46 protein-coding genes, 2 tRNA genes, 1 other RNA gene and 1 pseudogene (1 of these 50 running past the window's edge) are annotated in these 57,671 nt (G+C 69.6%); 15 read left to right on the plus strand and 35 right to left on the minus strand.

From position 1 onward, the window contains the following. Positions 1-135 (plus strand): annotated as a pseudogene (locus AC3A3J_RS02115) (ISL3 family transposase); the annotation flags it as partial. A 148-nt stretch (positions 136-283) separates the two neighbouring features. On the opposite strand, the gene AC3A3J_RS02120 reads toward AC3A3J_RS02115, so the two are convergent. Next, entirely contained in the window at positions 284-3,628 is a 3,345-nt protein-coding gene (locus AC3A3J_RS02120; protein WP_487670708.1) for a type ISP restriction/modification enzyme, read from the minus strand. A gap of 118 nt (positions 3,629-3,746) precedes the next feature. Here AC3A3J_RS02120 and AC3A3J_RS02125 point away from each other — a divergent pair, with 118 nt between their 5' ends. Beyond that, the gene (locus AC3A3J_RS02125) at positions 3,747-3,980 is read left to right on the plus strand and encodes a hypothetical protein (protein ID WP_487670709.1); all 234 of its coding nucleotides are present in this window, start codon (positions 3,747-3,749) and stop codon (positions 3,978-3,980) included. A 20-nt stretch (positions 3,981-4,000) separates the two neighbouring features. Then, positions 4,001-6,466, plus strand: a complete 2,466-nt coding sequence (locus AC3A3J_RS02130; protein ID WP_487670761.1) for an AAA family ATPase — start codon at positions 4,001-4,003, stop codon at positions 6,464-6,466. 41 nt (positions 6,467-6,507) lie between these two features. Here the strand turns inward: AC3A3J_RS02130 and AC3A3J_RS02135 are convergent, their stop codons facing one another. From AC3A3J_RS02135 to AC3A3J_RS02145, 3 genes are all read right to left on the minus strand, one after another. Next, entirely contained in the window at positions 6,508-6,699 is a 192-nt protein-coding gene (locus tag AC3A3J_RS02135) for a DUF4244 domain-containing protein (RefSeq protein WP_487670710.1), read from the minus strand. Positions 6,700-6,821: 122 nt separating this feature from the next. Beyond that, entirely contained in the window at positions 6,822-7,652 is an 831-nt protein-coding gene (locus tag AC3A3J_RS02140; RefSeq protein ID WP_487670711.1) for a type II secretion system F family protein, read from the minus strand. 71 nt (positions 7,653-7,723) lie between these two features. Further along, complete coding sequence (locus tag AC3A3J_RS02145) at positions 7,724-8,734, minus strand: TadA family conjugal transfer-associated ATPase (RefSeq protein ID WP_487670712.1); 1,011 nt, start codon at positions 8,732-8,734, stop codon at positions 7,724-7,726. Positions 8,735-9,123: 389 nt separating this feature from the next. Between AC3A3J_RS02145 and acs the strand changes: the two genes are divergently transcribed. Next, complete coding sequence (gene acs, locus AC3A3J_RS02150) at positions 9,124-11,091, plus strand: acetate--CoA ligase (protein ID WP_487670713.1); 1,968 nt, start codon at positions 9,124-9,126, stop codon at positions 11,089-11,091. Positions 11,092-11,153: 62 nt separating this feature from the next. On the opposite strand, the gene AC3A3J_RS02155 is transcribed toward acs, so the two are convergent. Both AC3A3J_RS02155 and sp36 read right to left on the minus strand, forming a co-directional pair. Then, on the minus strand, positions 11,154-11,612 hold the full coding sequence (locus AC3A3J_RS02155; RefSeq protein WP_487670714.1) for a RidA family protein: 459 nt from the start codon (positions 11,610-11,612) through the stop codon (positions 11,154-11,156). Then, on the minus strand, positions 11,609-11,833 hold the full coding sequence (gene sp36 / locus AC3A3J_RS02160) for a Sp36 family protein (protein WP_487670715.1): 225 nt from the start codon (positions 11,831-11,833) through the stop codon (positions 11,609-11,611). The genes AC3A3J_RS02155 and sp36 overlap by 4 nt, the downstream gene beginning before the upstream one ends. An 87-nt stretch (positions 11,834-11,920) precedes the next feature. On the opposite strand from sp36, the gene AC3A3J_RS02165 reads away from it, so the two are divergent. The 4 genes from AC3A3J_RS02165 (at position 11,921) to AC3A3J_RS02180 (ending at position 16,426) form a co-directional block, all read left to right on the plus strand. Then, positions 11,921-14,455 (plus strand): transglycosylase domain-containing protein, encoded by a 2,535-nt coding sequence (locus tag AC3A3J_RS02165; protein ID WP_487670716.1) that lies wholly within the window; start codon positions 11,921-11,923, stop codon positions 14,453-14,455. Next, a complete protein-coding gene (locus tag AC3A3J_RS02170; RefSeq protein WP_487670717.1) occupies positions 14,446-15,387 on the plus strand; it encodes a metallophosphoesterase in 942 nt (313 codons plus the stop codon). Before AC3A3J_RS02165 ends, AC3A3J_RS02170 begins: the two co-directional genes overlap by 10 nt. Positions 15,388-15,439: 52 nt before the next feature. After that, a tRNA-Pro gene (locus tag AC3A3J_RS02175) sits at positions 15,440-15,516 on the plus strand. Positions 15,517-15,670: 154 nt separating this feature from the next. Further along, positions 15,671-16,426 carry an HAD family hydrolase gene (locus tag AC3A3J_RS02180; RefSeq protein WP_487670718.1) on the plus strand — a complete coding sequence of 252 codons (756 nt, stop codon included), beginning with the start codon at positions 15,671-15,673 and terminating at the stop codon, positions 16,424-16,426. Between the two features lie 42 nt (positions 16,427-16,468). Here the strand turns inward: AC3A3J_RS02180 and AC3A3J_RS02185 are convergent, their stop codons facing one another. From AC3A3J_RS02185 to ffs, 16 genes are all read right to left on the minus strand, one after another. Further along, the gene (locus AC3A3J_RS02185; protein ID WP_487670719.1) at positions 16,469-17,728 is read right to left on the minus strand and encodes an alpha-hydroxy acid oxidase; all 1,260 of its coding nucleotides are present in this window, start codon (positions 17,726-17,728) and stop codon (positions 16,469-16,471) included. Further along, positions 17,721-18,491 (minus strand): FadR/GntR family transcriptional regulator, encoded by a 771-nt coding sequence (locus AC3A3J_RS02190; protein WP_487670720.1) that lies wholly within the window; start codon positions 18,489-18,491, stop codon positions 17,721-17,723. Before AC3A3J_RS02190 ends, AC3A3J_RS02185 begins: the two co-directional genes overlap by 8 nt. 169 nt (positions 18,492-18,660) lie before the next feature. After that, entirely contained in the window at positions 18,661-19,287 is a 627-nt protein-coding gene (locus tag AC3A3J_RS02195; RefSeq protein ID WP_487670721.1) for a thymidine kinase, read from the minus strand. 6 nt (positions 19,288-19,293) lie between these two features. Beyond that, the gene (locus tag AC3A3J_RS02200) at positions 19,294-20,763 is read right to left on the minus strand and encodes a malate:quinone oxidoreductase (RefSeq protein WP_487670722.1); all 1,470 of its coding nucleotides are present in this window, start codon (positions 20,761-20,763) and stop codon (positions 19,294-19,296) included. Positions 20,764-20,845: 82 nt separating this feature from the next. Continuing rightward, the gene (locus AC3A3J_RS02205) at positions 20,846-21,916 is read right to left on the minus strand and encodes an aspartate-semialdehyde dehydrogenase (protein ID WP_487670723.1); all 1,071 of its coding nucleotides are present in this window, start codon (positions 21,914-21,916) and stop codon (positions 20,846-20,848) included. A gap of 140 nt (positions 21,917-22,056) precedes the next feature. Beyond that, positions 22,057-23,337 carry an aspartate kinase gene (locus AC3A3J_RS02210; protein WP_487670724.1) on the minus strand — a complete coding sequence of 427 codons (1,281 nt, stop codon included), beginning with the start codon at positions 23,335-23,337 and terminating at the stop codon, positions 22,057-22,059. 90 nt (positions 23,338-23,427) lie between these two features. Continuing rightward, on the minus strand, positions 23,428-24,348 hold the full coding sequence (locus AC3A3J_RS02215; protein ID WP_487670725.1) for a DMT family transporter: 921 nt from the start codon (positions 24,346-24,348) through the stop codon (positions 23,428-23,430). Positions 24,349-24,367: 19 nt separating this feature from the next. After that, positions 24,368-24,961 carry a recombination mediator RecR gene (gene recR, locus AC3A3J_RS02220; protein ID WP_487670726.1) on the minus strand — a complete coding sequence of 198 codons (594 nt, stop codon included), beginning with the start codon at positions 24,959-24,961 and terminating at the stop codon, positions 24,368-24,370. Then, positions 24,961-27,540 carry a DNA polymerase III subunit gamma and tau gene (locus AC3A3J_RS02225; RefSeq protein WP_487670727.1) on the minus strand — a complete coding sequence of 860 codons (2,580 nt, stop codon included), beginning with the start codon at positions 27,538-27,540 and terminating at the stop codon, positions 24,961-24,963. Before AC3A3J_RS02225 ends, recR begins: the two co-directional genes overlap by 1 nt. A gap of 67 nt (positions 27,541-27,607) precedes the next feature. Then, a complete protein-coding gene (locus AC3A3J_RS02230) occupies positions 27,608-30,160 on the minus strand; it encodes a glycoside hydrolase family 65 protein (protein WP_487670728.1) in 2,553 nt (850 codons plus the stop codon). Next, positions 30,157-30,915, minus strand: coding sequence for a beta-phosphoglucomutase family hydrolase (locus AC3A3J_RS02235; protein ID WP_487670729.1), 759 nt, complete (start codon positions 30,913-30,915; stop codon positions 30,157-30,159). The genes AC3A3J_RS02230 and AC3A3J_RS02235 overlap by 4 nt, the downstream gene beginning before the upstream one ends. Before the next feature lie 140 nt (positions 30,916-31,055). Then, complete coding sequence (locus AC3A3J_RS02240; protein WP_487670730.1) at positions 31,056-32,276, minus strand: acetate/propionate family kinase; 1,221 nt, start codon at positions 32,274-32,276, stop codon at positions 31,056-31,058. Then, complete coding sequence (pta, locus tag AC3A3J_RS02245) at positions 32,273-34,390, minus strand: phosphate acetyltransferase (RefSeq protein WP_487670731.1); 2,118 nt, start codon at positions 34,388-34,390, stop codon at positions 32,273-32,275. The genes AC3A3J_RS02240 and pta overlap by 4 nt, the downstream gene beginning before the upstream one ends. Positions 34,391-34,452: 62 nt before the next feature. Beyond that, entirely contained in the window at positions 34,453-35,025 is a 573-nt protein-coding gene (locus AC3A3J_RS02250; RefSeq protein ID WP_487670732.1) for a hypothetical protein, read from the minus strand. A 158-nt stretch (positions 35,026-35,183) separates the two neighbouring features. Beyond that, complete coding sequence (locus AC3A3J_RS02255; RefSeq protein WP_487670733.1) at positions 35,184-35,780, minus strand: rhomboid family intramembrane serine protease; 597 nt, start codon at positions 35,778-35,780, stop codon at positions 35,184-35,186. A 41-nt stretch (positions 35,781-35,821) separates the two neighbouring features. Continuing rightward, positions 35,822-35,918: signal recognition particle sRNA small type (gene ffs / locus AC3A3J_RS02260), an RNA gene on the minus strand. Between the two features lie 158 nt (positions 35,919-36,076). On the opposite strand from ffs, the gene AC3A3J_RS02265 reads away from it, so the two are divergent. The 3 genes from AC3A3J_RS02265 to AC3A3J_RS02275 are packed head-to-tail and all read left to right on the plus strand — an operon-like array spanning position 36,077 to position 40,515. Then, the gene (locus AC3A3J_RS02265) at positions 36,077-37,054 is read left to right on the plus strand and encodes an AAA family ATPase (protein WP_487670734.1); all 978 of its coding nucleotides are present in this window, start codon (positions 36,077-36,079) and stop codon (positions 37,052-37,054) included. A 13-nt stretch (positions 37,055-37,067) separates the two neighbouring features. Further along, entirely contained in the window at positions 37,068-38,258 is a 1,191-nt protein-coding gene (locus AC3A3J_RS02270) for a DUF58 domain-containing protein (protein WP_487670735.1), read from the plus strand. Then, positions 38,245-40,515, plus strand: a complete 2,271-nt coding sequence (locus AC3A3J_RS02275) for a transglutaminase TgpA family protein (RefSeq protein WP_487670736.1) — start codon at positions 38,245-38,247, stop codon at positions 40,513-40,515. The genes AC3A3J_RS02270 and AC3A3J_RS02275 overlap by 14 nt, the downstream gene beginning before the upstream one ends. 10 nt (positions 40,516-40,525) lie before the next feature. Here the strand turns inward: AC3A3J_RS02275 and trhO are convergent, their stop codons facing one another. Continuing rightward, positions 40,526-41,416, minus strand: a complete 891-nt coding sequence (gene trhO, locus AC3A3J_RS02280; RefSeq protein ID WP_487670737.1) for an oxygen-dependent tRNA uridine(34) hydroxylase TrhO — start codon at positions 41,414-41,416, stop codon at positions 40,526-40,528. A 65-nt stretch (positions 41,417-41,481) separates the two neighbouring features. On the opposite strand from trhO, the gene AC3A3J_RS02285 reads away from it, so the two are divergent. Then, positions 41,482-41,569, plus strand: a tRNA-Ser gene (locus AC3A3J_RS02285). A 50-nt stretch (positions 41,570-41,619) separates the two neighbouring features. On the opposite strand, the gene AC3A3J_RS02290 is transcribed toward AC3A3J_RS02285, so the two are convergent. The 8 genes from AC3A3J_RS02290 to AC3A3J_RS02325 all read right to left on the minus strand — a co-directional run bounded on the left by AC3A3J_RS02290 (position 41,620) and on the right by AC3A3J_RS02325 (position 50,957). Continuing rightward, positions 41,620-42,222: an N-acetyltransferase family protein gene (locus AC3A3J_RS02290; protein ID WP_487670738.1), complete on the minus strand. Its 603-nt coding sequence runs from the start codon at positions 42,220-42,222 to the stop codon at positions 41,620-41,622. Positions 42,223-42,231: 9 nt separating this feature from the next. After that, the gene (locus AC3A3J_RS02295) at positions 42,232-42,879 is read right to left on the minus strand and encodes a phosphatase PAP2 family protein (RefSeq protein WP_487670739.1); all 648 of its coding nucleotides are present in this window, start codon (positions 42,877-42,879) and stop codon (positions 42,232-42,234) included. Positions 42,880-42,949: 70 nt separating this feature from the next. Then, on the minus strand, positions 42,950-44,335 hold the full coding sequence (locus tag AC3A3J_RS02300) for a multidrug effflux MFS transporter (protein WP_487670740.1): 1,386 nt from the start codon (positions 44,333-44,335) through the stop codon (positions 42,950-42,952). A 158-nt stretch (positions 44,336-44,493) separates the two neighbouring features. Continuing rightward, positions 44,494-45,648, minus strand: coding sequence for a cystathionine gamma-synthase (locus tag AC3A3J_RS02305; RefSeq protein WP_487670741.1), 1,155 nt, complete (start codon positions 45,646-45,648; stop codon positions 44,494-44,496). Positions 45,649-45,743: 95 nt separating this feature from the next. Then, entirely contained in the window at positions 45,744-47,120 is a 1,377-nt protein-coding gene (locus AC3A3J_RS02310; RefSeq protein ID WP_487670742.1) for a cystathionine beta-synthase, read from the minus strand. Between the two features lie 87 nt (positions 47,121-47,207). Then, on the minus strand, positions 47,208-48,176 hold the full coding sequence (locus AC3A3J_RS02315) for a carbohydrate ABC transporter permease (RefSeq protein ID WP_487670743.1): 969 nt from the start codon (positions 48,174-48,176) through the stop codon (positions 47,208-47,210). Continuing rightward, on the minus strand, positions 48,176-49,516 hold the full coding sequence (locus AC3A3J_RS02320; RefSeq protein ID WP_487670744.1) for a carbohydrate ABC transporter permease: 1,341 nt from the start codon (positions 49,514-49,516) through the stop codon (positions 48,176-48,178). Before AC3A3J_RS02320 ends, AC3A3J_RS02315 begins: the two co-directional genes overlap by 1 nt. 109 nt (positions 49,517-49,625) lie before the next feature. After that, positions 49,626-50,957, minus strand: coding sequence for an ABC transporter substrate-binding protein (locus tag AC3A3J_RS02325; protein WP_487670745.1), 1,332 nt, complete (start codon positions 50,955-50,957; stop codon positions 49,626-49,628). Positions 50,958-51,239: 282 nt separating this feature from the next. On the opposite strand from AC3A3J_RS02325, the gene AC3A3J_RS02330 reads away from it, so the two are divergent. Beyond that, positions 51,240-52,244: a LacI family DNA-binding transcriptional regulator gene (locus AC3A3J_RS02330; protein WP_487670746.1), complete on the plus strand. Its 1,005-nt coding sequence runs from the start codon at positions 51,240-51,242 to the stop codon at positions 52,242-52,244. Between the two features lie 144 nt (positions 52,245-52,388). Here AC3A3J_RS02330 and rplL read toward each other — a convergent pair whose 3' ends face one another. The 3 genes from rplL to AC3A3J_RS02345 form a co-directional block, all read right to left on the minus strand. After that, positions 52,389-52,772, minus strand: coding sequence for a 50S ribosomal protein L7/L12 (rplL, locus tag AC3A3J_RS02335; protein WP_314651426.1), 384 nt, complete (start codon positions 52,770-52,772; stop codon positions 52,389-52,391). 48 nt (positions 52,773-52,820) lie between these two features. Next, a complete protein-coding gene (gene rplJ, locus AC3A3J_RS02340; RefSeq protein WP_487670747.1) occupies positions 52,821-53,309 on the minus strand; it encodes a 50S ribosomal protein L10 in 489 nt (162 codons plus the stop codon). Positions 53,310-53,557: 248 nt separating this feature from the next. Continuing rightward, a complete protein-coding gene (locus tag AC3A3J_RS02345) occupies positions 53,558-55,348 on the minus strand; it encodes a glycoside hydrolase family 15 protein (protein WP_487670748.1) in 1,791 nt (596 codons plus the stop codon). Between the two features lie 46 nt (positions 55,349-55,394). Here AC3A3J_RS02345 and AC3A3J_RS02350 point away from each other — a divergent pair, with 46 nt between their 5' ends. Continuing rightward, positions 55,395-56,765, plus strand: a complete 1,371-nt coding sequence (locus AC3A3J_RS02350; protein ID WP_487670749.1) for a glucose-6-phosphate dehydrogenase — start codon at positions 55,395-55,397, stop codon at positions 56,763-56,765. A 98-nt stretch (positions 56,766-56,863) separates the two neighbouring features. After that, positions 56,864-57,544 carry a YqaJ viral recombinase family protein gene (locus tag AC3A3J_RS02355; RefSeq protein ID WP_487670750.1) on the plus strand — a complete coding sequence of 227 codons (681 nt, stop codon included), beginning with the start codon at positions 56,864-56,866 and terminating at the stop codon, positions 57,542-57,544. Positions 57,545-57,604: 60 nt separating this feature from the next. Here the strand turns inward: AC3A3J_RS02355 and AC3A3J_RS02360 are convergent, their stop codons facing one another. After that, positions 57,605-57,671 carry the 3' end of a hypothetical protein gene (locus tag AC3A3J_RS02360; RefSeq protein ID WP_487670751.1) on the minus strand. 473 nt of this gene lie beyond the right edge of the window, so only the last 67 of its 540 coding nucleotides appear in the window; its start codon lies beyond the right edge, outside the window; the stop codon is at positions 57,605-57,607.

Genomic DNA, 57,671 nt, shown 5'->3' on the forward strand with positions numbered 1-57,671 from the left:
CCGACGGAGGCGATCAACGGCCGCCTCGAGCACCTCCGGGGCTCCGCCCTCGGCTTCCGGAACCTCACGCACTACGCCGCAAGATCGCTGCTCGAGGCCGGAGGCTTCAGGCCCGCGCTACACCCTCGTTCGTGAAGAGCCACTTTCCTGTCTGGCCGTTGTCGACGATGGGGCCGCTTGTCGCAACTATCCGCGGCGGTGATCGCGGCTGCTCCGCGGCACGGTAGAACGAGTGAAGCGATAGTGGCGCCGTTCAGGCCACCTCAGCTCAGCTCAGCTCAGCTCAGGACCCTGTTTCGTCACTATCAGTTCGCTCCAGTTCATCGAAATCGAAGCCGATTTGACCCACCTGCGAGGCACGAGAATGCGTCACCGCGTGCTTCGCTGCGGGCGTCGCGGAGCTTACGTCTTCACCGAGCCCAGCCAAACCGTCCAGGGTTTCACCATCAACGATCTCTTGCAGAAGTGTTGCCTGATCGGCGCCAAGATCAACTAGTAGACCGATGACATTCAGCAGATCCACCAGGTCGGTTGTGTATTCAGGAAGCCAATGGTCAGGCTGGATCTTCATGAGATCAGAAACGCGGCGATCACCAATGATCGGACGTGACCGGTCCGCCTTTCGGTACGAGAACCACTTATCGATGACGTTCACGCCATCCACGGAATAGGCACGCATCTCCGGTGTCACTTGGTCGATAACGCCGTCACCGACCGACAGTCGCAGCCCTTCGGCATCGTAGGAAAGAGACCTTGGAAACCCATCCGTCGTGGTTGGAATTGCTTTCACGTTCCGCGGCGCCCGGTCGGCAGGCAGCCGCGGCGACCCACCTGCAGTCATGAAATGGCCAGTTTGTTTCATCCGGAGTCCGTATGTCTGGTACCAAATGCTCCGCTTACCCAGCTCCACCGCTCGATCGAATAGCGATGCCTGTCGGGTGAAGGGTATGCGAACGCCGGGCGTGACCAAGTCGCTGGCGAAACTCTGCGTGTAGTGCGCGTGCGACGCGACGCCGACGACGTAGGCGAGCACCTCCGCTGCCGATACCGACCGCCCGTACGCCTGGCTCAGAGCTGTGAGCACCGATGCACGTACGTTGGGTATCGAGGCTGCTTGATCGGCCCACAGCGGGTACACCCGACCTCCGCCGTGCCCTCGATGATGGTGCATGTCGGGAGGCGATGCGGCGACTGTAACGGAAGGTCCGTCGGTGGGGGAATCCGAATTCGGGGCCGTCAGGTACACCTGTTCGTCAGACGCGGTTGCCCAAAGGGTTGGGTTCGGTCGATTCAGCACCCGCTTGTCAGGAATGATCCACGCACGGTCGAGATGTCTAAATGAGTAGCGGATCGGGGGTTCTGCACCCGTGTCGCTGGCGATCGGGACTGGTCTGACCGAATATCCGGGCAAACCCTCCTTCAGCGCTTTGTCAACCCTCAATCCGGCGCCTTCGCTGAACAATGCACGCTGACGATCAGGGTCAGCCTCTTCCTGAAGGGTTTCGATTCTCCGGTTCAGGGTCCAGGAATCAGAGCCGACAACCCACGTACGGCCAGGCATCACCCCCGAACCGTCATAGGAGAACAGATCGTCTAGTAGTGGGTGGCGCGTCCAATTGACGTCTCCCACAGCCGTGAACGGAGCACGGGGGGACGTGGACACTGGGGACCATCCATCGTCGTCGAGGGTGATCTCCGCTAGTTCCCTGAATTTCTCGGATCGGTCGCCGGCAGTCAGAGAGCGCACCCTGACCGTCGCGGGCTCCGAGCTTCCTCCCGGGCGTCGCACTGCCATCACTATGCACACAGGATGGGGGACGGCTTGGAAGATGCGGGTGCTGACAGGAGGCATAAGGCCCTCAGGCGAGCATTCGATGACGAAGATATCCGTCGCCTGATCTCGCATCGACGCGCGCATCTGTTGAAAACCATCGCCGTCCAAGAAACCCGCGACCGTGATGAAAGTCACGATGCCGGGCGCATCTTTGGGCACCGAGTCGAAGACCTTCCAGGTCGCCCACCGCCAAAAGTAGACATACGAGTTCCGCAACTGCTTCACGTGCGGGCCGAGCTTCCACTCTTTCGGCGGCGTGTAATCGTCAAGAGGCACGAGCCCGTCGTTCGCACCCGTCTCGATCCAACCGCCCTTTCCCTTCGCCTTGTCCTTATACGGGGGGTTGCCGAGCACGACGAGAATCTGCTCGTCCCGCTTGATTCGGTCTGCGCTACGCCGTGACTCCGCGATTGGCTCGTAGAACTGGCCGATCGTTCTATGTTCGGCGTTTGGATCACTTAGAGTGTCCGCCACGTAGGTACGGAGCTGGTCGGCGGTTGCGGCTGAACCGAGCGCGGTGAGCTCTGCAAGGAGGCGAAGTTGAGCGACAGCGTATGGACCGAGCTGGATCTCGAAACCAATCACCTTCTTCAGCCGCTCCGTTAGCGCAGGACCCTGGGCTGCTGGCCCGTAATCTGCAGCGTGTCGGCCCGCTACGAGGCGGAGCGTTTCGAGGAGAAACGCTCCCGTTCCCATCGCCGGGTCGATCAAGGTTATGGCGTCGTCCGCTAGGCCGGACTGGAGTCCCAGCAGACGCTGAATTGCCGCGTCGGTCAACCTTGTCATCGCTGCTACAACCGGGATCGGTGTGTAGTAGCTGCCGGTTTGCTTCCGGAGGTCACTGTCGTAGGTTGCGAGGAAGTCCTCGTAGAAATAGAGCCAAGCGTCGCGTCTGCTGCCTTTCTCTAGCTTGGGCCAGTCGACAGTGGAGAGCACTCGCTTCGCAGTGTCGAGTACCGCTTTCAGCCCCGATTCGTCCTCGGCGACCGAGCCCAGCACCTGCAGGGCACGTCCGACCAGGGAGTTGGTAGCGCCGAGCTGTTTGCCGATTTGGTCAGTATCCTGCTCGATCGAGATGCCCTTCGCTCTTGCGATGAGGAGGCCGAACATCACAGCTTGGGCATAACCGTCCGCGAATTGCTCATCCGAAGCCGTGGGGAATAGAAGATGTCGCCAGTCGTCAGCGGTGGAACGGAGAGTCCGTGCCCCGTCACTGAGCTCCGCCACGACCTCAGCCCGAAACAAGCGGCACAGGCGCGCTGAGACGCGCGCGAGCTCTCCCGCGTTCGAAGGTGGGATCGGCTCCCAGCTCAGGAACGCTCGGAGCATGCCTTCCAGCCGGTCGCCGCCCGCGAGTTCACCCCCCACACTTGCGACGTCGCCATCAAGCCGCTCGACGCGACCAACCAATTCCCCGTTCTGCCACAATGACCAGGACTGGGAGTCCGTATAGAGCACGTTCGGTAGCAGTCTTAACCGCTCGAACTGTGCTTTGTCATGTCCCTTGTAAGTGCGTGGATCAGCCCCCTTTCCGAGGGCCTTTATCTCCACGAATCCGGTGAGTGCTTTCCCGATGGTTAGAGCGAAATCCGGTCGCGAGGAGACGTCCGCCATCTTCACTTCACCGATTACATTCACATCCGAGAACCCCAGGGCGCCGGCCGTTGCCCGAAGGAAGGTGTCTAGCGGCGTCCTCAACTGATCTTCGGGGTCTCCCGAGACGGAGGGTTGTGCGAGCTTGTGCTTGAGCTCTTCCCCAAGCGCACGGACTGCTGAATCGACCATCGACGACATGAGCCTCACACTACTAACACGGTTGCGTGTGCACCCGACCGCGACCCCCGCGTCGCCGGAAAGGGGCTACGAGGTCTCGCTATGCTCGGTCCGTTGACGACGCGAGGGAGGGTTCACGATGCCAGATGATTTCCAGCTGCACGGTACAGGGCTAGATGTGGAGTTGCAGGAGTTCCTGCGGCACACGGAAAGCTTGAACGCAAAGATGTCGGCGATACTCGCAGATCACATCCCGATCTTGCTTGGGGCCGCATCGGATGAATCGCGCCGATCCGCTCGATCGACTTTCAACACCGCGGTGAGAAACCAAGTACTCGCCGATCTTGCCAGGGCATCGGAGGACGAGCGTTGACTCGCTACTTCTTGACCCGAGTGTCCGTCGAAGGCTTCAGAGGCGTGAACAACGAGGGCGCTCCCCTCGTACTCGACTTCAAGACCGACCGGGTCAACTCGGTTTTCGCTCCCAACGGGTCCGGGAAAAGTTCTTTCTATGAAGCGCTGGAGTATGCCTTTCGAGGCCGCGTCGGTCGTCTCGACGGGATGCAGTCCGCGGAAAACCCGGACAACTACGTATCAAACCTCTTCCACTCGCGCAGGCAGTCAACCATCGTCGTGACTCTCGCCCCGGACGATGGGAGCGCGAGCATACAGATCAAGATCGAGCGCGACTCTGACGGCGTCAGGCGTGTGTCTTCCTCGGACACCACCTCACCCGAGGCGCTGCTCGCCGCTATGAATGAGGATTTCGCTCTCCTCGATTACGCAGCATTCAACCGATTCATCGAGGACACGGCTCTCGCACGGGGTCGATCATTCTCCTCGCTTCTCGGCCTCTCCGAGTACGGCGACCTGTTGAGATCTCTAAAGGCCGTGTCCAACGCTCAGACGTTCAGGACGGACTTCGGAATCCCCGAAATCGAAGCAAAGCGGACAAGCCTTCAAGCACAAGCGGAACGCGCACTTCGGGACTTCTCGGTTCACTACACCACGCTCACGGCCCAGGGGATTGACGACATATCGCTCGCATCGACTTGGGGGAACGACGTTGTTCAATCACTGCGTGGGGTGGTGTTGCTTGCCCCGCTGCTCGCCGAAGTGACGGAACTCGAATCGGTCGACTTCACCGCCCTCAAGAGAACTGTCTTCGAAGCGGAGAGCGGGGAGCTACGCGAACGCCACGCAAGGCTGTCGGGGCAAAAGGCCTCTCTCCTTGCGGTGACCCACTCGCGCGCAACCGAAGGCGCCGCAGATGAACTCGAGCGGCGGGTTCGGGACTACATCGAGGCATGCGCACGTGCGACCGAAGCAGAGCTGGAAAATCTGCTGTCCGCAGCTGACGACTACCTGCACCAGCACGTCGAGGAGATCTCGGTATGCCCACTCTGCGAGCGGGGAGGCGTAGACAATCTTGGCGGGCGCGTGGCTGAACGACTAAGTGCACTCCAGCTGATGAAAGACCGCTGGGCGTCCGTGCGTGAAGAGGTCGCCACTGGTTCATTTATTACTCGCCTTGCTGAACTCGAGGAACGTGTGTCTCCGCGGCTAGATGACGAGGACCCTATCGCGATCACTATTCGCGAAAGTGTCCACGCGGGTTCTGGGCTGAGCGAAGAACTCATCGCTAAGGGGGAGGCTAGGCTCCTGGCACTCGAGAATCTGCTTGCCGCACGGTTGGCGTCGGTGGAAGCGGATATTGAGCAGATCGAAGCGTCTCTGCCTCCCTCGCTTGTTCAGCTCGCTGAACAAGTCGCGGCAGGGGAAGCTGCGAAGTCTGCACTCCTGAGGTGGTCCGACGCTCGCGCGGCGCTAAAGCGGGTGGAGGCGGAGTTGCGGTCATTTGCCGACTGGAAGACATTCGTCGACGCCGCCTACCGGTCGTTCGCGGCTGCTGAAGCGGACATGTCACAACGAATCCTCGATGAGCTTCGTCTCGAGTACCAGCAACTTTTCGAGGGAGTGATGAGTGTTGGAGACATCGTGCCCACGCTCACGCGCTCTCAGGGGAGTGAGCAGCTTGCGGTTGAGCTCTCAGACTTCCATGGAGCCACGTCGGTATCAGCACGCGCTGTGCTGTCGGAAAGCTACCGAAATGCCCTCGCGATCTCGGTGTTTCTCTCGGCTGCTGCGCGCCACGGCAAAGCCCCCCGGTTCGTGATCCTCGACGATGTGACCTCGAGCTTCGACGCTGGCCATCAGTTCAGGCTCATGGAGCAGCTTCGCACGCGCTTGCAGCACGACGGTCTGAACGACGGCCTTCAAGTGATTCTGCTAAGTCACGACGTGACTCTCGAGAAGTACTTCGACCGCCTTGATGATGGACACGGTTGGCATCACCAGAAGCTCCAGGGGTGGCCCCCGCTTACGCCGGTCACGGCGCACAATCAGAGCGTCGATCGCCTGCGAAGCGACGCAGAGCGCTACCTGCAGGCCGGACAGGTCTCGGAGGGGGCGGGCCTCATTCGACAGTACCTCGAGTTCGTTCTCCAGCAGATAATCCGCAAGGTTCAGATACCTGTCCCCATCGACCTTGCGGTGAATGACCACTCGAAGATGGTTGGCGCGTGCCTGGATGCAATCGTTGATGCCGTGACTCTTCGCCAAGCCGCTGGCGCCATCGTGCTAGAGACTCAGCAGATTGCCGACCTCACCAGCAGACACGTTCCGGCGATCGTGGCCAACTGGGTGAGTCATTACGGCACAGCCGGATCCGCGAGCTTCGCTCCAGCCTCGCTGATCGGCGTGCTACGAGACATCGACGCCATTCGCCGGTGTTTTCAGTACGACGCCTCCGGCACCGGAGATTGGCGGTTCTATAAGTCCCTCACGCGACGCTCGTAGCGGCACCTCCTCGGCGTATCGCCCGCAGCTGAAGTATGTCTTCAGGCGTTTACGGTCGCCATCGTCGTGATCGCATACTCGGCGGTCGCGGCACCGGAGTCGTCGCCGAACAGCGTCCTCGCGCGACGTCCGTCGAGCGGCGGGAGCGCGGGGCTCGCGACCCCTGCCTCCCTCCGGCGCAGGAGGTGCGCCGTCCGGGACGGGTGCGGGTGCCCGGTGCGTGTCGTCATCATGGGTGTCTCCTTCTTCTCTGCGGACGCGGATGCGCCCGGTCTTCGTGGTTCGGTGGGTCGTGGTTCGGTGAGTCGTGGTTCGGTGGGTCGCGGTTCGGTGAGTTGCGATCGGGGGGCTGTGATCAGGTCGGCAGCGGCGTCGAGCCGAGAACGCTCAACAGCAGCGGGGCCACACCGAGCAGGAGGAAGGCGGGCAGCGTGCAGACCCCGAGCGGGAGCAGCAGGCGCGTCGACAGGCGCGCGGCACGCATCCGTCCGCGCACTCGAGCCGCGTGACGCTCGTGCGCCGCGGCGGCCCGCAGCAACTCCACCGCGGGTACGCCCGCGCTCCGCGACAGATCGAGGACGGTCGGCACCCGTTCGTCGTCGACGATCTCGATCGACGACTCGCTCACGAGTCGCCTCGCCCGCTCGACGGACGCCCCGCCGGAGAGCGCGACCGCGACCAGTTCGGCCTGCAGACCCGGAGTGCCGGGAGGGGGCACCGCCCTCGCCAGGAGGCGGCGCGTCCACATCCGTGCAGCGAGGACGAGCGCCAGACCCAGGGCGAGGCAGACGGCGCCGATCGGATTCCGCGTGACCGCGCCGAGCGTGTCGAATCCGAGCACGAGTCCGAGGAGCAGCCCGGCCACCGGCATCCACAGCAGCAGCCGCGCGGTGCCGGCGGGCTCGGCGAGCGCTATCCGCACGTCGTCCGCCCCCGCGGCCGCGTCTCGGAGCGTCTCGGCGACGGATCGGAGGACATCGGCCAACGGCGCCCCGACCGTCGTCGCGATCTCCCACGCGGCGGCGACATCGCGCCAGGCACCGCCCTCCGCCTCCAACGCTTCGACCACGCCGTCCCCATCCCGCAACCGTTCGGCGATCGCCTCGGCGCGAGGATCGCCGGTCGTGGCCAGGTGGTGCCACGCCTCGACGGGGTGCGCGCCGGCCTGCAGGAGGACCGCGAGCATCTGCAGACAGGTTGCGGCCTCCGTCGCATCGACGACCCCCGAACGCGGTCCTGTGTCGCCCGCACGGCGCCTCACCACGGCCGGACTTCCTCGATGCTCAGACGGTCGCCGTGCAGGACGAGCGTGCCCGCTCGACCGATGCGCCGCATGCCGTCGGGGAGCCGTTCGAGGTGCAGCACCACCCCGAACGCGCTCACCGCCTGACGCGCGAGGGCGGTGGCGTCCATTCCGGCCAGCGCCCCGAGCGCTTCGAGACGGGCGGGCACGTCACCCAGACCGCTCGCGTGCATCGTGCCGGCGCCGCCGTCGTGACCCGTGTTCAGAGCCGACAGGAGTTCGCGCACCTCTTCACCACGGCACTCCCCCACGATCAGTCGGTCGGGCCGCATGCGCAACGACTCCCGCACCAGTCGCGCCAGCGTGATTCCGCCGGCGCCCTCGAGATTCGACTGCCGCACCTCGAGGGCGACGTGATGCGGATGGTTCGGGCGCAGTTCGGCCACGTCTTCGATGGTCACCAACCGTTCCCCCGATGCGGCGTGAGAGAGGAGTGCGGACAGCAGGGTCGTCTTGCCCGTGCCGGTGCCGCCCGTGATGAGCACGTTGGCGCGCTCGGTCACCAGTCGCCGCAACCAGCGCTCCTGAGGCCGGTCGATGCTGCCCAGTGCGGCGAGCGCGTCGAGGTCGGCAGCGCGTACCCGAGGGATGCGGATCGACAAGGCCGTGCCCGCGGTCGCCACCGGCGCCAGTACCGCGTGTACACGGACCCCCGACGGAAGTCGGACGTCGACGCAGGGGGCCTGATCGTCGAGGTGCCGACCGCCCCGACCGACCAGCGCTACGGCGAGGTCGCGCACCTCCCGCTCCGACGCCCGCCACTCGGGCACGTGCTCGACTCCCGCTCCCCGATCGACGAAGAGGCCGGCGGCGCCGTTGACGAACATGTCAGTCACCGCCGGATCCGTTCCATACGGCGCGAGAGGGCCGAGATCGGCGTGCAGACGATGGTCCGACTCGGTCGCCCTGCCGCCCGGCCCATCGGCGGGCGCGGGACGCGGGAGGAGGAGGAACGGTTCGGGCATGCGAAGACGCTAGATCCGACCGCCCCCGCGGATTCCTCGACGTCACGCGACGTGTGCACAGCGTCTCGCCAGCGCGAAGTCGTGCAGGACGCATTCTCGACGACGGACGAACCGCATCCGACGGTCGGCGATCCACTGCCGCACACGAAGAAGGCGGCACCTCATGGGGGGAATGAGGTGCCGCCGGACGCGATCCGATCGGGGGAATCGGGCGCGCAGAAGCCGGAATGAGTATTCGGCTGGAGTTGAGCGTACACAAGGCGACCGTCCTCACAAAACCCGCCACGCTACCTACTTTCGGCAGTATGCCGGCGAGGTGGGCGAGACTAGATTCACTCTGTCCCTGGCGCACCACCGGGGCATGTCCAGCCGCAAAGGAGCGTCTGCCGATGAGCAGCCAGATCGATCACCTTCTCGACGAGAGCCGCCAGTTCCCGCCCTCTGCGGAGTTCGTGGCGCAGTCCGTCTCTTCCCCCGCGCTGTACGAGCGCGCAGCCGCCGACCGCGAGGGCTTCTGGGCCGAGCAGTCCCGCGACCTCGTGCATTGGCACACGCCGTTCTCGCGCGTGCTCGACTGGTCGACCCCGCCGTTCGCGAAGTGGTTCGACGACGGGGAACTGAACGTCGCCTACAACTGCCTCGACCGCCACGTCGAGGCGGGTAACGGCGACCGCGTCGCCCTGCACTGGGAGGGTGAACCGGGTGATTCCCGCACCATCACGTACGCCGAGCTCACCGACGAGGTCAAACGAACGGCGAACGTGCTCGCCGATCTCGGCGTCGGACACGGCGACCGGGTCGCCATCTACCTGCCGATGATCCCCGAGGCGATCGCCGCGATGCTGGCCGTCGCCCGCCTCGGCGCCATCCACTCGGTCGTGTTCGGCGGTTTCAGCGCCGATAGTCTGCGCGCACGCATCGACGACGCGGGCGCGAAGGTCGTCATCACGGCCGACGGGGGATACCGCAAGGGGCGCGTCTCGGCACTCAAGCCCGCGGTCGACCAGGCGCTGAGCGATCGCGGCGACGGCGAACAGCAGACCGTCGAGCACGTGCTGGTCGTGCGCCGCGGCGGCAACGAGGTCGAGTGGGTCGAGGGCCGCGACGTCTGGTGGCACGACGCCGTGCCGGCCGCATCCGCCGACCACGTCGCCGAGGCGTTCCCCGCCGAGAATCCGCTCTTCATCCTCTACACCTCCGGCACGACCGGGAAGCCGAAGGGCATCCTGCACACCTCCGGCGGCTACCTCACGCAGGCGGCGTACTCGCACAAGTACGTCTTCGACCTGCACGCCGAGAGCGACGTCTACTGGTGCACGGCCGACATCGGCTGGATCACGGGGCACTCGTACGTGACCTACGGTCCGCTCGCCAACGGAGCGACGCAGGTCATCTACGAGGGCACACCGGATGCTCCGCACCCCGGGCGCTGGTGGGAGATCATCGAGAAGTACAAGGTGTCGATCTTCTACACCGCGCCGACCGCGATCCGTTCGTTCATGAAGATCGGACGCAGCGTGCCGCAGAAGTTCGACCTCTCCTCGCTGCGCGTGCTGGGGTCGGTCGGCGAGCCGATCAACCCCGAGGCGTGGATGTGGTACCGCGATGTCATCGGCGGCGGTCGCACCCCCATTGTCGACACCTGGTGGCAGACCGAGACCGGCGCGATCATGGTGTCACCCCTGCCCGGCGTCACCGCCACGAAGCCGGGCTCGGCGCAGGTGCCCCTGCCCGGCATCTCAATCGACGTCGTCGACGAGAAGGGCGAGGAGGTCGGCACCGGCAACGGCGGCCTGCTCGTCGTCACCGAGCCCTGGCCGAGCATGCTCCGCGGCATCTGGGGCGACCCCGAGCGTTTCCGCGAGACGTACTGGGAGAAGTTCGAGGACCAGGGCTACTACTTCGCCGGCGACGGCGCACGGCTCGACGACGACGGCGATCTCTGGCTGCTCGGCCGCGTCGACGACGTCATGAACGTCTCGGGCCACCGTCTCTCGACGGCGGAGATCGAGTCGTCGCTCGTCGCTCACGAGGCCACCGCCGAGGCGGCCGTGGTCGGAGCATCCGACGAAGCCACGGGCCAGGCCGTCGTGGCCTTCGTGATCGTCAAGCAGAGCTACCTCGACGCGCACGATCCCGCGGGCCTCGCCCAGCAGCTGCGGCTCTGGGTCGGCGAGCAGATCGGCGCGATCGCCCGCCCGCGCGACGTCTACATCGTCGGAGAGCTGCCGAAGACGCGGTCGGGCAAGATCATGCGGCGCCTGCTGCGCGACGTCGCCGAGGGGCGCGAGGTCGGCGACACGACGACCCTCGCGGACACCGCCGTGATGACGATCATCTCGTCGCAGGTCAAGTAGTCACGAGGCACGAGAACGCCCCCGCCGGTTCCGGCGGGGGCGTTCTCGATGTGGACCGATGCTCAGGCGAGGAGGAAGGCCACCTCGACCTCGACCGGGCTATCGAGCGGCAGGACCGGCACACCCACGGCCGCGCGCGCGTGCCGCCCCGCGTCACCGAAGATCTCGCCGAGCACCTCGCTGGCGCCGTTGATGACCCCGGGCTGCCCCGTGAACTCGGGCACGGAGGCCACGAACCCGCCGACCCGGAGCACACCGCCGAGGCGATCCACACCGCCAGCGGCATCCGCCGCCGCGGCCAGCGCATTGAGGGCGCACGTGCGCGCGTACGCCTTCGCGTCGTCGGCATCGATGTCGGCGCCGACCTTGCCGGTCGCGGGCAGGGCTCCATCGACGAACGGCAGTTGACCCGAGGTGTAGGCGACGCCGCCGTGCACCACGGCCGGCACGTACGACGCGACCGGCGCGGCGACGGCGGGCAGCTCGATGCCCAGCTCGGCGAGTCGGGCGGAGACGGTCACGCGGCACCCCCGTCGAACTGACGCGCGGCCTGGGCGGCGGCGGCGAGACCGGACTGGTTCGAGCCGTCCTGGGTCACCGGGCGCTTGAAGTACGCGACGAGGCCGCCCTCGGGCCCCTGCACGACCTGCACGAGCTCCCAGCCCTGCTTGCCCCAGTTGTTGAGGATGGCCGCGGTGTTGTGGATCAGCAGCGGCGTGGTCAAGTACTCCCACGTGGTCATGGCTCTCCCAATCGGGTCGGTCGCGGGCGCGGATCGACACGGGCCCGTCAGAGGCGGTATTCAGGGAACTCCCCTACGATCAAGCGTATGCCTCACAAGACCCGTACGGTGAAAGGCGTGCTCGGTGGCCTGCTCGGGCTCGTCGGCCTGAGCGCCGTCGCCGGACTCCTCGTCGCCACCAGCGTGACCCCCGTCATCGCCATGACCGGCGTCGCCGGCAACAGCGCTCTGACCATGTTCGAGAAGCTGCCGGACAACCTCAAGGTCGACGCCCCCATGGAGCAGTCGACCATCTACGCGAACAACCCGGCGGGCGGCGACCCGATCGTGCTCGCGACTTTCTACGAGCAGAACCGGGTGCCGATCACGTACGAGCAGCTCTCCCCCACGTTGATCAACGCGATCCTCTCGTCGGAGGACAAGAACTACTACGACCACGGAGGCGTCAACGTCGGAGCGACCGTCAAGGCCGTCATCGACAACGTCCGCGGCACCTCGTCACGTGGAGCCTCGACGATCACGCAGCAGTTCGTCAAGAACGTGCAGATCCAGGAGTGCGAGCAGAACGCCGACACCGCGTCGGAGACCTACGCGGAGGACCTGCAGAAGTGCTGGCAGGAGGCGACCGAGGCGACGGGGGCCGCCGGCATCGAGCGCAAGCTGCAGGAGATGCGCTACGCGATCCAGATCGAGAAGGAGTATTCGAAGAACGACATCCTCCTCGGGTACCTGAACATCGCGAACTTCGGCGGCACCGTCTACGGCATCGAGGCTGCGGCGCGCTACTACTTCTCGACGTCGGCCGCGAACCTGACGATCGCCCAGGCGGCGACGCTCGCGGGAATCGTGCAGAATCCGAACTCGCTGCGCATCGACCGCACCGAGGGCCAGAACTCCCTCGCCGACGGGTTCGCCGACACCCTCAACCGACGCGACTACGTTCTGGGCCGCATGCTCGCCGATGGCAAGATCACGCAGGCCGAGTACGACGAGGCCAAGGCCACCCCGATCCAGCCCGCGATCCAGGTCCCGGTCCAGGGTTGCAGCACGGCCGGTCGGAGCGCGTACTTCTGCCAGTACGTGAAGTCGATCATCGAGAACGACCCGGCGTTCGGCGACTCCCCCCAGGAGCGCCGGGAGCTGCTCCGTCGCGGTGGACTGAAGATCTACACCACGCTCGACATGCGAATCCAGGACCCGGCGGCGCAGGCCATGGCCGACGTGGTTCCCGCGAACGCCGATGACCAGTACTTCGGCGCCGCAGGCGTCTCGGTCGAGGTCGGCACCGGTCGCATCCTCTCGATGACGCAGAACACGAACTTCCAGGAGACCGCGACCGACGACCAGGCCTTCACCTCGCTGGTGTTCGCCGGTGACTCGACGTACGGCAATTCCGGGGGCTTCCAGGTCGGCTCGACGTACAAGCTCTTCACGCTCATCGACTGGCTCGAGAAGGGCCACTCGGTGAACGAGGTGCTCAACGGCCGCGTGCAGACCAACCTCAAGATGAAGGTCTGCGGCGGCACCCAGAACGTCGACACCAAGAAGATCGGTAACTTCGGCGGCGGCCAGGGCGGCACGAGCAGCGTCATGAACTTCACCGCGCAGTCGCTGAACTCGGGCTACTTCGCCATGGCCGCGAAGCTCGACATCTGCGACATCAACAAGGTCGCCGATCGTATGGGCGTCACGCTCGCCAGCGGCAAGAAGGTCACCGACGAGAACGTGCCCTACGACGTGCTCGGGCCGAAGAACATCTCGCCCCTCGCAATGGCGAACGCCTATGCGACGGTGGCGAGCGGCGGCACGCTCTGCGCTCCGCGCGCGATCGACAAGGTCCTCAACGCCGACGGCACGGAACACGAGATCCCGCAGATCGACTGCAAGGAGGGCGTCATCTCGCCCGAGGTCGCTGCCACGGCGGCCTATGCGCTGCAGGGCGTGATGGCCGGCGGCGGAACCGGCGCCGCGGCGAACCCGTTCGACGGCACGCCACTCATCGGCAAGACCGGAACTCACGACCGCTGGTCGACCATGATGATCGAATCGAGCTCGAAGGTCACGACGGCGGTCTGGGCCGGTCGATGGAAGGGCCAGGCCGACATCTATCGGAAGCGCATCGCCGGAAAGCTCCTCAACGAGATGCGCTATCCGCTCGCCAAGGCCGCTCAGGCGGCGGCGAACGACGTCTACGGCGGAGACCGCTTCCCCCAGCCCGACAACTCCCTGACCCGTCAGGTGCTCACCGACGTTCCCAATGTCGTGGGCATGACGATCGAGGAGGCCAGGGCGGCTCTGGAAGGCGCGGGCTTCGCGGTGGCCGACGGCGCTCCGGTGAACAGCGACCAGGCGACCAACATCGTCGTGGCGCAGGACCCCCAGGGTCAGGCGCCGAACGGTGCGACGATCACGATCTCGGTGAGCAACGGGCAGGGCACCACGGTGCCTGCCGACCTCGTCGGCATGTCCCGCGGGCAGGCCTCGGCCAGCCTCCTGGGCGCCGGCTTGAGTCCGCAGTTCGATGCGACCTGCAGCACAGGCGGCTCGAAGGTCACGGCCACGGATCCAGCGCCCGGCTCCGCCACCACGCGATCCGCGACCGTGAACGTGGCGTGCGGGTGACCGCGCGACGTACGGCGCACCCGGCCCTCATCGCGCTCGGCGCGGTGGGGGCCGCTGGCGCCGCCGCCGCGGTGTGGGGCATCGGTATCGAGCGCTACCTGTTCACGGTGCGCGAGGCGACGGCATCCGCGCTCCCCGAGGGGGCTGCCCCACTGCGCATCCTGCACATCTCCGACGCGCACATGGCACCCTGGCAGCACCGCAAGCAGGACTGGCTCGCATCACTGGCTCAGCTGCAGCCCGACCTCATCGTCAACACGGGCGACAACCTCGGTCACCGTGACGGCCTCGACGGCATCCGCCGTGCCTTCGAACCCTTCGCCGGCATCCCCGGCGTCTTCGTGCACGGCTCGAACGACGTCAGCGAACCGTCGCCGCGCAACCCCCTGAAGTACTTCACCGGCCCGTCGAAGAGCACCTCCGAACCGCGTCGGCTCGACACCGCCGCGATGGACGCGTACTTCACCGACGAGCTCGGATGGACCGACCTGAACAACACCGCCGCCCGACTCACCGTGGCAGGCCTCGATGTCGACCTCGTCGGGGTCGACGACCCCCATCGCCGGTGGGACCGTCTCGACGTGCTCCCCGATGCCCTCGACGCCCTCGGGGCGCGCTCATCGACCACTCCGGTGCTCGGTGTCGCGCACGCGCCCTACCAGCGTGTGCTGAACGGCTTCATCGACCTCGGTGTCGACGCCATCCTGGGCGGCCACACGCACGGAGGCCAGGTGTGCCTTCCCGGCTTCGGCGCCCTCGTGGCGAACTGCGACATCCCGTTGAAGCAGGCGAAGGGCCTCAGCACCTGGGAGCACGAGGGGCGCACCGTCCCGCTCAATGTGAGCGCAGGATGCGGCCATTCCATCTACGCCCCCGTGCGCTTCGCCTGCCGCCCCGAGGCGACGCTGCTGACCCTCACGGCGCGCGGTTGATCGCCCGATTGGGCGCTCGCGGGTTTTCCTTGTAGACTCGGAGGGTTGCAAACGGGGTGTGGCGCAGCTTGGTAGCGCGCTTCGTTCGGGACGAAGAGGTCGCAGGTTCAAATCCTGTCACCCCGACCAGTGACACCGGAAGGCCGCCCGCGAGGGCGGCCTTCTTCGTATCCGCTCCGGCTCGCCCACGGGCGCCATGGTCGGGGCCGTGCTCGCGCTCTCGTGCACAGTCCCGGCGGCGGCGCTCTCGTCCCCACCCGCCGTCTCCTAGGCTGGAGGCATCATGACCGCGCCCTCCCTCGTCGCCTTCGACCTCGACGACACGCTCGCCGTCTCGAAGGCAGCCATCACCCCCCGCATCGCCGATCTGCTGCGCGCACTCCTGCGCACGGTCGATGTCGCCATCATCTCGGGCGGCAACGAGACGCAGTTCCGTTCGCAGGTGATTGCGCGCCTCGACGGAACGGATGCGGCTCACCTCGCTCGCCTGCACCTGCTGCCCACGTGCGGCACCCGCTACCTCCGGCACGACGGATCGGGCTTCGCGACGGTCTACGCGCACGATCTGAGCGACGACGAGAAGACGTCGGCCCTCGCCGCGCTGCGGGAGGAGGCCGAGCGTCTGGGCCTGTGGGAGGCCGAGCCCTGGGGCGACATCCTCGAGGACCGCGGGTCGCAGATCACCTTCTCCGCCCTGGGCCAGCGCGCCCCGCACGACGCGAAGCAGCAGTGGGACCCGACCGGGGCGAAGCGCGCCGCACTGCGCGATGCCGTCGCCCCGCGCCTTCCGGGACTCGAGGTGCGATCGGGCGGATCGACGTCGATCGACATCACCCGCGCGGGCATCGACAAGGCCTACGGCATGACCCGGCTCTCCGAGCTCACGGGCATCCCGCTCGACGCCATGCTGTTCTACGGCGACCGCCTCGACGAGGGCGGCAACGACTACCCCGTGCGCGCCCTCGGGGTGCCCTCCGTCGCGGTCGAGGGGTGGGAGGACACCGCCGAAAAGCTCGACGGCCTCCTCCCCACCCTCTGACCGGCGGCACGGGCGCGCCACCGGCCGGATACCCGTGCGGGTTCAGCGCACCGCTGCGTCGGACGCGGCGCGCGCGACCGGCACGAGCCGCTGGAGCTGCGTGACGTGCGCCGGCTCGAGTTCGGCCAGCGATGACACGCCCAGCAGGCGCATCGTGCGCTCGATCTCGCTGCGGAGGATCGCGATGGTGCGGTCGACGCCCTGCCGCCCGCCCGCCATGAGGCCGTAGAGGTAGGCGCGGCCGATGAGGGTGAAGTCGGCGCCGAGGGCGACCGAGGCCACGATGTCGGCGCCGTTCATGATGCCGGTGTCGATCATGACGGTGAAGTCGTCGCCGACCGCGCGCCGAACCTCGGGGAGCAGGTGGAAGGGGATGGGGGCGCGGTCGAGCTGACGCCCGCCGTGGTTCGACAGCACGATGCCGTCGACGCCGGCGTCACGCAGCCGCAGCGAGTCCGCGACGTTCTGCACGCCCTTGATCACGATCTTGCCGGGCCAGAGATCACGGATGACTGCGAGGTCGTCGTAGCTGATCGTCGGGTCCATCGCGGCATCGAGCAGCTCGCCGACCGTTCCGCCGGTCGCGCTGAGCGACGCGAACTCCAGCTTGGGGGTGGTGAGGAAGTCGATCCACCACCACGGCCGCGGGATGGCGTTGATGATCGTGCCGAGCGTCAGCTGCGGCGGGATGCTGAAGCCGTTGCGCTTGTCGCGCAGACGCGCGCCCGCGACGGGGGTGTCGACGGTGAACTGCAGGGTGTCGAAGCCGGCCGCGCCGGCCCGTCGCGCGAGTTCGTACGAGATCTCGCGGTCGCGCATGACATAGAGCTGGAACCAGTTGCGGCCGTGCGGGTTCGCCGCCTTGACACCCTCGATCGACGTCGTGCCGAGCGTCGACAGGGTGAACGGGATGCCCGCCGCTCCCGCCGCTCCGGCACCCGCGGTCTCGCCCTCGGTCTGCATGAGGCGCGTGAATCCGGTGGGGGCGATGCCGAACGGCAGCGCGGAGGGGCCGCCGAGGATCTCGACGCGGGTGTCGACGTCGGGCGCGGGCCGCAGGATGCCGGGGTGGAACTCCACGTCCTGGAAGGCCTGCCGCGCTCGGGCGAGCGACAGCTCCCCCTCGGCGGCGCCGTCGGTGTAGTCGAAGGCGGCTTTCGGCGTGCGCCGCTTCGCGATCGTCCGCAGGTCGTCGATGGTCAGCGCCGCGGCGAGACGGCGACGACGGCCGTTGAGGTCCGGCTTTTTGAACTGCATGAGTTCGAGAAGCTCGGCGGGCTTGGGCAGCTGGCGGTCAACCATGGGGGTCCTCTCGGGGCGGGGAATCGGCGGCGGATGGTCCGCTCGTGTCGGATGCCGGGAGCCGGTGCAGACCGGCGGCGGCGTAGTAGCCGGTGATGTGCGCGCGCACCAGCGCGCGGGCGGCGGGGGCGTCGCCGCAATCGATGTGCGCGACGAGGGCGCGGTGCTCGGCGCGCAGCCGTTCGGTCATGGCGGCCCAGTCGGCGACGGCTGCGGCGCCCGCCTGCACGTACGACTCGATCGACGAGCGTAGCCCCGCCATCATGGCCGCGATGACGGCGTTGCCGCTGGCCTCGGCAAGAGCAAGGTGCAGTTGGGCGTCGAGGGCGAGGAACTCGCCGGGCGTGAGATCGGGGGCGTCCATCGCCGCGAGCATCCGATGCGCTTCGCCCGTGTCCCGGTCCGTCGACGACGCGAGCGCGTCGACGACCGCGTCTTCGAGCACGAGCCGGGTCTGCACGACATCGGTCAGCGGGAAGCCCTGTGCGGCGACCTGCAGCCGCAGCAGCTGCGACATGCCCCCGGTGGGCGTGGCGATGACGATCGCGCCCGCCTGCGGCCCGGAGCCGGTCGCCGTGCGGATGAGGCCCATGACCTCGAGCACCCGGAACGCCTCGCGCACGCTGGAACGCCCCACGCCCAGATCGATCGCCAGATCGCGCTCCGATGGGAGGCGCTCCCCTGGGCGGAGCCGACCGTCGAGGAGGTCGCGTTCGATGTGGTCGAGCACCACGCGCCACGCGCGTACCGGCTGCTCTGCCATCACTCGCCTCCTCGCCTGTGATCGCATCGGGTCGTCCACTGTGGTCTGACCACACTGTAGCCGCTGTGGTCAGACCACGCAACGCCGACGCACGCCGGGCGTCGACGCGGCCGACGACGTCACGATCGCGACGGCGCCACTGCAGACGTGGCACGGCGAGACGGGGCGCTCAGCCCAGGCGCCCGCCCGACTCCTCGAGGTAACACGTCCCGCAGAGCGACTCGTAGGTCGTCGCCGCCTCGGCGATCGCGCCCTCGGCACCCTCGTCGATCGCAACCTGGTCACCATCGAACACGAAGCGGCCGCCGATGACGCGCCCGTTGAACACGGCCTTGCGACCGCACCGGCAGATCGTCTTGAGCTCTTCCAACGAGTGGGCGATCGCCAGCAGGCGCGCCGAGCCCGGGAACGCGTGCGTCAGGAAGTCGTTGCGGATGCCGTAGGCCAGCACAGGGATGCCCTCCTCCACCGCGATGCGGAACAGGTCGTCGACCTGCGCCGGTGTCAGGAACTGCGCCTCGTCGATGAGCAGGCACGCGATGTCGTCGCCGTGCGCCCGCGCATCCGCCCGGTGCCGCAGGAAGATCTCGCGAGCGTCGTCGTCCGGTGACACCAGGAAGTCGACCTCGCGCGTCATGCCCAGCCGGCTCGAGATCTCGGACGCGCCCTTCGTGTCGATCGCCGGCTTCGCGAGGAGCACGCGCTGTCCGCGCTCCTCGTAGTTGTACGCGGCCTGCAGCAGCGCCGTCGACTTGCCCGAGTTCATCGCCCCGTAGCGGAAGTAGAGCTTGGCCACGGGACCTCAGGCGTTGATGCCGAGCGCCGCCGCCGTCTGCGACGTCGACTGCTGCGCCAGCGCCGGGTCTTCGTTCAACTGCTGACCGAACGTCGGGATCAGCTCGCGCAGCTGCGGCTCCCACTTCACGAACTCGTCGGGGAAGCAGGTCTTGAGCAGGTTGAGCATGATCGGCACGGCCGTCGATGCACCCGGGGATGCTCCGAGCAGCCCGGCGATCGAGCCGTCGCCCGAGGCGACCACCTCGGTGCCGAACTGCAGCACGCCGCCCTTCTTCGGGTCCTTCTTCATGACCTGCGCGCGCTGACCCGCGTCGATGAGGGTCCAGTCCTCGTCCTTCGCGGTCGGCATGAAGGTGCGCAGGCTGTCGACCTTCTTGCGGTGATTCTTCATCAGCTCGCCGATGAGGTACGCGATGAGGTCGGGGTTCGCGAACGCGACCCGCAGCATCGGCCACAGGTTGTGCGTACGCACCTGCGTGACGATGTCGAGCATCGAGCCGTTCTTGAGGAACTTCGGGCTGAACGTCGCGAACGGGCCGAACATCAGCGACGCCTCGCCGTCGACGACCCGGGTGTCGAGGTGCGGCACCGACATGGGCGGAGCGCCGACGGATGCCTGCGAGTAGACCTTGGCCTTGTGCTGCTCGACGATCTTGGGGTTGCTGGTCTTGAGGAACTGCCCGCCGATCGGGAAGACGCCGTAGCCCTTGATCTCGGGGATACCCGACCGCTGGAGCAGCTTGAGCGCCCAGCCGCCCGCGCCGACGAACACGAAGCGGGCCTTGATCTCGCTCGGGGTGCGACCGACCGTCGTGCGGAAGCCGACCTTCCACAGGCCGTCCTTCTGACGCTTGAGCGAGCGCACCTCGCAGTTGGTGCGCAGGTCGACGCCGGACCTCCGCAGGTGACCGAACAGCTGGTGGGTGAGCGACCCGAAGTCGACATCGGTGCCGGCGGGCACACGCGTCGCGGCGAACGGCTCGCCCTTGCGGCGCTTCTGCATGAGGAGGGGCGCCCACTGGTTGATGACCCGCGAGTCCTCGCTGTATTCGATACCCGAGAACAGCGGCTGGTCCTTGAGCACCTCGTAGCGCTCCTTCAGATACGCCACGTCCTTCTCGCCGCGCACGAACGTCATGTGCGGGGTCGCGTTGATGAAGGTGGAGGGCTCGTCCAGCACCCCGCGCTCGACGAGCGAAGACCAGAACTGCCGGCTCTGCTGGAACTGCTCGTTGATCGACACCGCCTTCGCGGGGTCGAGGGGGCCGTTGCCCTGCGGCATGTAGTTGAGCTCGCAGAGCGCGGCGTGGCCGGTGCCGGCGTTGTTCCAGGGGTTCGAGCTCTCCTGGGCGACGTCGGAGAGTCGCTCGAAGGCGACGATCTTCCAATCCGGCTGCAGCTCGTGCAGCAGGGTACCCAGGGTGGCGCTCATGATGCCACCACCGATCAAGACGACATCGACGGTTTCGGTCACCAGAACAGTCTAGTTCGCGCCCCGGATGCCGCGGACCACAGCGGGCCCGCGGCATCCCGACGATGCGGGGCGGCGGCGCGCGTCAGACGCGGGCGGCGAGGCGCTCCGCGACGATCTCGGCGATCTGCACGGCGTTCAGCGCAGCGCCCTTGCGCAGGTTGTCGTTGCTGACGAAGAGCACGAGGCCCTTGCCCTCGGGAGCGGACTGGTCGACGCGGATGCGACCGACGAAGCTCGGGTCCTTGCCCGCAGCCTGCAGCGGGGTCGGCACCTCGTCGAGCGCGACGCCCGGCGCGTCTGCCAGCAGCTCAGCGGCGCGCTCGGGGCTGAGGTCGTTCGCGAACTCGGCGTGGATCGTCAGGGAGTGCCCGGTGAACACGGGCACCCTCACGCACGTGCCGGCGACCCGGAGGTCGGGCAGCTCGAGGATCTTGCGGCTCTCGTTGCGGAGCTTCTTCTCCTCGTCGGTCTCGTTGTCGCCGTCGTCGACGAGGTTGCCGGCGAACGGGATGACGTCGAAGGCGATGGGCGCGACGTACTTCTCGGGCTCGGGGAAGTCGACCGCCGATCCGTTGTGCACCAGGCGCAGGGTGTCGCCCTGTGCGAGCACGCCCTCGACCTGCCCGAGGAGTTCCTGCGCACCGGCGAGACCCGACCCCGAGACCGCCTGATAGGTCGAGACGATCAGACGCTCCAGACCCGCCTCGGCGTGCAGCACCTTGAGCACCGGCATGGCGGCCATGGTCGTGCAGTTGGGGTTGGCGATGATGCCCTTGGGCCGATCGTCGATCGCGTGCGGGTTGACCTCGCTGACCACCAGAGGAACCTCGGGGTCCATGCGCCAGGCGCTGGAGTTGTCGACGACCACGGCCCCGGCCTCGGCGAACCGCGGCGCGTAGGCGCGGCTGGCCGTGGCACCTGCCGAGAACAGGGCGATGTCGATGCCCGAGGCATCCGCCTGCTCGACGTCTTCGACGATCACCGTCGTCCCGCCGAAGTCGATCGACGTGCCCGCCGACCGGGCCGACGAGAACAGGCGCAGCTCGCGGATCGGGAAGGACCGTTCGGCGAGGATCTCGCGCATGACGGTGCCCACCTGGCCGGTGGCGCCCACGATGGCGACGGAGATTCCTGAGTCGGAGATGCGGGTCATGAGTATTCCTTGGCGTCGTGCGGTACAGCAAGAGAGGCTTCGGGCACGGCGTCGGGGGTGCGGATGCCGCGCCTGGCGCCGATGTCAGGGTTCCGGCGAGTCTACCGCCTCGGTTCGGACGGAGACGCGCCGCGGGTCGGTCAGCGGCCGGTGCCGGCGTGGACGACGGCCTCGGTGTCGCCGTCGAGACCGTAGGCGGTGTGCACGGCCCGCGCCGCTTCGACGAGATCGCTGCCGCGCAGCACCACCGAGATGCGGATCTCGGACGTCGAGATCATCTCGATGTTGATGCCGCCGGCGGAGAGCGCTTCGAACAGCACCGCCGAGACGCCCGAGTGCGTGCGCATGCCGGCGCCGACGACCGAGAGCTTGCCGATCTGGTCGTCGTGGATGAGGTTCTGGAAGCCGACCTCGGCCTGATCGCCAGCGAGCGCCTTGAGCGCCGCCGCCGCATCGGCCTTCGGAACCGTGAACGAGATGTCGGTGCGGCCCGTCGCCGACACGTTCTGCACGATCATGTCGACGTTCGCACCCGACTTCGCGACGATCTTGAAGATCTCGGCTGCCTTGCCCGGCACGTCCGGCACGCCGGCGACCGTGATCTTGGCCTGGCTGAGGTCGGTGGCGACGCCGGCGACGATCGGTTCTTCCATGACTGCTCCCTCGGCTTCGCGAGGGTTCTTCATGCCCTCGCCCAGAACGTACGTGCCCTCGGCCGACGAGAACGACGACCGGGCGTGGATCAGGACGCCGTGCCGGCGTGCGTACTCGACGGCGCGGATGTAGAGCACCTTCGCGCCGTTGGCGGCCAGTTCGAGCATCTCCTCGCTCGACACGTGGTCGAGCTTCTGCGCGCTCGGGATGATGCGCGGGTCGGAGGTGAAGATGCCGTCGACGTCGCTGTAGATCTCGCAGACGTCGGCCGTGAGCGCCGCGGCGAGGGCCACAGCGGTGGTGTCGGAGCCGCCGCGGCCGAGCGTGGTGATGTCGCGGGTGTCGCGGTTGAATCCCTGGAAGCCGGCGACGATGACGATCGCGCCCTCGTCGAGCGCTTCGCGCAGGCGCACGGGAGTGACGTCGACGATGCGCGCCGCGCCGTGCTGCGAGTCGGTGATCATGCCGGCCTGGCTGCCCGTGAACGAGCGCGCCTCGAAGCCCATCGAGTGGATCGCCATCGCAAGGAGCGCCATCGAGATGCGCTCTCCGCTGGAGAGGAGCATGTCGAGCTCGCGAGGTGCGGGGATCGGGGCGACCTCGTTCGCGAGGTCGAGCAGCTCGTCGGTGGTGTCGCCCATCGCGCTGACGGCGACGACGACGTCGTGCCCGGCGCGGCGGGTGTCGACGATGCGCTTCGCGACGCGCTTGATGCTCTCTGCGTCGGCGACGGAAGAGCCGCCGTACTTCTGCACGATGAGGGCCACGTTCACTCCTGGGGGACGTCGGGCGGATCCGCCCTCGGCCATTCTACGATCGGAGCGTATGCACCGATGCGCATGTGACGGCGCCGCGGTTCACGGGGTCGGCGCGGGAGGCACGGCGGATGCCCGCGGGCGGAGCCTGCCGCCGGTCGCCGCGAACCAGCATCCGGCGATGATGAGCGGGAACCCGAGGAGCAGACCGGGCGTCAGCGGCTCGGCCAGCACCAGGGCGCCGAGCACGATCGCGACGACCGGATTGACGTAGGTGAACAGCGGGGCCCGCGCGGGTCCGACCTCCCGGATGAGGGCGAAGAAGGCGAGGAAGGCGACCGCCGTGCAGATCACCGCGAGCGCGAGCAGCGCGGCGACCGAGGGCAGCGTGGGCACCTCGTGCTGGGTGAGGATGCCGATCGGCAGGTAGAGCATGCCGATCATGAGCAGCGAGAGGGTGATGGTACCCAGCGACGGCACGTCGGTCAGCTTTCGCGCGACGATGAAGGGGGCGATCGCGTACAGCACGGCGACGAGCAGCACTTCGCCGGCCGCCCACAGGCTCATCTCGCCGCCGAAGAGTCCGGGTCCGGCGACGACGATCGCGACGCCGACGAAGCCCACGAGCAGGCCGATCGAGCGTGCCGGGCGCAGCACCCCGCGGTCGCCGCCACCCAGGGCGATCAGCGCCGCGAACAGCGGGACCGTCGCGACCAGCAGCCCGGTGATGCCCGACGGCAGCGTCATCTCGGCGTGACCCAGCAGCAGGAACGGACCCGCCATCTCGACGAGACCGAAGGCGAGCACCCAGGGCCAGTGCCGCCAGGCGGCGCGGAGCGCGCCGCTGCGGAGCGCGAAGGGCAGCAGGAGCAGAGCCGCGATCAGAGTACGGCCGGCGACGATCGCGGGCGGCGAGAACGACTCGACGGCGACACTGATGAAGAGGTACGGCACACCCCACAGGAGCGCCATCGCACCGAACAGCAACCAGCCACGGCGCGAGAAACCGCCCGCGACGTTCACGCCGCGACCGAGCGGCGGGTCACAGGACGCGCCGTCCCTCGAACGCGCGCCCGAGCGTGACCTCGTCGGCGTACTCCAGGTCGCCGCCCACGGGCAGGCCCGACGCGAGTCGCGACACGGTGATCTGCATCGTCGTCAGGAGCCGGCTGAGGTAGCTCGCGGTGGCCTCGCCCTCGAGGTTCGGGTTGGTCGCGAGGATGACCTCCTGCACGGTGCCGTCGGCGAGACGGCCCATCAGCTGCGCGATGCGCAGGTCGTCGGGCCCCACCCCGGCGATGGGACTGATCGCTCCGCCGAGCACGTGGTACAGGCCACGGAATTCCCGGGTGCGTTCGATCGCCGAGACGTCCTTGGCGTCTTCCACCACGCAGATGAGCGTCTGGTTGCGGCGCGGATCGCGGCAGATCGCACACCGCTCCTGCTCGGCGACGTTGCCGCAGATCTCGCAGAAGCGCACCCGCTCGCGGATCTCGCTCAGCAGCTGCGACAGACGCGCGACGTCGAACGTCGGCGTCTGCAGGATGTGGAAGGCGATCCGCTGCGCCGACTTGGGGCCGATGCCGGGCAGACGACCGAACTCGTCGATCAGTTCTTGAACGATTCCGTCGTACATCAGGCGAACCTCGTCGGGGGCTCATAGGGCTCTTCGCGCACGAACGTCGCGCCGAGCACCTGGCGGATCACGGCTTCCCCGTAGCGCTGCACTCCCCCGGGCGCCGGCGAGCGCTCGGCGCGGCGCGGCGCGGCGTCGTCGGCCAGGGCGCGCGCAGCCGGGGTGGGAGCGGCGGTACGGGCGGGAGCGGATGCCGGTGGCGTCGAGGCCGCCGGCACGCGCGCCGCGGTGGGCGCACTCGGCGTCGGCTCGTAGGCGGGGTCGTACGGCGGCTCGTCGTCGGGATACGGCGCGTCGGCATCGTCGGGATAGGGAGCATCGGCGTACGGAGCATCGGGGTACGACGCCCCGGGGTACGACGCTCCGGGGCGGGCGGAGCCGGGAGCCGCGGAGGGCGACGCGGCGGACGGGGAATCGCCGGGAAGCGCGGCGTCTCCGGACAGCGGCGGCTCATCGCGGTCGACGGTGCCGTCGCGCGGCGGCGCGGGCGCCGAGGCCGCGGCCTCGACTTCTTCGGGCTCATCGTCGACCGGCAGCCCGGGAGGGACCGGCGTCGCCGACGCGGAGGACGAGGAGGAGGCCATCGGGTCGGAGGTGGGGATCGCTGCGACGGCCCACTCGGTCACCGGCGTGGCCGAGGCTGCGGACCGCGCACCCCCTGTCGAGGGTGATGCCGCCACGGAGGACGAGGCGTCGACAGCGGCTGCACCGGACGGGGCGGAGGCTCGCGCAGGAGCGGGCTCCTTCGAGGCGGGTTCCGCCGACGTCGACGCGCCGCCTCCTCCGCCCGACCGCGGTGCTCCGCTCGTCGAGGGCGCCCCACCGGCGGGGAGCGGTGCAGGGAGGTACTTCACCCGCACGCCCACCTCCTGCTCGATCGCCGTGCGCAGGTGGTCGGACGTGCCGGAGCCGGGCGTCGTGCCCTTGAACTTCGCGACGTCGTGCTGGCTGGCGAAGCCGATCGTCAGCACCTCGGACTCGGGGTCGTACGCCAGCGGCTGCACGGCTGTGACCACGAGCCACGATGCGCGACTGATTCCCTCGAGCCGCGTGAGCACGGCGGGCCAGGCGGCGAGGATGCGATCGAGCGTCACCGGCCCCGTGGGCGCGGCCGGTGCCGTCGAATCGGCGGTGGTCCCGGCCGTCGTCGATGCCACTCCCGTCGTGTCGTCGCCAGCCGACGGTCGTGCGGCGGAGGGCGTGGAGGCGGCGGCCCCCGCGGGCGGCGCTGTCGAAGAATCGGGTGCGGCCCCGGCGACGGAGGCATCCGGCGATGACCCGGCGGCGGCCGAGGGCGCGGCGGAAGCAGGAGACGCAGCCGCAGCAGCAGGAGCCGACGCGGCAGGAGCTGGGGACGGAGCGGCGGCCGCAGACGGCGCCGGTGCGGACGCGGATGCACGGGCCGGAGCCGAGGCCGCTGACACGGGCGCCGCATGACCGACACCGCCGGAGACGGCATCCGCTCCCCCGGCGAGCACGCGGGCGACCATCAGCTCGAGGTGCAGACGCGGAGACGTCGCCCCCGACATGTCGTCGAGGGCCGCGCTCACGATGTCGGCGGTGCGCGACAGGCGTGCGGCCCCGAAGGCGGCGGCCTGGGTGCGCATGCGCTCGAGCTCGTCGTCGGCCAGGCCGCGCAGCACCGCGGATGCGCCGTTGCCGACGGCCGCGATCACGATGAGGTCGCGAAGCCGCTCGAGCAGGTCGTCGACGAATCGACGGGGGTCCTGCCCCGTCTGCACGACACGGTCGATCGCCGGGAAGGCCGTGGCGGCATCGGCGATCGCGAGGGCGTCGACGATCTCGTCGAGCAGCGCCCCGTGCGTGTAGCCGAGGAGGGCGACGGCGCGCTCGTAGCCCACCGTGACCGTCTCTGAGCCCGCCGGCGCGTCGGACCCGGCGATGAGCTGGTCGAGGAGCGACAGGGTGTCGCGCGGCGATCCGCCGCCCGCGCGCACCACGAGGGGCAGCACGCCCTGCTCCACGACGACGCCCTCTTCGGCGCAGAGCTTCTCGACGTACTCGAGCATCGCGGCCGGCGGCACCAGGCGGAACGGGTAGTGATGGGTGCGGGAGCGGATGGTCCCGAGCACCTTCTCGGGCTCGGTCGTCGCGAAGATGAACTTCACGTGCGGCGGAGGCTCTTCGACCAGCTTCAGCAGCGCGTTGAACCCCTGCGGCGTCACCATGTGCGCCTCGTCGAGGATGAAGATCTTGTAGCGGTCGCGGCTCGGGGCGAACGTGGCACGCTCGCGCAGATCGCGGGCGTCGTCGACGCCGTTGTGGCTGGCGGCGTCGATCTCGACCACGTCGAGGGAGCCGCCGCCGGCGCGGGACAGCTCGACGCAGCTGGGGCACGTGCCGCAGGGGGTGTCGGTGGGACCCTCTGCGCAGTTCAGGCAGCGCGCGAGGATGCGCGCCGAGGTGGTCTTGCCGCACCCGCGGGGGCCCGAGAAGAGGTACGCGTGGCCCACCCGATCGCCGCGGAGGGCGGTCATCAGCGGGTCGGTCACCTGGGACTGCCCGATCATCTCGCCGAACGTCTCGGGGCGGTAGCGGCGGTAGAGGGCTGTGGTCACCAGAACAGCCTACGTCGTGCCGCCGACATCGCGGCGGGCGCCCCGATCCGGTGCGCCCGCCGCACGATCACTCGACCGGAGCCGCGACCGGAGCCGTCACCGGGGCGACGGTCGGCGAGGTCGGCGCGACGATCGGGATGGCCGACGTGATGACCGGGACCGAGGCCGACAGCACCGTGCCGTCCTCGCGTCGGGCGTCCGCGAACTTCCGCAGCGACGGGCGGCCGGGGATGATCGGCCCCTGGTCGGCGAGCGGTGCCACGACCTCCTCGCCGGCCTCGGCGATGTAGGCGGTGCCGCGCACGGTGAACGAGACGGGAGCGCCCGAACGCACGCGCAGGCGCAGCTCGTCCGCCGTCACCGTGACGGTCAGCTCGGAGCCCTTCCACTGCAGCGGGAACGACAGCGACGGCCAGGCCGCAGGCAGGCGCGGGTCGAAGCTCAGCTCGCCCTCATAGTCGCGCATGCCGCCGAAGCCGCACACGAGCGCGGTCCACACGCCGCCGGCCGAGGCCACGTGCACGCCGTCGGCGGCGTTGTTGTGCAGGTCGTGCAGGTCGACGAAGATCGACTCCTCGAAGTACTCCAGCGCGAGGTCCTGGTAGCCGACCTCGGCCGCGAGGATCGACTGCACGACCGCCGACAGCGTCGAGTCGCCGGTGGTCAGCGGGTCGTAGTAGTCGAAGTCGGCGCGCTTCTCCTCGAACGAGAAGTGATTGCCCTGCAGGAAGAGCGCCAGCACGACATCCGCCTGCTTGAGCACCTGGAACCGGTAGATCACCAGCGGGTGGAAGTGCAGCAGCAGCGGACGCTGCGAGTCGGGCGTGTGCGCCAGATCCCACACCTCGCGCTCGAGGAACAGCGAGTCCTGCGGGTGGATGCCCAGGTTCTCGCTGTACGGGATGAACATGCAGTCGGCGGCCCGCTCCCAGGCCTCCGCCTCGCCCTCGCCCAGACCGGTGCGGTCGAGGAGGTCGCGGTAGTCGTCGGGGTACGTCTCGCGGATCTCCCGCACGACCTCGGCGGCGAAGCGCAGGTTGTAGCGCGCCATCACGTTGGTGTACAGGTTGTCGTTCACGACAGTCGTGTACTCGTCGGGACCCGTGACGCCGTGGATATGGAAGGTCTGGATGCCGTCGGCCGCCGCCGCGTCCTCGACGGTCTGCGCCGAGCGCCAGAAGCCGAGCGTCGCCCACAGGCGCGCCGTCTCGACCGCGATGTCGGCGCCCTCGCGGCGCAGGAACTCGGTGTCGCCCGTCGCCCCGACGTACTTGCCGAGCGCGAAGCTCACGTCGGCGTTGATGTGGTACTGCGCGGTGCCGGCGGCGTAGTACGCCGACGCCTCCTCGCCGTTGATCGTGCGCCACGGGAACAGCGCGCCCGCCTCGTTGAGCTGCCCGGCCCGCCGGCGGGCCGCCGGCAGCATGAGCACGCGGGCGCGCAGGGCGTTCCTCGCCCACTGCGGCGAGGTGTACGCGAGGAAGGGGAGCACGTAGATCTCGGTGTCCCAGAAGTAGTGGCCGCTGTATCCGGAGCCCGAGACGCCCTTCGCGGCGACACCGGTGCCGTCGGCGCGGGCCGCGGCCTGCGCGAGCTGGAACAGGCACCAGCGGGTGGCCTGTTGCAGGTCATCGTGGCCGCCGATCTGCACGTCGCTGCGGGCCCAGAACGCGTCGAGCCAGTCGCGCTGACGCTGGAACTGCGTCTCGACGCCCTCGACCGCGGCCCGGTCGAGCGAACGGCGGCAGCGGTCGACGAGCTCGCGCGGGGGCACGCCGCGGGAGGTGTGGTAGCTCACGAGCTTGGTGAGCGTGATGGGCACGCCGGCCTTGGCCTGTACGCGGAAGACGTTCTTGGCGATGTCGGACTCGACCAGCGCGCGGGCGCTGTACTCGTTCTCGGTGTCGATCACGTGATCGGCCACCACGGCCACGGTCATGCCCGACGCGGCGACCCGGTACGACAGGGCGGAGCGCAGCCCGTCCTGCCAGTGCTCGGCCGGCTCGAGCACGCGATCGGCCATCCGCTCGGCCTTGCGCGGGTCGAAGCCGGACTTCTGCGCTGCCGCGGGGGTTCCGGCGTACACGCCCGCGCCGTCCTGGCGGTTGAGGATCTGGCAGCTGATCGTCACGGGCGCGTCGGAGTTCTCGACGACGACCTCGAGCCGGAGGATCGCGAGGTGCCGCTCCTCGAAGCTCACGATCCGCTCGTCGCGCATGCGCACGCGCTTGCCTGACGGGGTCTCCCACACGACGACGCGCTCGAGCACGCCGGTCTGGAAGTCGAGCGTGCGGCGGTACTCGCGCACGTCGGCGTCGTCGAACGAGATCGGCTCGTCGTCGACGTACACCCGCATGACCTTGGCATCCGGGGCGTTGACGATGGTCTGCCCGACCTCGGCGAAGCCGTACGCCTGCTCGGCGTGGCGGATGGGCCACGTCTCGTGCAGACCGTTGATGAAGGTGCCGTGCTCGTGGGCGCCGCGGCCCTCGATGTGGTTGCCGCGCAGGCCGAGGTAGCCGTTGCCGACCGAGAACAGGGTCTCGCCGACCCCTTCTTCGGAGTATCGCGTCTCGACGAGACGCCAGGGGTCGACGGGGAAGCGGTCGGGGTCGATCATGCGGTCTCCGGAGCAGCGGTCGGGATGAGGGACAGGAACTGGTCGAGGTCGTCGACGACCTCCGTCGCGCCGGCGGCGCGGAGGGCGTCAGCGCCCGTGCCGCGGTCGACGCCGATGACGTGCGCGTAGCCGGCGGCGGCGGCGGATGCAGCACCCGAAGTCGCGTCCTCGAACGCGACGCTGAGCGACGGGTCGACGCCGAGCGCGACGGCGCCCGCGCGGAACATGTCGGGTGCGGGCTTGGAGGCCAGTCCCTCGCGTTCGGCGACGACGCCGTCGACCACCACGCGGAAGTAGGAGCGGAGGCCGGCGGCGGCCAGCACCTCTTCGGCATTCTTCGAGCTCGAGACGACGCCGAGAGGCACGCCCGCGTCGTGCAGGCGCTGCACGACGGCCAGCGACCCCGGGTAGGGCGCGATGCCGTCCCTGCGCAGCTCGGCGGCGAAGGCGTCGTTCTTGCGGTTGCCGATGCCGCAGATCGTGTCGGCGGAGGGCGGGTCGTCGGCCTCGCCCCAGGGGATCTCGACGTTGCGACTGTGCAGCAGGCTGGCGACCCCGTCGTAGCGCTTCTTGCCGTCGACGTAGTCGAAGTAGTCGGCGTCGGTGTAGGCGGGGGTGATGTCCCACTCGGCGAACACCTGGTCGAAGACCGCCTTCCACGCGCGCATGTGCACCTCGGCGGTCGGCGTGAGCACGCCGTCGAGGTCGAAGAGCACGCCCTCTGCGGCGAGCAGATCGGGCAGGTTTTCCGGCACAGAGACCTCCAGGGAGAAGGGCGAGGGGTTCGGCACTCCTCCGTGCCACCATGACAGCGTAGTGGGGAGGGCGATTCAGGATAACCCCTGGGCCCGAGGTGTCTGCAGAGGTGTTTCGGGAGCTGCGTCGAGAGGTGTCCTCAGAGCAGGCCGGCGGTCTGCCGTGCGATCTGCAGTTCCTCGTTCGTGGGCACCACGAGCACCGTGACGGCGGAGGCATCCGTCGAGATCCTCCGGATGCCGCGCGCACGGGTCTCATTGCGCTGCGGGTCGATCTCGACCCCGGCGAAGCCGAGGGTCGCCATGGCCTCGGCGCGCACCCGGGCGGCGTTCTCGCCGACGCCGGCGGTGAAGGAGATGACGTCGACTCCCCCGAGCTGCGCGATGTACGCGCCGGCGTACGCCCGCAGACGGTGCACGTACACGTCGAGGGCGAGCACGGCGTCCTCCTCGCCGGCCTCCGCGCCCGCGAGGATGTCGCGCATGTCGCTGCGGCCGGCGAGCCCCTGGAGCCCGCTGCGCGTGTTGAGCAGAGCGTCGAGGTCGTTGATCGACAGCCCGGCGCGACGCGACAGGTGCACGAGCGCCGCCGGGTCGAGGTCGCCCGAGCGGGTGCCCATGACGAGACCTTCCAGCGGGGTGAGCCCCATCGAGGTCTCGACCGAGCGGCCGCCGTCGATGGCCGTGACCGAGGCGCCGTTGCCGAGGTGGAAGACGAGCTGCTTCAGCTCGGCCAGGTCGCGGCCGAGATGCGCCGCGGCCGCCTCGCTGACGAACTGGTGGCTGGTGCCGTGGAAGCCGTAGCGGCGCACGCGGTGCTGACGCGCGAGCTCGGCGTCGATCGCATAGGTGTAGGCCGCCGGCGGCAGTGTCTGATGGAAGGCGGTGTCGAAGACGGCGACATGAGGCACGCCGCGGAACACGGCCTTCGCCGCCAGGATGCCGGAGAGGTTGGCGGGATTGTGCAGCGGCGCGAGCACCGCCAACTCCTCGATCTGCCGCTCGACGTCGGCGTCGATGAGCGTCGGAGCGTAGAACCGGGCGCCGCCGTGCACGACGCGGTGCCCCACGGCCACCGGCGGATGCGCCGCCAGCGACGGGCCGTGCTCGGCGAACTGCTCGAGCATCACCGCGAAGGCCGCGTGATGGTCGGGGATGGAGCGTTCGTCGTCGTAGGTCGCGTCGAGCATCGTCGGCGCGGCATCCGTCGTGGGCGCCGGACGCACGGTGTGCGAGGCCGCCCCCGCATCCTGCCCGATCCGTTCGATGAGGCCCGCGGCCAGCTCGTGCTCGCTCTCGATGTCGAGCAGGCTGTACTTGAGCGACGACGAACCGCTGTTGATGACGAGGATCGCGCTCATGCATCGCCTCCCTGGGCCTGGATCGCGGTGATCGCGACGGTGTTGACGATGTCGTCGACGAGGGCGCCGCGCGACAGGTCGTTGATCGGCTTGTTCAGCCCCTGCAGCACCGGGCCGATCGCGACGGCGCCCGCCGACCGCTGCACCGCCTTGTAGGTGTTGTTGCCCGTGTTCAGGTCGGGGAAGACGAACACCGTCGCGCGCCCCGCGACGGCCGAGTCGGGCAGCTTCGCGCGCGCGACCGCTGCGTCGGCCGCGGCGTCGTACTGGATGGGCCCCTCGACCGGCAGCTCCGGCGCACGCTCGCGCACGAGCGCCGTCGCCTCGCGCACCTTGTCGACGTCGGCGCCCGAACCGGACTCGCCGGTCGAGTACGACAGCATCGCGACCCGTGGATCGATGCCGAACTGCCGCGCGGTGGCCGCCGACGAGACCGCGATGTCGGCGAGCTGGGCGCTCGTCGGGTCGGGGATCACCGCGCAGTCGCCGTATACGAGCACGCGGTCGGCGAGCGCCATGAGGAACACGCTCGACACCACCTCGACACCGGGCTTGGTCTTGATGATCTCGAACGACGGGCGGATGGTGTGGGCCGTGGTGTGCGCGGCGCCGGACACCATGCCGTCGGCGAGCCCCAGATGCACCATCATCGTGCCGAAGTACGACACGTCGGTGACGGTGTCCGCGGCCTGGGCGAGAGTGATGCCCTTGTGCGCGCGCAGCCGCGCGTATTCGGCGGCGAAGCGCTCGACGTGAGCGGGGTCGGTCGGGCTGATGACCTCGGCGGCGGTGATGTCGACGCCGAGCTCGGCGGCGCGCGAGCGCACGGCCTGCTCGTCGCCGAGAATGACGAGGTCGGCGACCTCGCGCGCCAGCAGGGTCGCGGCGGCCCGCAGGATGCGGTCGTCGTCGCCCTCGGGCAGCACGATGCGTCGCCGGTCGGCCCGTGCCCGCTCGATCAGGCCGTACTCGAACATGAGCGGGGTGACGACGCGGGACTCGGCGAGGCCGACCTGCGTCACGAGCTCGCCGAGGTCGACGTGCTCCTGGAAGAGTCCGAGCGCCCGGTCGTAGCGGCCGCGCGCGTCGGCCGAGAGGCGACCGCGTGCGCCCATGACCCGCACCGCCGTGTCGTAGGTGCCGAGGTCGGTGGCGATGATCGGCACACCGGAGGGGAACCCGTCGAGCAGCTGCACGATGGGCTCGGGGAGCGGGAACGGCCCGTTGAGGATGATGCCGCTCACCCGCGGAAAGGTACCGGACGCGTCGGCGAGCAGCGTCGCGAGCAGCACCTCGGTGCGATCGGCGGGGATGACCACCACCGATTCCTCGGTGATGCGCGGCAGCGCGTTCACCATCGACATGCCGGCCACGACGATCGACAGGGCCTCCCGGCCCAGACGGGCGTCGTCGCCCTTGAGAAGGCGTCCGTCGACGGCGGCGAGGATGCCGCGGATCGACGGTGCGACGAGCGTGCGATCCTCGGGCAGCGCCCAGACGGGCGTGCCCTTCTCGGGACGGACGCCGCGCACCGCGTCGACGATGGCATCGAGTTCGTCCGGGTCGGCGCGGTTGACGATCACGGCGAACAGCTCGGCCCGCTCCTGGTCGAGCTCGGCGAGCGCGAGTGCGGCGATCTGTCCCACGGCCGCCGGGGTGCGGGCCGTGGTCGTGCCCAACTGCTCGGCGGCGCGCTGCTGGTCGCGTCCGCTGAGCACGAGAAGCACCGGAGCGGCGAGGTTGGCCGCGATGCGCGCGTTGACGCCCAGCTCGGCGGGACTCGCGACATCGGTGTAGTCGCTGCCGATGATGACCACGGCGTCGCACTGCGCCTCGACCGCCTTGAAGCGCGCGACGATCGTCGCCAGGGCGCGCTCCGGGTCGTGCCGCACATCGTCGTAGGTCACGCCGATGCAGTCGTCGTAGTCGAGGTGCACGCCGTCGTGGGCGAGCAGCAGCTCGAGGATCTCGTCGCGCTCCGTCACCGACCGCGCGATGGGACGGAACACCCCGACCCGCGGCGTGGCGCGCATGAGAGCGTCGAGCACGCCCAGGGCGATGGTCGACTTCCCGGTATGACCTTCGGCCGAGGTGATGTAGATGCTCCGCGCCACGGCTCCAGCCTAGGTGCACGATCCTCGGGGCGGCCTGGAAAGCGGCCGGGGATATGACGCGCTCAGCATCCGTCCGTCGAGGACAGCGCGTCGACCACCGCGGCGGCGTCGTCGGCGTAGCGCGTGTAGTAGTCGGAGTCGAGGTTGATCTGCACCCGGTGGATCGCGACCGAGGGGTCGAGGTCGGGCCACCCCGGCACGCGCGCAAGCCGTTGGTAGAAGAGCGTCGCCGACGTCGCCGGGTCCATGCGCTGCTCGACGCTGCCCCACCACTCCTGCTGCTGGAAGAGCCCGATGCTCGTGGTGCGCGAGCCGTCGGGATTGGTGAACCCGCTCGTCTCCCAGTCGCCGTAGTCGATGTTGCGCAGGCTGCTCTCACCCATCGCGGTCATCACCCCGAGGATCTGCCCGCGCCGGTCGAAGCCCATCGCGGATGCCGTCGACATGATCGTCGCGGCGTTCTCGAGCTGCTCCCCCTGCCATCCGGCCACGCCCGCATCGGGAAAGGTGCGCGGGTCGTCACGGCAGATCGCGAGCGGCCGCTCCGCCCCGAGGCCGAGGGGCACGAGCGCAGCGACTCCGGCGACCAGGGCGACCACGAGGGCCGCGATGCCGACGCGGCGCAGCACGAGCATCCGCCGCTTCCGCCGCGCAGCCCGAGCGCGCGCGCTGACCGGCCGGCGGCGCGGGGCCGTCTTGTTCCGCCCCGCGCGACGGGCGCCGGTGCGGCGATCGGTCGTCGCTCGCGACGACGACCGCGATCGCGGAGCGGATGGCCGGGGCCGTCGTGCCGTCACGGTCGACCGCTCCGACGACGCCCGGCCACCGCGGCGAGCGCGCCGCCCACGGCCCCGAACAGGTGCGCCTGCCACGAGATGCCCGCGCGCACGCCGATGACCCCGGCGAGCATGCTGCCGCCGTAGAGGGCGACGACGACGACCGCGACCAGCGCATACAGCACGCGGTGCGACACGCGGCCCGGCACGAACACGCGCGCGACGACATACGCGAAGTATCCGAACACGAGCCCGGACGCCCCCACGGTGAGCGTGCCGGGGGTGTTCACGAACCACGCACCCAGCCCGCTGACGACCGCGACGATGCCGGTGACCGCCCAGAAACGGCGGGCGCCCTCCACCGCCACGAGGCAGCCGAGCACGAGCAGCGGAACGGAGTTCGCGAGGAGGTGCCCCCAGCCGGCGTGCAGCAGCGGGGCGAGCACGATGCCGCCGAGGCCCTGCACATCCCAGGAGCGGATGCCGAACACCGAGAACGACCCGGGCAGCACGGCATCGGCGAGCTGCACGATCCAGAGCACCGCGAGCAGCAGCACGGGCGACGCGAAACGGCCGAGGGCCGGGCGGCGGGGCGGAGCGGCGGGCGTGGTCACGTCACGATCCTGGCAGGACGGCCCCGGAGGAGCCTGAAAAGAATAATGACCCTCCGCGCACCCAGCAGAGCCCGGTTACCCTTGCTGCGTTTCCGCCCTGGGGGAATTGGCCTGGATGCCGCCACGCGGAGAGCCGTCGAACAGTCTAGCCGATGATGCGGGCGGGCTTTCGCACCCGGTCGGTGTGCGGCGCATCGCGCGGGCCCTCCACGGACGGGAACCTGCCAGCCTTCCCGCCGCCGGGGCGGGTTACGATCGTGTCACGCGCACCGCTGCGCCGACGCGAGAGGGAACGCATGCCAGAGAACGCCCCCCTGATCTCGGCGGAGGAATTCGCCGCCCGGACCTCCGCGATCCTCGCCTCGGTCGGCGGAGTGATCGACGGGAAGCCCGATGCGGTGCGCAGCGCCCTCATCTGCCTCCTCGCCGAGGGGCACCTGCTCATCGAGGACGTGCCGGGGGTCGGCAAGACGATGCTCGCGCGGGCTCTCGCGGCGAGCGTCGACGCCACGGTGCGACGCATCCAGTTCACCCCCGACCTGCTCCCCGGCGACGTGACGGGCGTGTCGGTGTACAACCCCGTCGACCGCGAGTTCGAGTTCAAGCGCGGCGCGATCTTCGCGCACATCGTGATCGCCGACGAGATCAACCGGTCCTCCCCCAAGACGCAGTCGGCGCTCCTCGAGGCCATGGAGGAGCGTCAGGTCACGGTCGACGGCTCGACGCATCCGCTCCCCGAGCCCTTCCTCGTGGTCGCGACCCAGAACCCGCTCGAGATGGAGGGCACGTACGCCCTCCCCGAGGCGCAGCGCGACCGGTTCATGATGCGCATCTCGATGGGCTACCCCGACGCGGCCGCCGAGGCGCTGATGATCCGTCAGCGCGACATCGTGAACCCCCTCGCCGCGGTCTCGCCGGTCGCGGACGCCGGGCTCATCACCGAGCTCATCGCATGGGCGCGCGCGGTGCACGTGGCTCCCGCGATCGAGGAGTACACCGTCGCCCTCGCCCAGGCCACCCGCACCGACCCGAACCTGCACCTCGGTGCGAGCCCGCGCGCCACGCTGCAGCTGATCCGCGCGGCCAAGGTCGGCGCGGCTCTCGACGGGCGCGACTTCGTCATCCCCGACGACGTCTCGTCGCTCCTCCTCCCCGTCTTCGCCCACCGCCTGCTGCCGGCGCGCGGCGCCCACCGCTCGGAGGCGCAGCCCGTCGAGACCGCGCTGGCCCAGGTCGCCGAGCGGGTGCGCGTGCCCGTCGCGAGCCGGGTCTGATCCGGGCCCGCCGATGCGTCGCCGCCGACTCCTCACCCCGCGCGGAGCGGGCTGCCTCGTCGTGGCGGTGTGCCTGGCCATCGGCGCGAACCTCGTCGCGTCGTCGATCCTGCTGTACCTCGCGGCGTTCTTCGCCCTCCTCCCCCTGCTCGCGCTGATCGCCGTGCGCGTGCCCCGCCGCTCCGGCACGGTGGCGCGTCAGATCTCGACCGACCTGCTCACGGTCTCCCAGACGTCTCTCGTGACCGTGCGGTTCGCGCTGCGGTCGCTGCGGGTGCCGCGGGCGCTCTGGCACGACGTGCTCCCCGATGCGGTGCGCGGCGATGCGGGCGGCGAATACCCGCCGGCCTCCGGGCGTCTGGAGTACCGCATCACGGGTGTGCGCCGCGGCGTGTGGGCGATCGGCCCTCTCATGCTCCGCACCGTCGATCCCTTCGGCCTCGCGCAGCGCGAGCAGGAGTTCGGCGAGACCCGGACGGTGACGGTCGTCCCCGAGGTGCAGGCGCTGGCCCCGCTCAGAGCCCGGGTCGGCGCGGCGGGCGGCACCGCCCACACGTCGGCGACGCGCATGGGCCAGGGCGCCGACAACCTGTCGCCGCGCTTCTACGCGCCCGGCGACTCGATGCGGCGCATCCACTGGCGTGCCACGGCCCACCGTGGGCAGCTCATGGTGCGCCAGGAGGAAGAGGAGTCGAGCCCCGACGCGATCGTCGTGCTCGACCGGGGCAGCGCCCGGTGGGCGGCTCCGACCGACCACGCCGACCCGGCGTTCGAGACCGCCGTCTCGATGTGCGCATCGGCTGCGATCCATCTCGCCGACGAGGGGTACGGCGTCGACGTGATCGACAGCGCGGGGCAGGTGCTCGGCGTGCTGCGCGGCCACGAGGACGACCGCGACGGGATGCTCGCCGCCCTCGCCCTGGTCTCTCCGCGCGGAGGTGCGCGCGACGTGGCGACGCTCGTCGGCGGCACGCCTCCCGGCCCTCTCGTGTACGTGACCGGTCGTCTCGGCGTCGATGACGCCTCGGCCCTCCGCACCGCCGGCGCAGCGGCTCCGCTGCTGCTCGCGACCGACCCCGAGCCCGATGCCCTGGCCGCGGCGTCGCGCAACGGATGGTCGGCGGCGCCGCTGGGAGACGATCTCGCGGCCGCGTGGGCGGAGGCCCTCCCCGAGCGGTTGGGGGCGACGGATGTTCCGCGCTGAGTCCCCGGCGCGCCCGACTCGTGCCCGCAGCCGCTCGACCGTCGCCTGGCACGCCGACGAGCTGCCGACCCCGACGGTCTGGGCCCCGGCGCTCCTCGCCGCGGCGGCCGGCATCGTCGCGATGTGGCCCTACACATCGGTGATCCGCCCCGGCGAGTGGTCGCTGCTCGTGCTGGTGGTCATCGTGGCCGTCGCCGCCAGCGGCATGATCGCGCGGCTGCTGCTGCGCCGCCGGTCGCCCGGAGTCGCGGCGATCGTCTCGCTGGTCGTGCAGCTGCTCGTCGCGACGGCGGTGGTCACGCAGCACGTGTCGGCGCGCACCGCGCTGTTCGGCGTGATCCCGACGAGCGACACTCTCGCCGTGTTCGCGCAGCGCGGCGCCGCCGCGATCGAGGAGATCACCTACGGGGCGGCACCTCTGAAGGCGACGGCGGCCCTCGCGGCGGTGCTCGGTGCCGCGTTCGCCGTCGTCGCGATCGCGCTCGACCAGCTCATCGCTCAGCGCATCGTCGTGCTGCCCCTCGTCCTGACGGGAGTCGTAGGGGCCGTGCCGATGATCGTCACGCTCGGCGACGCGAATCTGGTCTGGTTCGTGCTCTTCGCGATCCTCGCGATCGTGCTGCTGCTGTGGAGCGGCCGCCGGCATCCGTTGTCGCCGCGCCGCTCGTCCGCCGCGGTCGCGACCGGGCTCGGCGCCGCCGCCGTCGCGCTGGCGCTGGTCACCACTCCCGCGCTGCCCCTCGGTGCGGGCCTCACGGGAAACGGCCCTGGCATCACGGTCGACGCCTCGCTGCGGCTGGGCGACGACCTGCGCCAGCCGAACCCGGTCGAGGTGCTCACGGTCGCCGCCACCGGCGACACCGCGCCGTACCTGCGTCTCACCACCCTCTCGCGCTTCGACGGCAGCGTCTGGCAGCCCGACCGCGGCGACCTGCAGGCCCAGTCCGAGGGCTTCGGCGACGCCGAGTGGGGCGACGACATCGCCGTCGCGGCGACGAACACCTCCATCCGCGTCCTGCGCATGTCGAGCAGCTGGCTGCCCGTGCCGTATCCGGCGACCGGGGTGCAGGGGCTCCCCCGCGCCTGGCGCGTGATGCCCGACAACCGCACGATCGTCTCGCGCAACACCGATGCGGTCGGCGCCGACTACACCGTGTCGTCGGTACGGGTGACACCCACGCTCGAACAGGTGCGCGCGGTCGACGCCGCGCCGCCGGTCGACGACCCGGAGACCGCCGACGTCGAGGTGCCCGAGATCGTGGGCGACCTCGCGCGCGAGGTGACGGCCGACGCCACGACCGACTACGACCGGCTGATCGCGCTGCAGGAGTGGTTCCGCACCGAGTTCACCTATTCGCTCGACACCCCGGTCGACGAGGGCTTCGACGGCACGGGGGCCGAAGCGGTCGCGCAGTTCCTCGACGTGCGCTCGGGCTACTGCGTGCACTTCGCGGGTTCGTTCGCCCTGATGGCCGAGAGCCTCGGCATGCAGACGCGCATCGTGGTCGGCTACCTGCCCGGCACCCGCACCAACGAGAAGCGCGGCGACGAGACGATCTTCTCGGTGACGAGCGACCGTCTGCACTCCTGGCCCGAGGTGCTCTTCCCCGGCATCGGCTGGATTCCTTTCGAACCCACCGCCTCCCTCGGCGTCCCGACCGAGTTCCGCGCGGCGACGGTCGAGGGCGGCGGCTCCGCGGGCCCGTCCGCGCCGACCCAGACCACGGCTCCGCAGGAGCAGCAGACGGCCGCCCCCGAGGTCGAGCGCGACGACGTCGGCGGTGGCACCGCGGCATCCGCCGATGACCGCTCGCTCGATCCCACGCCGATCCTCGCCGTGGTGCTGGGGGCCGTGGTCGTCGTGCTGATGCCGGCGCTCGTCCGCGCGCTGGTGCGGGCCGGCCGACTCCGCCGCGCGCGTCGCGGCGACGCGGTGGCGGCGTGGACCGAGCTGCGCGACGCGCTGGTCGATCTGCGGCTACCGGTGTCGGATGCCGAGAGTCCGCGCCGGCGCGGCGCCGAGCTGGTGCGGGAACGGCACGTCGATGCCGACGCGATGCGCGCCCTGGTCACGGCGATCGAGCAATCGGCGTACGCCCGGGCGCACTCCGGCGACGCAACCGATCTCGCCGCACCGCTGCGCGCCGTGCTGTCGGCCCTGCACCGCAGCGTCGACGCGCCGTCGCGGCTGCGCGCGGTGCTCGTGCCGCGCTCGCTGTTCGCCGCGCGCATGCCCGAGAGCGTCGCGGTCGACTGAGCGCTGCTCGTCAGGCGGCGTGCATCGTGCAGGGCACCGCGTCGCACGCCGCGCACACCACGAACTGCGCCCGGCACGACGGGTCGGGGCAGTTGGCGGTGCGCTTGGTCGTCGCACCGCATCCGGCGCACTCCCCGATGACCGCCGTGTGGTCGGAGAAGTCGACCGACCCGCGGCCGTCGAACACGTAGAGCGAACCGTCCCACAGTCCGTCGTCGCCGTACTTCTCGCCGTACCGCACGATGCCGCCCTCGAGCTGGTACACCTCCCCGAAGCCGCGCGCCGTCATGAGGCTCGACAGCACCTCGCAGCGGATGCCCCCGGTGCAGTACGTGACCACCGGCTTGCCCTTGAGGTCGTCGTACGCGCCGGAATCGAGCAGCTGCACGAAGTCGCGCGTCGTCTCGGTGTCTGGCACGACCGCGCCGCGGAACCGGCCGATCTGCGCCTCGAGGGCGTTGCGGCCGTCGAAGAACACCACGTCGTCACCGCGCTCCGCGACGAGCGCGTGCAGCGCCTCGGGGCTCAGCCGGGTGCCGCCGCCGACCACGCCGCTCTCGTCCACGCGCAGTTCGCCCGGAGCGCCGAACGACACGATCTCGTCGCGCACCTTGACGCTGAGCTTGGGGAAGTCGAGGCTGCGGCCGTCGGCGTCGAGCGCCGTGCCCTCGCTCCACTTGATGTCGGCGTCGCGGAACGGCGCGTACGACCGGAACGACCGCACCCACTTCTTCACCTGGGGCAGATCGCCGCCGAGCGTGCCGTTGATGCCGTCCTTCGAGATGAGGAGCCGCCCGCGCAGACCGAGGGCCTCGCCGATGTCGCGCTGCCACACCCGGATCGCCTCCGGATCGGCGAGCGGGGTGAAGGCGTAGAACAGGACGATCTTCGGGGTTGCCACCTCCCGATGGTACGCCGGGTCACGGAGCACAGCGGGCATCGGATAGGATGGTCAGGTTGTTCCCTGGTGACGTGTCCGAGCGGCCGAAGGAGCACGCTTGGAAAGCGTGTGTTGTGCAAGCAACCGCGGGTTCGAATCCCGCCGTCACCGCCAGATGACGAAGAAAGGGCCCCGCATCGCGGGGCCCTTTCTTCGTTTCGACCTCAGTGCGCGAACCTCACGCCGTAGCTCTGGGAGCCGGGCTGCGCCGGCAGCGGCGTCATGCCCAGGCGCTCGTAGAACGCGGCCGCCCCGGTGTTCGCCGGGTCCATGCCGAGGTGCAGGCCCGACACCCCGCGGCGGTGCAGTTCGTCGAAGAGGGTGCGCACGAGCATCCGCCCGAGACCCTGCCCCTGCGTCTCGGGCAGCAGGTCGATGTGCAGGTGGGCGGGGTGGTCGACCGCGTTCGGTTCCTTGCCCGGCCCGCGGCCGTATGCGTACTCGAGCATGCGGTCCTCGCGGGTCACGCTTCTCGGGGCGCGCGGGAACCGGTCGGCGTATCGCGGCCACCACTCGTCGCGGAACCACTGCTCGAAGGCATCCGTGTCGTCGGTCGCGACGAGGTAGCCGATGACCCGCCCATCCTCCGCCTCCACCACCCAGGCGAGGTCGGGATGACGCTCCACGTACGGCAGCGCGAACAGCAGGCCCCAGAGCTCGTCGTCCGAGAAGATTCCGGTCGCATCCTCCCCCGCGTTCGCGGTGCGCACGCACACCTCCGACAGAGCGGCACGGTCGGACGGGCGGTAGGGGCGGATGCTCGACACGGGGACTCCTCACTGAGCGGGCGCGTCGTCCAGACTATCGGCGGGCTCGACGCGGCCGGGCAGTCGCACCCACGGCAGCATCCAGGCGGCGAGCAGCAGCACGACCGCCGCACCGATCAGCGCCCCGCCCACCGTGTCGGTGGCCCAGTGCACCGACAGCAGCGTGCGCGACAGCGCCATGAGTACGACCCAGATCGCGCCGACGACCCGCACCCACACCATCGGGAACAGCATCGCGAAGACGAGGGCGAGGGTCGCGGCATTCGCGGTGTGACCCGAGGGGAACGAGCCGTAGTCGCTGACGACGAGCATGTCCTCGGGGCGGGCGCGCCCGAACAGGTGCTTCACCGCCTGCACCGCGCCGGCGCTGAGCAGGAAGGCGAGGGCGGCGAACACCGCCGAACGCCATCGACGTGCGATGAGGAAGGCGACGATCACGAGGATCGGCACGAGCAGCACGGCCACCCATCCCCCGCCGACGAAGTCCATCGCGTGGGCGAACACCACCAGCGGATCGGAGCGGAGCCCCACCACCACGCCGTTCCACCACTCGTCGAGCACGAACGGGTGCGCGAGGCCGACGCTCACGAGCGCACCGAGCCCGAGAACGAGCACGAGGCAGATGAGGCCCGATACGAGGAGCAGTCGCCTGTTCATCGACCCATTCTGTCGGAGTCCGGCGGGGAAGGAGGCCGACCCGCCCGGCGCCGCCACTGAGAGCCCGCCGTCAGGGGGCCAGCAGCCCGACGGTGCGGGGGCGCACGACGAACCACAGGGCGAGGATGGCGATGGCGGAGCATCCGACCATGACGGAGGCCATCGTCGTCGCGGTGATGCCCGCGTCGTGCGAGATCCAGCCCACGATCGGGGAGATGAGACCGGCGACGCCGAAGTTGACCGCCCCGAGAATGGATGCCGCGGTGCCGGCCGCCTTGCCGTGCCGGTCGAGCGCGAGCACCTGCACGTTCGGGAAGGTGAACCCGCACGCGGTCATGAACACGAACAGCGGGATGATCGTGCCCCACAGCCCGAGACCCAGCTGATCGGTCACGACGATGGCCGCCCCGGCGAGCAGCAGCGCCGACGTCGAGAACGCGAGCACCCACTGCGGGCCGAAGCGGGTCGCCAGGCGCGAGGCGGTCTGCACGCCGACCACGACGCCGATCGAGTTGACCGCGAAGAGCAGTCCGTACTGCTGCGGATCGAGTCCGTGCGTCTGCTGGAACAGGAAGGGCGAGGCCGAGAGGTACGAGAACAGTCCCGAGAACGTCATGCCGCCGATCACCAGGACCCCGAGGAACACGCGGTCGGAGAGCACCGAGCGGTAGCGCTGCGCGACGGTCGCTCCCCCGCGCTCCTGCCGACGGGCGGCGGGCAGCGTCTCGGGCACGAACAGCAGCGTCGACACCAGCATGACCACGCCGTACGCCGCGAGCACGCCGAAGATACCGCGCCACGGCATGAGGGTGAGCAGCCACGAACCGATCAGCGGCGCGACGACCGGGGCGACACCCGACACCAGGGCGAGACGCGACAGCATGACGACGAGGCGGCGGCCGCCGAACAGGTCGCGCACGATCGCCATGGCCACCACGCCGCCCGCCGCGGCGCCCATGCCCATGAGAACGCGCGAGGCGCTCAGCAGCTCGAGCGTCGGCGAGAAGGCCGCGGCGAGGCTGGCGAGCACGTGCAGCGCGGTGACGGCGATGAGCGGGATGCGCCGCCCCATCTTGTCGCTGAGCGGCCCCACCAGCAGCTGCCCGAGAGCGAAGCCGATCATCGTGCCGGTCAGCGTGAGTTGGATGGCGGCCGCGGTGGTCTCGAAGTCCTGCTCGAGCACCGGGAAGGCCGGAAGGTAGAGGTCGATCGTGAAGGGCCCCAGCGCCGTGAGCGCACCGAGCAGCACGATGTAGAGCGCGCGGCGTCCGTTCGAGATCGCATCGCCGGGGTGCAGCATGACGGGCGCGGTGGCCGGATTGGATCCGAGCGTACGGATCGCCCCGGTGGGCGACGAGGTGCGGATGCTCCCGGTCGCGGTGCGGATGCTTCCGGTGGACGTGCGGATGCTCCCGGTGGAGGTGCGGACGGAATCGGTGCGAGGAGCGTCGGGCACGACGGCCTTTCAGACGGGGGCGGATGGCCGAATCGATTCGGCCCAGCCCACCATTCTACGGGCCCGCAGACGCCGCGCGTCAGACACCGCTTCTGCCGAGAGACACCACGTGCGCCGCGGCGTCTCGCGGCACACGTGGCGTCTCGGCGCGACCCGGCTCAGGCCGAGATGCGGGAGAGCCCCTGCTCGAGGTCGGCGATGAGGTCGCGCACGTCCTCGATCCCCACCGACAGCCGCACCACGTTCTCGGGCACCGCGAGCGCCGTGCCGCGCACCGACGCGTGCGTCATGTCGGGCGGGTACCCGATGAGCGACTCGACCCCGCCGAGCGACTCCGCGAGCTGGAAGATCTCGGTCGACTCGGCGAACGCCTTGGCCGCAGCGGGTCCCGCCGAGAGCGCGAGCGAGAGCATGCCGCCGAATCCGCTCATCTGCCGGGCGGCGATGTCGTGGCCGGGGTGCGACGCGAGACCCGGGTAGTAGACCCGCTCGAACTCCGGGCGCTCGGCGGCCCACTCGGCGATCGCCTGCGCGTTCTCGGAGTGCTGGCGCACCCGCACCGCGAGCGTCTTGATGCCGCGCGTCGTGAGCCAGGCGTCGAGCGGCGCCGAGACCGCGCCGACGGCGAACTGCTGGAACTTCACGGCCTCGACGAACCGGTCGTCGCCGAACACCACGGCCCCGCCGAGCACGTCGGAGTGCCCGCCGAGGTACTTCGTGGTGGAGTGCACGACCAGGTCGGCGCCGAGGGCGAGCGGCTGCTGCAGCGCCGGCGAGGCGAACGTGTTGTCGACGACCACGATGGCGCCCGCCGCGTTCGCGACCTCGGCGATCACGGCGATGTCGACGATCTTGAGCAGCGGGTTGCTGGGCGTCTCGAGCCAGACGATCTTCGTCTCGGGGCGGATGGCCGCCCGCACCTGGTCGAGGTCGCCGAGCTCGACCGTGGTGGTGTCGATGCCCCACGGCGCGAGCACGCGGGTGAGCAGTCGATACGTTCCGCCGTAGACGTCGTTTCCGAGCAGCACGTGGTCGCCGGGCTTCAGGATGCCGCGCAGCAGCGCGTCTTCGGCGGCGAGCCCCGAGGCGAACGACAGCGCCGCCGCTCCGCCTTCGAGGGCGGCGAGCTGGGTCTCGAGCGACGAGCGCGTGGGGTTGCCCGCGCGGTTGTACTCGTAGCCCTCGCGGAAGCCGCCGATGCCGTCCTGCACGTGCGTCGACGCCTGATAGATCGGCGGGATGATCGCTCCGGTGCGGGGGTCGGGATCCTGACCGGCGTGGATGGCTCGGGTGGCGAAGGAGTGCTCGGACATGCCCCTCAGCCTACGTCCGTCCCGCAGGCGGCGGCCCGCCCTGTTACGCCCTGCGACGCGCCTCTCCCCGACGCCCGCGGACCGGAACCGGATGCTCAGCGCGCGAGGTACGCCAGCAGATCCTGCCGCGTGAGCACCGTGTGCGGCTTGCCCCCGTCGGTGACGAGCAGCGCATCGGCATCGGCGAGCGCCGCGCGGGCGTCGGCGACGGACGCGTGGATGCCGATGAGCGGCAGCCGCTCCCCCACGTGGTCGCCGAGTGCGTCGGCCGGTGCCGCATCGCCGCGGAAGAGCAGGTCGAGCAGCCCCTTCTCGTCGACCGTGCCGACGACCTCGCCCATCATCACCGGTGGTTCGGCGCTGAGCACGACCAGCTGCGACACCTCGTACTCGGTCATCATGCCGATCGCCTCGAGCACGGTGTCGGTGGGGTGCGCGTGCACGAGGTCGGGGATGCTCTCCCCCTGACGCGCGAGCCGGGCCGAGAGCACGTCGGCGACGGTCTCGCCGTCCTCCACGTCGCTGAAGCCGTAGGAACGCATCCAGCCGTCGTTGAAGATCTTGCCGAGGTACCCGCGGCCGCCGTCGGGCAGCAGCACGACCATGACGGCATCCGCGGGCAGATCCTTCGCGACCCGCAGCGCTCCGACGACGGCCATACCGCTCGAGCCGCCCACGAGGATGCCCTCCTCCCGCGCCAGGCGGCGCGTCATGGCGAACGCCTCGGCGTCGCTCACGGCGACGATCTCGTGCGGCACGGTCGGGTCGTACGACCCCGGCCAGATGTCCTCTCCGACGCCCTCGACCAGGTACGGGCGCCCCGTTCCCCCGCTGTAGACGCTGCCTTCCGGGTCGACGCCGACGATGCGCACCCCGTCGTCCGACACTTCGCGCAGGTAGCGTCCGGTGCCGGTGATGGTCCCGCCGGTGCCGACACCGGCGACGAAGTGCGTGACCCGTCCGTCCGTGTCGCGCCAGATCTCGGGACCCGTGGTCTCGTAGTGGCTGCGGGGCCCGTTCGGGTTCTCGTACTGGTTGGGCTTGAACGCCCCGGGGATCTCGCGCGCGAGACGGTCGCTGACGCTGTAGTACGACTCGGGACTGTCGGCCGCGACCGACGTCGGCGTCACGACGACCTCCGCCCCGTACGCCCGCAGCACGTCGATCTTGTCGTCGCCGACCTTGTCGGGCACGACGAACACGCAGGCGTAGCCGCGCTGCTGCGCGACCAGGGCGAGGCCGACGCCGGTGTTGCCGCTGGTGGGCTCGACGATCGTGCCGCCGGGCCGCAACTGACCGGCCGCCTCGGCGGCGTCGATGATGCGCGATGCGATGCGGTCCTTCGCCGAGCCGCCGGGATTGAAGTACTCGAGCTTGACCAGCACGGTGCAGGCGACGCCCTCGGTCACGTGCTGCAGCTTGACCAGGGGCGTGTCGCCGACGAGGTCGACGATCGAATCCGCGTACTTCATGACCTCAGCGTAGAACGACGGATGCCGCGGCGCAGGAGTGTTGCGCCGCGGCATCCGTCGTCCGTCCCCCTTGGGGCCGGACCGGTGTCAGCCCTTCGTCGCGCCCGCCAGGAGGCCGCGCACGAAGAAGCGCTGCAGGGCGAAGAACACGATCAGCGGGATGATGATCGAGATGAAGGTACCGGCCGACTGCAGGAACCACTTGTTGCCCCACGTACCCGACAGCGAGTTGAGCGCCTGGGTGATCGGCAGGGCGCCGGGCGAGGCGAAGATCGTCGCGACTAGCAGGTCGTTCCACACCCACAGGAACTGGAAGATCGCGAACGAGGCGATCGCCGGAGCAGCCAGCGGCAGGATGATCCGGAAGAACACCTGGCCGTGGCCGGCACCGTCGACGCGGGCCGCCTCGATGATCTCGCCGGGGATCTCCGAGATGAAGTTGTGCAGCATGAAGGTCGCGAGCGGCAGGGCGAAGATCGCGTGGGCGATCCAGACGCGCGCGAAGCTGTACTGCACCTCGTTCAGCCCGAAGCCGGGGAAGATCGGCACGTCGTTGATCGACAGTCCGTCGGAGAACAGGCTCAGCAGCGGCACGAGGGCCATCTGCAGGGGCACGATCTGCAGCGCGAACACGAAGATGAACAGCATGTTGCGACCCTTGAAGTCGATCCATGCGAACGCGTAGGCGGCCAGCGCCGCCATCACGATCGGGAAGACCGTCGCGGGGATCGTGATCGCCAGCGAGTTCACGAACGCGGTGGCGAGGGTGGTCGACGTGCCGCCCGAGTTCCACGCCTGCACGTAGTTGTCGAAAGTGAACTCGGGGTTGGTGAAGACCGTCCACCATCCGCTGTTCTGGGTGTCGGCGCCGGGGCGGAACGACGTGACGAAGAGTCCGAAGGTCGGGATCGTCCAGAAGAGGGCGATGACGGCGGCCGCGATCGTCGCGCCCTTCGACGTCAGCTTCTTCTGGGCGATGGCCTCGTTCCTGCGCGTGTCCCGCTCGACCTGGCGCTTGGTGCGGTTGTCGGCCACGACGGCCTGCGTTGCACTCATCAGCGGATCTCCCTCTGCTTGGCCATCGAACGGGCGTTGTAGACGATCAGCGGCAGCACGAACAGGAACAGCACCACGGCGAGTGCCGAGGAGTGCCCGTAGCTCTGGAACCGCTGCTGCTGGTTGACCATCTCGAAGCCGAGCACGGTGGTCTCGTCGCGACCGCCGGTCATCACGGCCACGATGTCGTACACCTTCAGCGAGGCGATGGTGATCGTCGTGAGCACCACGATCAGCGAGGAGCGGATGCCGGGGACGGTGACGTTGCGGAACCGCTGCCATGCGTTGGTGCCGTCGAGCTCGGCGGCCTCCATCTGCTCGATCGGCACGGCCTTGATCGCGGCGGAGAGGATGACCATCGCGAATCCGGTCTGGGTCCAGATGAACACCACGAGCAGCATGAGGGTGTTGAGGATCGGCTTGATGGCCAGCCACTGCACCGGGTCGCCGCCGAACGCGGTGACGATGGCGTTGAGCAGACCGATCTGGTCGCCCTGGCGGGCGTCGTACATGAACTTCCAGATGATGCCGGCGCCGACGAACGAGATCGCGACGGGCATGAACACGAGCACCTTGAGGAACTTCTCGCCGCGGGCCCGGTCGATGAACACGGCGTAGGCGAGGCCGATGATCACGGAGATCACGGGGGCGAGCAGCGCCCAGATGATCGTGTTGATCACCGACGACGTGCCGACCGGGTTCGTGAACACCCAGATGTAGTTCTCCAGGCCGACGAACTCGTCGCCGGTCTTGTTGAAGAACGACTTGAAGATCGTCGAGATCGCCGGGTAGATGAGGCCGAGGATCAGCATGATCGATGCGGGGGCCATGAACAGCACGAGCTGGAACAGGTACCCGGCGCCCTGGCGGGCGCGGAAGTCGGCGAAGAACAGCAGGGCACCCACGAGCAGGGCGATCGCCACGACGTAGAGCACCGCGTTCTGGTAGGGCCGCAGCAGCATGAACGCCAGCACCGGGATGACCAGGCAGGCGACCAGACGCATGATGAAGTAGCCGCGGCCGGGGCGCGGTGCGAACTCGATCAGCACCAGGATGATGGCCACCACCACGCCGAAGACGGCGAGGACGGCGGGGATCTGCACGAGCGGATGCATCGCGCCGAGCCAGAGGAAGAAGCTGTTGAGCGAGAACCCGATGGTGGTGCGGGCGGATTCCTCGGTCGACGTGGTGAAGACGAGGAGGAGGGCGAGGGCGACGAGCACGACGAAGCCGACCGCGAGGACCGTGCGCGTGACCGCCCGCCCCTTCGCGTCGGTGCCGTGCGTCGTCACCGGAGGAGCGTCGGCCTCGACGGGCTTCTCGACGGTCGCGTGCGACATGGGTGTCCCCTTCTGAGTACTGCGGCGTACCCGAGCGGTATGGATGGGAGGAGCGGGGCCGGGCTCAGAGCCCGACCCCGCTCAGCTCGAGCTGATCGTATCGGAACGATCAGTTCTCGTAGCCGGCCTGGATGTCGGAGAGCACCGTCTCGGTGTCCTTGCCGTCGATCCAGTCGACCATTCCCTTCCAGAAGGAGCCCGAGCCGACGGTGGCCGGCATCAGGTCGGAGGCGTCGAAGCGGAACGTCGTCGACTCGTCCTGCATGATCTTCATGGCCTCCTGCAGGAACTCGCTCGACGCCAGGGTCGGGTCGGCGTTCTTGTTGGCGGAGATCACGCCACCCAGCTCGACGCGGGCGTCGGCGAACTCCGGCGAGGCCATGAACTCGAGCACCTGCTGGGTCGCGTCGTCGTCGGAGAAGGCCGCGACGAACTCGCCGCCACCCTCGACCTGCAGCTCGCCCTCGGTCTCGCCCGGCATGATGAACGCGTAGACGTCGCCCTCGGGAGCGACCTCGGGCACGTTGCCCTCGGCGGTCGTGGTGTCGAGGAAGTTCGCCGAGAGGAACGACGCCTGGTGCGTCAGCGCGCACTTGCCGGAGGCGACGGCCGAGGCCACGTCGCCGAAGGCGGTGGAGTTGATGCTCTTGACGTCGCCGTAGCCCGCGTTGACGTACTCCGGGTTGAGCAGGATCTCGCCGACGGCGTCGAAGGCCTCCTTGATCTCGGGGTCGGTGAACTTCACGTCACCGGCCACCCAGTCGTCGTAGACCTCGGGGCCGGACTGGCGCAGAACGAGGTCCTCGACCCAGTCGGTGCCCGGCCAGCCGGACGCCGCCTCGGACGCGAAGCCGGCGCACCAGGCCGGGCCGCCCGTCTTCTCGACGATGGTGTCGGTGAGGGCGATCATCTCGTCCCACGTCTTCGGCACCTCGACGCCCCACTCGGCGAACTGCTTCGGCGAGTACCAGACGTAGCCCTTGAGGTTCGCGAGCATCGGCGCCGCGTAGAACGTGTCGTCGAACGTGCCGTACTTCTTCCAGTCCTCCGACCAGTTCTCGTCGACGGCCTTCTCGACGGCCTCGGGGGCCTCCATGACCTTGCCCGTGTCGACGAGGGTCTTGAGCAGACCCGGCTGCGGGACGATCGCGATGTCGGGGGCGTCGCCACCGGTCACCTTGGTGACGATGTTGCCCTCGAAGCCCTTGTCGCCGGTGTACTCGACCTTGATACCGGTGTCTTCGGTGAACTGCTTGAACGACGCGTTCAGGTCGTCGGCCTCGACGCCCGTGATACCGCCCGAGATGCGGACGGTGTCCTTCGTGTCTCCGCTGCCGCCTTCGCCGCCGCTGCCGCCTTCGGCGCAGCCGGCGAGAGCCAGGGACGCGACTCCGACGAGCGCGATCGGGGCGAGCAGGCGGTATCGCTGTGACAAAGCCATGTACTTCTCCTCTTCAGGTGGATCATCCGTCCGCCCAAGGGAGCAATCGCCGCAACCATTGGGGAACCGATTCCAGGCCAACCTACTCGCCTTCTCCGCCGCGCGACAACAGGCGAAGGTCACAAGATCGCAACCTTTGCTGGCATATCGGCGTGCAGGATGGGAGCGCTCTCATTCTGCTCGTGTGGAACCGGTTCCCTTGCGGCCCTCCGACGCACTACGCTCGGTTCTGGGCGTGCGCCGACGACGGCACGCCGTGCATGGTCTGGTCGAGGAGGACCGATGAGCAAGATCGCCGACGTCGCGGCGCGCGCCGGCGTCTCGAAGGCGACCGCGAGCCGGGCCCTGTCGGGGCGAGGGTACGTCTCCGAGGAGACGCGCACGCGCGTGGCCGAAGCCGCCCGCGAACTGGCGTACGTCGCGCACTCGTCGGCGACGAGCCTCGCCACCGGTCGCACCCAGACCGTCGGCGTGGTCATGCCGCCCGTCGACCGTTGGTTCTTCGCCGAGCTGCTCGCCGGCATCCAGGACTCCCTGTTCGCCCTCGACTACGACCTGTCGCTGTACGGCATCCCCGAGGGGTCGGACACGCGCGAACGCCTGTTCGAGAGCATCCTCCCCCGGCGCCGCTTCGACGGCATCATCGCCGTGGGCATCCAACCCAGCGCGCACGAGCTCGAGCGCCTGCAGCGCTCCGGCCGCCCGCTGGTCGGCGTGGGCCCGTACAGCGACGGCACGAGCGCCGTGTCCATCGACGACGTCGCGGCGGCGCGCATCGCGACCGAGCACCTCATCGACCTCGGGCACAGCGACATCGCCTTCGTCGGCGGCACGACGGATGCCGGCACCCTGAGCGTCGGCGACGAACGCCGCATCGACGGATACCTCGCCGCCCTGGGCACCGCGGGTCTCGCGGATCACGCCAGGGTGGCCGAGTCGGCCCCGACGCTCTCGGCGGGATACTCGGCCGCGGTCGGCCTTCTCGCCGACCGTCGACGGCGCCCGACCGCGGTGGTCGCCGTGTGCGACGAGGCGGCGATCGGCACGATCATCGCTGCGCGACGCCTGGGCATCGCCGTGCCGACCGAACTCAGCGTCGTCGGCATTGACGACCACGAGCACGCCGAGCTCTTCGCCCTCACGACCATCCGGCAGTCGCCGCGCGACCAGGGGCACGACGCCGTGCGCCTGCTCGTCGAGCGGATGGACGACCCCGACCTGCCCGAGATGCACCTGGCTGCGGCATCCGCCCTGGTCGTGCGCAGCTCGACCGCCGCCCCGCGCTGAGCCCGCCGCGCGGGCTCGTCGACGCACGTCGCCGGAGGCGCTCCGCCGGAGACAGTCCCGGACGCACGAATGCCCCGGCCGGAGCCGGGGCATTCATGAAGGTTGCGTCAGACGCAGGACGGAACGGCGTCCGTCCGAACCCGATTACTTGAGGGTAACCGTGGCGCCTGCCTCTTCGAGGGTCGCCTTGGCCTTCTCGGCGGTCTCCTTGTTGGCGCCCTCGAGGACGGCCTTGGGAGCACCGTCGACGACGGCCTTGGCCTCGCCGAGGCCGAGCGAGGTGAGCTCGCGGACAGCCTTGATGACCTGGATCTTCTTGTCGCCGGCAGCCTCGAGGATGACGTCGAACGAGTCCTTCTCCTCCTCGGCAGCAGCGTCGCCAGCGCCACCCGCAGCGCCGGCAACGGCGACGGGGGCGGCAGCGGTGACGTCGAACTTCTCCTCGAACGCCTTCACGAACTCGCTGAGCTCGACGAGGGTGAGGCCCGCGAACTGCTCCAGCAGCTCCTCGGTGGAAAGCTTCGCCATGATGTTTCTCCTAATAGATGGGGTTTGTATAACGAGAACGCGTGCCGCTTACGCGGCGTCGGCGGTCTCGAGCTTTTCGCGAAGCGCGTCGATGGTGGCGGCAGCCTTGCCCATCGTCGCCTTCATCATGCCCGCAGCCTTCGCCAGCAGAACCTCGCGGCTCTCGAGCGAGGCGTACTTGTTGACCTCGTCGGCGGTGAGGGGGTTGCCCTCGAAGATGCCGGCCTTGATCACGAGAAGCGGGTTGGCCTTGGCGAAGTCACGCAGAGCCTTGGCGGTGGCGACGAAGTCGCCGTGCACGAAGGCCACGGCCGACGGACCCTTGAGGTCGTCGTCCAGGGCCGTGATGCCCGCCTTGTTGGCGGCGATCCGGGTCAGCGTGTTCTTCACCACGGCGTACTCGGCGTCCTGACGGATGCTGTTGCGCAGCTCCTTGAGCTGGGCAACCGTCAGACCGCGGTACTCGGTCAGCAGGACGGCGGACGAGTTCTCGAATGACTTCGTGAGCTCGGCGACCGATGCATCCTTCTGCGCCATGGTCACTCCTTGGTGTGTACGTGGCGCCGCACGGTGGTGGGGCGCCGGCCTCGGACCCCTCTGCGGGAAACAGAAGAGCTCCGGCGCAAGCGCACGGAGCTCGGAAAGTTCGTGTCCTGCGCGGGCCCCTGCGATGCAGAGCTTCGATCGCCTCGCGTTCGCACGCACGACGATGACCAGCGGTCTTCGGTTGAGACGAGCATACCTCACCGACGCTCCCCCGCCCAAATCCGCCCGACCCGCCGGAGTCACCGCCGATGCGCGGCGCGGCCGCTGTGTCCGGCGAGCGCATCGGCGGCGCGGATGAGCGCGAGGTGCGACAGGGCCTGAGGCGTATTGCCGACGTGGCGGCGCTCGGCCGCGTCGTACTCCTCCGACAGGAGCCCGACCTCGTTCGGCACCGCCATCAGACGCTCCATCAGGGCATGGGCGTCAGCGGTGCGTCCGCTCGCCGCGTACTGCTCGACGAGCCAGAAGCTGCAGGCGAGGAACGGATGCTCGTCGCCCGGCAGCCCGTCGACCCCCGACCCGGTGCGGTACCGCAGCAGGAACCCGTCGCGAAGAAGCGTCTCCTCCATGCGCTGCACCGTGCGGAGCATCCGCGGGTCGTCGGCGGCGCAGAAGCCGACCTGCGGGAGCACCAGCAGCGAGGCGTCGACCTCGGTCGAGTCGTAATGCTGAACGAAGTGCCCGTCAGCGCTCACGCCGCGCTCCTCGATCTCGGCCCGCAGCCGGTCGCGCGCCCGCGCCCAGCGATCGGCGTCGCCGGGGAGGCCGTGCTCCCGCACCGCCCGCACCCCTCGGTCGAAGGCCGCCCACATCATGACGCGCGAGTGGGTGAACCACCGCGGTTCGCCGCGGATCTCCCAGATGCCGTTGTCGGGGCGGTCGAGGTCGTCGAGCACACGACCGATCAGCGCCCGTTGCAGGGGCCACGAGAAGTCGCCCTCCTCCAACCCCGCCATCCGCGCCTGCTCCAGGGCCACCAGCACCTCGCCGATCACGTCGCCCTGGTACTGCATGACCGCCGCATTGCCGATGCGCACGGGCTGCGCACCCCCGTACCCCGGGAGGTCGGCGAGCTCGCGCTCCGGCAGGTCGCGTTCTCCCGCGATGCCGTACATGATCTGTACCTCGTGCGGCTCGCCGGCGATCGCGCGCAGCAGCCACTGGCGCCAGTGATGCGCCTCCTGCAGGTACCCGTGGGTGATAAGCACCTCGAGGGTGAGCGACGCGTCGCGCAGCCAGACGAACCGGTAGTCCCAGTTGCGCGCACCGCCGAACTGCTCGGGGAGCGACGTGGTCGCAGCCGCCACGATGCCCCCCGTGTCGCGGTTGGTGAGAGCGCGGAGCACGAGCAGCGAGCGCACCACCTGGTCGCGATGGGCGTCGTCGTGCGCGATGCCGCTCGCCCACCCCTGCCACCAGGCGCGCGTCGACGAGAACGCCTCGTCGACGTCGAGCGGCTCGGGGGGATTCTCGTACGACGGGAACCGGGTGAGTACGAGGTCGCGGTGCACACCGGCCGTGACGGCGAACGTCGCCGTGTGCGCGTGATCCCTCGCCCGGAGCGCGACGCCGGTGACCACGACCGCCTCGGGGCCCGCCGTCGCGCGCAGCGCCGGAGCATCCGACGAGCCGACCTGGCGCACCCACGGAAGGGTGCGGGAGTAGTCGAAGTGCAGGCGCAGCTCGGTCTCGAACTCGACCGTCCCCGAGACGCCCACCGCCCGCCGCACGAGGTCGCTCCGGTGCCGGTGCAGCGCGAGCATCTCGTGCACCTCGGCGACGCCGGTATCGGTCCGCCACCGGGTGACGAGGATGAACGTGTCGGAGAGGTAGCGCCGATCGACCACCGTCGCCTCTCCGCGCGGACGCAGGCTCCACCGACCGTTCGCGGGTGCGCCCAGCAGCGCACCGAAGACCGAGGGGGCGTCGAAGCGCGGCAGGCAGAGCCAGTCGATGCTGCCCTCGCGCGACACCAGCGCGCCCGTGCGGCAGTCGCTCAGCAGGGCGTAGTCCTCGATCGGAGACGGCATCGCCCGAGTCTCGCACGCCGCGCTCGACCGCGGCTACGGTAAGGGCATGACCGAAGCGACGACTCTCGTGATCTTCGGGGCGGCGGGCGATCTCGCCTCGCGTCTGCTCCTGCCCGCGCTCGGACAGTTGCTCGCACGCGAACCGTCGCGACGCGTGCGCGTGATCGGCGTCGACCGGGAGGAGTGGGACGACGCCCACCTGCGCCGGGTCGTCGACACCGCGTTCGCCACGACGGGCGCCGATGCGGCGACGCAGGAGGTCGACGTCGCCTACCGGCGCACCGACATCACACGGGCGGACGACCTCCGCGCGTTGCTCGAGGAGTGCTCGGGACGGGTCGCGCTGTACTTCGCCGTGCCGCCGTCGGTGGCGGTCGCCACCATCGGCGCGATGACGCCCGACATGCTTCCGGCGGGCGCGGTGCTCGTGATGGAGAAGCCGTTCGGCGTCGACGAGGAGAGCGCCCGCGCGCTGAACCGCACGCTGACGGCTCTCGTCCCCGAGAGCCAGGTGTTCCGCGTCGACCACTTCCTCGGGCGCTCGACCACGCTGAATCTGCTGGGAGCGCGCTTCGCGAACCGGCTGCTCGAACCGCTGTGGTCGGCCGAGCACGTGGCCTCGGTCGAGATCGTCTACGACGAGGAACTGGGGCTCGAGGGGCGCGCCGGCTACTACGACGCGGCGGGTGCCCTCGTCGACATGATCCAGAGCCACCTGCTGCAGGTGCTGGCGGTCGTGGCGATGGAGCAGCCCACCACCCTGGGTCACGTCGACTTCCGGGCGGCGACCTCGGCGGTGCTCCGCGCGACGTCCGTGTGGGGCGACGATCCGGCCGCGGCGTCGCATCGCGCGCGCTATACCGCCGGAAGCGTGGGCGGCACCGACAAGCCGTCGTACGCCGACGAGCCCGGCGTCGACCCCGCGCGACGCACCGAGACCCTCGCCCAGGCGACGTTCGAGGTGCGCAACGCCCGCTGGGCCGGCGTGCCGTTCACCCTGCGATCGGGCAAGGCGATCGGCTCGCCCGCGAAGGAGGTCGTCGTGCGATTCCGCCCGGTGCGGCACGTGCCGACCGGACTCACCGGCTCGGCCGACGGTGCGGTGCTGCGCTTCTCGCTCGGCCCCGACCGCATGTCGCTGGAACTCAACGTGAACGGCGGCGACGACGCGTTCGAGCTGGAGCGGGCCACGCTCACGGCGGAACTCGGCGAGGGCGCACTGCGCGCGTATGCCGAGGTGCTCTCCGGGGTGCTCGACGCCGACCCGATGCTCTCGGTCCGGGGCGACGCGGCCGAGGAGAGCTGGCGGATCGTCGCGCCGATCCTCGACGCGTGGAAGAAGGGCGCCGTGCCTCTCGACGAGTACGTCGCCGGGTCGCACGGCCCGGAGGCCTGGCCGCACGGGCCCGAGGCCTGATCGAACGACCTCGCGACATCGGCGCTCGGTCATGGCGTCGATCCTCCTGGGCGGCGTGTGCGGGCGGCGACGTCGCCGGTCGGAGTTAGGCTTTTGCGGTGACCCCCGAACTCGCCGCACGCATCGTCGCGGACTCCCGCGACCGCGTCGCGTGGATGCGGGCGCGCTCCCGCGGGATCACCGCGACGGACGTCGCACAGCTCACGTCGGCGGCATCCATCTCGCGCGCCGCGGACTCGAAGCTCGGCGGCGGTCCCCGCTTCGGCGGCAACGCCTACACGGACCACGGTCGACGCCGCGAGCCCGAGATCGCCGCCTGGGTCGCGGCGACCCACAACATCCTGCCCTCCTCCGCCCTGTTCCGGGCCGAGGTCGAGCACCGTCACCTCGCCACCCCCGACGGCATCGCGGTCGACGCGCACGGACGGGTCGAACTCGCCGAGATCAAGACGACGAACAAGGCCTTCCGCGGCATCCCCCGCACCTACCTGCGCCAGGTGTGGTGGCAGCAGCACGTGCTCGGTGCCGAGCGCACCCTGTTCGTCTGGGAGGAGCACGTCGACTTCGCTCCCGTGCACGACGAGCCCCGCTGCGTGTGGATCGACCGGGACGAGCGCGAGATCGCCAAGCTGGTGGGCCTGGCGACCGACCTCATCGACGAGCTCTACCGCCGCACGACCGGTCGGCAGGTGCCGACGCGGGTGATGGATGCCGTCGCCAGCCGTCGCGAACAGCTGCGCGAGCGTGACGCCTTCCGCGCGCTCGCCCTCGCCGACTGATCACCGCACCGGCCGTGCGGACGCGCACGATACCCGGGAGTCGCGCGGCCGTACCGTCGGTCACGCGGTGCAGGTGCCGCCCGTGCCGAGCAGCGCCACGGTGAGTCGGCGCACGCCTGCCGTCGAG

The sequence above is a fragment of the Microbacterium sp. Soil_N32 genome (assembly GCF_057655505.1).

What these genes read in the sequence shown, in the direction of transcription:
- AC3A3J_RS02165 (WP_487670716.1), top strand. Translation starts at nt 11,921, where the DNA reads ATGCCTCACAAGACCCGTACGGTGAAAGGCGTGCTCGGTGGCCTGCTC.
- AC3A3J_RS02240 (WP_487670730.1), bottom strand. Translation starts at nt 32,276, where the DNA reads ATGAGCGCGATCCTCGTCATCAACAGCGGTTCGTCGTCGCTCAAGTAC.
- AC3A3J_RS02190 (WP_487670720.1), bottom strand. Translation starts at nt 18,491, where the DNA reads ATGGCAGAGCAGCCGGTACGCGCGTGGCGCGTGGTGCTCGACCACATC.
- acs (WP_487670713.1), top strand. Translation starts at nt 9,124, where the DNA reads ATGAGCAGCCAGATCGATCACCTTCTCGACGAGAGCCGCCAGTTCCCG.
- AC3A3J_RS02135 (WP_487670710.1), bottom strand. Translation starts at nt 6,699, where the DNA reads ATGATGACGACACGCACCGGGCACCCGCACCCGTCCCGGACGGCGCAC.
- AC3A3J_RS02185 (WP_487670719.1), bottom strand. Translation starts at nt 17,728, where the DNA reads ATGGTTGACCGCCAGCTGCCCAAGCCCGCCGAGCTTCTCGAACTCATG.
- AC3A3J_RS02120 (WP_487670708.1), bottom strand. Translation starts at nt 3,628, where the DNA reads ATGTCGTCGATGGTCGATTCAGCAGTCCGTGCGCTTGGGGAAGAGCTC.
- AC3A3J_RS02315 (WP_487670743.1), bottom strand. Translation starts at nt 48,176, where the DNA reads ATGAGTGCAACGCAGGCCGTCGTGGCCGACAACCGCACCAAGCGCCAG.
- AC3A3J_RS02180 (WP_487670718.1), top strand. Translation starts at nt 15,671, where the DNA reads ATGACCGCGCCCTCCCTCGTCGCCTTCGACCTCGACGACACGCTCGCC.
- AC3A3J_RS02350 (WP_487670749.1), top strand. Translation starts at nt 55,395, where the DNA reads ATGACCGAAGCGACGACTCTCGTGATCTTCGGGGCGGCGGGCGATCTC.
- AC3A3J_RS02295 (WP_487670739.1), bottom strand. Translation starts at nt 42,879, where the DNA reads ATGAACAGGCGACTGCTCCTCGTATCGGGCCTCATCTGCCTCGTGCTC.
- AC3A3J_RS02140 (WP_487670711.1), bottom strand. Translation starts at nt 7,652, where the DNA reads ATGCTCGCGGTCCTCCTGCAGGCCGGCGCGCACCCCGTCGAGGCGTGG.
- AC3A3J_RS02265 (WP_487670734.1), top strand. Translation starts at nt 36,077, where the DNA reads ATGCCAGAGAACGCCCCCCTGATCTCGGCGGAGGAATTCGCCGCCCGG.
- rplJ (WP_487670747.1), bottom strand. Translation starts at nt 53,309, where the DNA reads ATGGCGCAGAAGGATGCATCGGTCGCCGAGCTCACGAAGTCATTCGAG.
- recR (WP_487670726.1), bottom strand. Translation starts at nt 24,961, where the DNA reads ATGTACGACGGAATCGTTCAAGAACTGATCGACGAGTTCGGTCGTCTG.
- AC3A3J_RS02325 (WP_487670745.1), bottom strand. Translation starts at nt 50,957, where the DNA reads ATGGCTTTGTCACAGCGATACCGCCTGCTCGCCCCGATCGCGCTCGTC.
- AC3A3J_RS02330 (WP_487670746.1), top strand. Translation starts at nt 51,240, where the DNA reads ATGAGCAAGATCGCCGACGTCGCGGCGCGCGCCGGCGTCTCGAAGGCG.
- sp36 (WP_487670715.1), bottom strand. Translation starts at nt 11,833, where the DNA reads ATGACCACGTGGGAGTACTTGACCACGCCGCTGCTGATCCACAACACC.
- AC3A3J_RS02345 (WP_487670748.1), bottom strand. Translation starts at nt 55,348, where the DNA reads ATGCCGTCTCCGATCGAGGACTACGCCCTGCTGAGCGACTGCCGCACG.
- AC3A3J_RS02320 (WP_487670744.1), bottom strand. Translation starts at nt 49,516, where the DNA reads ATGTCGCACGCGACCGTCGAGAAGCCCGTCGAGGCCGACGCTCCTCCG.
- AC3A3J_RS02205 (WP_487670723.1), bottom strand. Translation starts at nt 21,916, where the DNA reads ATGACCCGCATCTCCGACTCAGGAATCTCCGTCGCCATCGTGGGCGCC.
- AC3A3J_RS02270 (WP_487670735.1), top strand. Translation starts at nt 37,068, where the DNA reads ATGCGTCGCCGCCGACTCCTCACCCCGCGCGGAGCGGGCTGCCTCGTC.
- AC3A3J_RS02275 (WP_487670736.1), top strand. Translation starts at nt 38,245, where the DNA reads ATGTTCCGCGCTGAGTCCCCGGCGCGCCCGACTCGTGCCCGCAGCCGC.
- AC3A3J_RS02310 (WP_487670742.1), bottom strand. Translation starts at nt 47,120, where the DNA reads ATGAAGTACGCGGATTCGATCGTCGACCTCGTCGGCGACACGCCCCTG.
- AC3A3J_RS02230 (WP_487670728.1), bottom strand. Translation starts at nt 30,160, where the DNA reads ATGATCGACCCCGACCGCTTCCCCGTCGACCCCTGGCGTCTCGTCGAG.
- AC3A3J_RS02145 (WP_487670712.1), bottom strand. Translation starts at nt 8,734, where the DNA reads ATGCCCGAACCGTTCCTCCTCCTCCCGCGTCCCGCGCCCGCCGATGGG.
- AC3A3J_RS02305 (WP_487670741.1), bottom strand. Translation starts at nt 45,648, where the DNA reads ATGTCCGAGCACTCCTTCGCCACCCGAGCCATCCACGCCGGTCAGGAT.
- AC3A3J_RS02125 (WP_487670709.1), top strand. Translation starts at nt 3,747, where the DNA reads ATGCCAGATGATTTCCAGCTGCACGGTACAGGGCTAGATGTGGAGTTG.
- rplL (WP_314651426.1), bottom strand. Translation starts at nt 52,772, where the DNA reads ATGGCGAAGCTTTCCACCGAGGAGCTGCTGGAGCAGTTCGCGGGCCTC.
- AC3A3J_RS02250 (WP_487670732.1), bottom strand. Translation starts at nt 35,025, where the DNA reads ATGCTCGTGCTGCGCCGCGTCGGCATCGCGGCCCTCGTGGTCGCCCTG.